Raw genomic sequence first — 57,671 nt, forward strand, 5'->3', positions numbered from 1 at the left:
GGTTGACCCGGCCTCAAACTGGCCTCTGTTTGCCGAGAAAGCACGACAGTTGCTGAGCCAGGATAAGGTGGCGGTGGTGTTTGGCTGCTGGACCTCCGTGTCGCGCAAGTCGGTGTTGCCGGTTTTTGAAGAGCTGAACGGTCTGCTGTTCTACCCCGTCCAGTACGAGGGGGAAGAGATGTCGCCGAACGTCTTCTACACCGGCGCGGCTCCCAACCAGCAGGCCATCCCGGCGGTTGAGTACCTGTTGAGTGAGGACGGCGGAAACGCCAAACGCTTCTTCCTGCTGGGTACCGATTACGTCTATCCGCGTACCACCAACAAAATCCTGCGTGCGTTCCTGCATTCCAAAGGGATTGCCGATAAAGATATCGAAGAGGTCTACACCCCGTTTGGTCACAGTGATTACCAGACCATTGTCGCCAATATCAAAAAATTCTCCGCCAGTGGCAAAACGGCCGTGGTATCGACCATCAATGGCGATTCCAACGTCCCGTTTTATAAAGAACTGGCAAACCAGGGGCTGAAAGCCACCGACGTTCCGGTGGTCGCGTTTTCCGTCGGCGAAGAGGAGCTGCGTGGGATTGATACCAAACCGCTGGTGGGTAACCTCGCCGCCTGGAACTACTTCGAATCGGTTGATAACGCCACCAACCAGAAATTTGTCGCCGATTACCGGGCGTACGCCAAAGCCCATAAGCTGCCCAATGCTGACACCGTCGTGACTAACGATCCGATGGAAGCCACATACGTAGGCCTGCATATGTGGGCGCAGGCGGTCGAGAAAGCCGGGACGACGGATGTGGATAAAGTCCGCGCGGCGATGGCCGGACAATCCTTCAAGGCGCCGTCCGGCTTTACCCTGACGATGGATGCCACCAATCACCATCTGCATAAACCGGTGATGATTGGCGAGATTGAAGGCAACGGCCAGTTCAACGTCGTGTGGCAAACCGAAGAGCCGGTTCGTGCCCAGCCGTGGAGCCCGTTCATTGCCGGTAACGACAAAAAATCAGAACAACCGGTGAAAACAGCCAGCAACTAACGTTAAGCCCTCCTGCGGGTGAATGCCCGATGGCGCAAGCTTATCGGGCCTGGACAGAGCAGGGGTAAGCAGATGTAGGCCGGATAAGGCGCAAGCCGTCATCCGGCGAAAGCGTCGCAAGGTTTGTCAACGTTCTTATCCCTCCTGCGGAGGGTGACTTCTGGAGATCACGACATGAAAGCCATGGGCTTTATTCGCGGTTTGCTGCTGGCGTTCGGGCTTCTGCCATGGTTCGTTCAGGCCAGCGATGCCGATGTGTTTGTCGCCGCCAGTCGCAGCGGGCAGGCGCAACTGCTCGAACAGTGGGCGGCGGCACCTGATACACACCGTCTGCCGCTGCTGACAGCGCTGAGTCGGGAGGCGCTGCTCACCGACAGCACAAAACAGGCTTTTACCCGTACAGGGGCGCAGGTCGTCGCTCTGGGGAGTGCCAGTAGCCCTACCGGCGAGTTAAAACCGCTGCGTTTGACCAACCGACTACGCATTCTTGTCGCTGGCGCGCTGGCGACACATCAACTTATTAGTGACAGTGTCACACAAAGGCTGGCAGCGACCCGTGCGCTTCAGCGCGACGCGCAGCCCGCGATGCTGCCTTTTATCCAACAACGCCTCGCGCAGGAAACCGATGTGGAGGTGAAAACCCGTCTGACCCGCGTGCTGGCTAATCTGCAACTGACCAGTCCATCCGCTGAGATTCGTCGCGAGGCGATCGCGCTGTTGGGGGAATCCAGCGATCCGGAAATGCAGGCACGTCTGCAACCGTTTACCGACAAGGCTCATGAACCGGATGCCAGCGTGCGTGCGGCGGCCAGTGACAGCCTGGCGCGCATTCAGCAGCGAATGGTGATTGGCGATCTGCTCGGACAGGCGTTTATGGGGCTGTCGCTGGGATCGGTGCTGCTGTTGGCGGCGCTGGGACTGGCGATCACCTATGGTCTGCTGGGGGTTATCAACATGGCGCACGGCGAGATGCTGATGCTCGGCGCGTACTGTACGTGGATGGTGCAACAGGCGATGGCGCAGTTTATGCCGCAGTGGCTGGCCTTTTATCCACTCGTCGCCTTGCCCGTCGCCTTTCTGTTTACCGCCGGTGCGGGCATGATTCTGGAACGCGGGGTGATCCGCCATCTTTACGGACGTCCGCTGGAAACGCTGCTGGCGACGTGGGGGATAAGCCTGATGATTATCCAGCTCGTGCGGATGACCTTCGGCGCGCAAAACCTGGAGGTGGCGAATCCGGCATGGCTTTCCGGTGGCGTGCAGGTCTACGCCAGTCTGGTCTTACCGTGGAATCGCATTGTGGTACTGGGTTTCACGCTGCTGGTGCTGTTTTTCACCTGGCTGCTGCTGAACAAAACGCGACTGGGCATGCGGGTCCGTGCGGTCACCCAGAACCGCAGTATGGCGGCCTGCTGTGGCGTTCCGACCGGACGCGTGGATATGCTGGCCTTCGGTCTGGGCTCGGGGATTGCCGGGCTCGGTGGCGTCGCCTTGTCACAACTGGGTAACGTCGGCCCGGAACTGGGCCAGGGCTATATTATCGACTCCTTCCTGGTGGTGGTGCTGGGCGGTGTCGGCCAACTTGCCGGCAGCGTGGCGGCGGCGTTTGGTCTGGGCGTATTCAACAAAATCCTTGAGCCGCAGATGGGGGCGGTACTCGGCAAAATAGTGATTCTGGTGATGATCATTTTGTTTATCCAGAAACGCCCCCAGGGACTGTTTGCGTTGAAAGGGAGGGTTACCGAGTCATGACGATGCCAATGACCTTAACACTGGCGCGTAAAGCGCCGCGCGTCAGTCGGGTGCTGGGGGCGATTATCCTGCTGGCGCTGAATATCCTGCCGTTTCTCGCCTTGCTGCCTGCCGATCATCCGCTCGCGATTTCTGTGTGGACACTTCAGCTTGCCGGGAAAATCCTCTGCTATGCGGTGGTTGCCGTGGCGCTGGATCTCGTCTGGGGCTATGCCGGGATGCTGTCGCTGGGACACGGGCTTTTCTTCGCGCTTGGCGGCTATGCGATGGGGATGTATCTGATGCGCCAGGCTTCCGGCGAAGGGCTGCCGGCGTTTATGTCCTTTCTCTCCTGGAGCGAGTTGCCGTGGTTCTGGTGGGGAACTCAGCATTTTGCGTGGGCGATGGCGCTGGTGGTGCTGGTTCCGGGAGGGCTGGCGCTGATCTTTGGCTACTTTGCCTTCCGCTCGAAGATTAAAGGTGTCTACTTCTCGATCATGACTCAGGCGCTGACCTTCGCCGGTATGCTGCTGTTCTTTCGTAATGAGACCGGTTTTGGCGGCAACAATGGCTTTACCGGATTTACCACTCTCCTCGGCATGCCGGTCACCGCGACCACCACCCGCGTCGGGCTGTTTCTGGCGACGCTGTTACTGCTGGTGTTGGCGTTGTGGCTGGGATTTGCGCTGGCGCGCAGTAAGTTTGGTCGGGTCCTCACCGCCGTGCGCGACGCGGAGAACCGGCTGATGTTTTGCGGCTATGACCCGAAAGGCTTCAAGCTGCTGGTCTGGACGCTCTCCGCCGTACTGTGCGGACTGGCGGGGGCGCTGTATGTGCCACAGGTCGGGATTATTAACCCCAGCGAAATGTCGCCCACCAATTCTATCGAAGCCGCCATCTGGGTAGCGCTCGGCGGGCGCGGTTCGCTGATTGGCCCGGTCATTGGCGCGGTGGCGGTAAACGGCGCCAAAAGCCTCTTCACCGTTATCATGCCGGAATACTGGCAGTTGTTTCTGGGGCTTATCTTCATTGGCGTTACGCTGTTTTTACCGCGCGGCATTTTCGGCCTGTTCCGCAAAGGAGACAAATAATGCAGCCAGATGAAGGACTTTTTACCCGCCAGGTTCCCGGCGATCGCTATCGCCAGCAGACGGACCCGGTGCTGCAACTGGAAAACATCAACGTCAGTTTTGAAGGGTTTAAGGCGCTAACCGATCTCACACTGAATATTGGCGTCGGCGAACTGCGCTGCATCATTGGTCCTAATGGTGCGGGGAAAACCACGCTGATGGATGTGATTACCGGGAAGACGCGGCCGCAAAGCGGCAAGGCGTTATATGACCAGTCAACCGATCTGACCACGCTGGATCCGATCGCCATTGCCCGTCAGGGCATTGGTCGCAAATTTCAAAAGCCAACGGTGTTCGAAGCGCTGACGGTGGAAGAAAACCTTGAACTGGCGATGAAAAATGACAAATCGGTGTGGGCGTCACTGCGCGCAAGATTAAACAGCGAACAGCGCGACCGCATTGATGAGATGCTTGGTCTGCTACGCCTGCGGACAGAAAGAGGGCGCCGCGCCGGGATGTTGTCTCACGGTCAGAAGCAGTTTCTCGAAATCGGCATGCTGCTGGTGCAGGAGCCGCATCTGCTGTTGCTGGACGAACCCGCCGCCGGAATGACGGATGCGGAGACCGAATATACCGCAGAGCTGTTTCGCTCGCTGGCGGGTAAGCATTCGTTGATGGTGGTGGAACATGATATGGGCTTTGTGGAAACCATTGCCGACCACGTCACGGTGCTCCATCAGGGGCGGGTGCTGGCGCAGGGGAGTCTGCGCGAGGTGCAGGCCAACGAGCAGGTGATTGATGTCTATCTTGGGCGCTAAGGAGTGCAGAAGATGCTACAGGTGAGTGAACTGAATCAGTATTACGGTGGCAGCCATATTCTGCGCGGCGTCACCTTTGATGCCAGGCCTGGCGAAGTGACCTGCCTGCTGGGGCGCAACGGCGTGGGAAAAACCACCTTGCTGAAGTGTTTGATGGGGCTGATACCGGCACGCAGCGGAACGGTGACCTGGCAGGAGAAGAACATTACCCATCGCAAGCCGCACCAGCGGGTACAAGCTGGCATCGCGTATGTGCCGCAGGGCCGCGAAATATTCCCGCGACTGACGGTCGAAGAAAATCTGCTGCTGGGGTTGTCGCGTTTTTCATCGCGCGAAGCCAAAGTGTTACCGGACGAGATCTACACGCTGTTCCCGGTACTGAAAGAGATGAAACAGCGGCGCGGCGGCGATCTCTCGGGCGGTCAGCAGCAGCAACTGGCGATTGGTCGTGCGCTGGCGAGTCGTCCGCAATTGTTGATTCTCGATGAGCCGACGGAGGGCATTCAGCCTTCGGTTATCAAAGAGATAGGTCAGGTGATCGCCCAACTTGCCCGTCGCGGCGACATGGCGATTCTGCTGGTTGAGCAGTTCTACGACTTTGCGGCAGAACTGGCGGATAACTATCTGCTGATGTCGCGCGGCAGCATTATTCAACGCGGGCGTGGCGAAAATATGGCGTCGGAAGGGGTACGTGGATTAGTGGCTATCTGACGAACGTGCAGGCCAGCGCCTGCACGACAGCGGATCAGCACAGCGCCGCCTGGCCCCAGGGCCTGGCGCGCATGCCTTTAAGCATCAGCGCCCACGCGGCAATAATCGCCACCATCAGGACGACGAACAGCGTCCACGCGGGGAACGTGGTCAGAATGACGCCGCTTGCCAGCGGATTAACCGCCGCTCCCAGCCAGCCCAGCGACTGCGCGGAAAAATAGCTGGCCTTCATGCCCGGAGGGGCGATGTTATCGATCAGCATGTATTCTCCCGGCGCGTAGATAACTTCACCCAGGGTAAAAATCGCGGCGGAAACACCCCACAATAGCAGGCTGTTACCGGAGATCATGAACCCGCCAATGCCAATCACAAAACAGACCGTGCCAAAGGCCATCAGAGGGCGAATATTTTCCGGTGTCAGTCTGCGTCCCAGCGCATACTGCAAGCTGACGACCACCGCGGCGTTGACGGGCAACACCACTGCCACCACTTTCTCTGCAAAATCGCCATCGGCAACAACCATGACATACTGGGAGAGGCAGGATGCAAATGCGCCGCTTACAAACGAGGCCAGAAATGCCGACAGCGTGAACCAGAACAGCGCTTTATCGCGCAGTAGCACGGAAGGTGACCAGGCGACGCTGTTATCAACATCGACGGCGGCGACAGAGCGCTTGACCAGCAACTGGATAAACACCAGCGGAAAGGCGGAGCAGATTGCTGCGAGCCAGAAGGGCAAGTTGATGCTCTGCATCACCAGCAGCGTGCCGAGCGGCGGGCCCACCGTCCAGCCGATATTCAGCACCGTATAGTTCAGCGAGAAGATTTTCGCCTTCGCGCCGGGTGAGAGATTGTCGGCAAACCAGGCTTTCAGCACGGTGGCAAATACCGAGTAGGCGCAGTTAATCAGGGCAAAGAGCAGTACTACCAGCACCACGCTATGAACCAGCGGAATGGCGATAAAGCCCAGGGCAAAGGCGGAAATAGCCAGCAGCATGTAGCGTTTCTTGTCGAACTTATCCGCCAGAATGCCAAAACCGAGGCTAAAGACCACGCCGATGGTCAGCGCGATGGTCATGGCATAGCCGATCAGATCCACGCCCAGGTCGTACTGGCGATTCAGATAAATGGTCATGAAGGGCAGCGTTGCGCCACGACCGATCGTCAGTAACAGTGAGGAGGCGAGTAAAGCGAGGGTGGATCGTCTCAGCGTCTTGTTCATGTATCTGCCCGACAGTGCGATTCGTTATGTTTTTTTTAGATATGTAAAGAAATAGCACGGCAAAATTGTGATGTATAGCGGATAAATTGTTCTATTGTGCACTGCTATCCCTACCAGAATTTATGATCTGTTGCGGGGAACAGATTTCCGTTACTTTAACTTGTTAACAAAAATTTAAACTTCGCGGAGCCGTGGTATGACGCGCAAAGACGGGCTGTTGGCATTACTGGTGGTGGTGGTTTGGGGGCTGAATTTTGTCGTCATTAAGGTCGGGCTGCACGCGATGCCGCCGCTGATGCTGGCGGGGTTACGCTTTTTACTGGTGGCATTTCCGGCCATATTCTTTGTTGCGCGTCCGCGTATTCCGCTTTCGCTGCTGCTCGGTTATGGCCTGACGATAAGCTTCGGCCAGTTTGCCTTTCTGTTTTGCGCGATCAAATTCGGTATGCCGGCAGGACTGGCGTCGCTGGTGTTGCAGGCGCAGGCCTTCTTCACCATCGTCCTGGGGGCATTTGCTTTTGGCGAACGGTTGCAGGGCAAACAAATAGCCGGGATTGCGCTCGCCGTCTTTGGCGTTCTGGTACTGATTGAAGGCAGTCTCAACGGACAGCATGTGGCGCTGCTCGGCTTTATGCTGACGCTGGCGGCGGCATTCAGTTGGGCCTGCGGCAATATCTTCAACAAAAAAATAATGGGGCATGCCTCGCGCCCGCCGGTGATGTCGCTGGTGGTCTGGAGCGCGCTGATCCCGATCCTGCCGTTTTTTGCGGCCTCGCTGTTTCTCGACGGCGCGCCGCAAATTGCGCAAAGCCTGATTGCCATCGATCTGACAACGATCCTATCGCTGGTCTATCTGGCCTTTGTCGCCACGATTGTCGGCTACGGGATCTGGGGAACGCTGCTCGGTCGCTATGAAACCTGGCGTGTCGCGCCGCTCTCTTTGTTGGTGCCGGTGGTGGGGCTGGCAAGCGCGTCGCTGCTGCTCGACGAAACGCTAAGCGCGCTGCAGTTGTTTGGCGCGGTGCTGATTATGGCGGGTCTGTACATCAACGTGTTTGGCTTTCGCTGGCGCAAAACGGCGTCGGTGAGAGGGTAAAAAAAAGCCCTGCATGAGCAGGGCAAAAACGAATCACAGGCGGTGCTGGTTGTAATAGGGCACGCCCAGTTCGTCGGACTTATCGCTTCCCGCGCCCATGTGATTAAAATCAAACGGCGACTGTTCCTGCGAAGTGGGGACAATCATCGTGTCACGACTGTTGGTCGTGGTGGGCTGCGCGGATTGCTCTGCGACGCTCTGACCTGAGACAACAAGCAGCAGGGCCAGCATGGCAGAAGACAACAGTTTCATGATTTCCTCGATTACGTCGTTTACAGGCGATGGTTAGTTACAATGATTCAGCGGCAGCAAATACCGGGATTCGCCGTGCATATTGGTAATACGGAATTTATGCGGCGGAACGTCGAAATAGTTTTTAAATGTCCGGGTCAGCGTCTGCTGCGACTCGAAACCGTAACGTTCCGCCAGATATAAAATCGGCTCGTTACTTTCTTTTAATTTTTGCGCTATTTCGGTCATTTTACGGCTGCGGATGTACTGGCCTAATGAATGGCCGGTTTCTTTTTTGAACATCCGTTGCAGGTGCCATTTGGAGTAACCTGAACGCTCAGACACTTTTTCCAGTGAGAGCGGCGATTCCAGGTTATCTTCGATCCAGTCCAAAATGCTATGAATGGTGATAGCGTCAGTATTGCGTCTGGACATCGTCATACCTCTTCTTGTTTTACGGCAGGACTTTCTTAAGCAAATGCTCAAGCGTTGCGACTTCGTCCGCCGTTAAGTTTTTTGTTAATTCCTGGTGCAGGTCTTGTCCTACTAATTGATGACATTGCTCACAAATTGCCGCGCCATGTTCGGTGAGTTTCACCAGCACACCGCGCTTGTCATTCGGGTTAGGAAGTCTGTCAATCCAGCCTTTGCAGACCAGACGATCGAGCATGCGCGTTAAGGCGCCGAGATCGACAGACAGCACTTTTTTCAGTTCAACCGGGGTAATACAGCCCGCACAGCGGATAGAGCAGAGCACCTTAAACTGTGCTGCTGTGATATCCAGCGGTGAGAGATAGTCGTTCAAAAGACGATCTTTTTTCTGATTGACCATGTAGATCAAGCGCCCCAGTGGGATGATTTCATTGAATAAGTCACTGGTGCTTTTCACAATGGTTGCCCTGGCAAGTAGTTAGTTACGGCAGATAATATTGCCCAGGCAACTATAAGTCAAACGAATGGATTTACCGATCACACGAATTGCTAAAAGCGAAAAGCCGCGCTTCACGTCACACTTTATTTAGTTAATGATAATTACCGGTTATGTTTAAAACCGATAACGAATCCTTACAGCGTCAGAATGGCTAACGTCATGGTTTTCCACTTATACTTGCCGCTAATACATGAGTGAAACAGGAATGACGGCCAATATGATGGATTTGTTTAAAGCAATAGGGCTGGGGCTGGTGGTGATTCTCCCTCTGGCGAATCCGCTGACGACCGTCGCGCTGTTCCTCGGTCTTGCCGGGAACATGAACAGCGCAGAACGTAACCACCAGTCGCTAATGGCTTCGGTTTACGTGTTCGCCATTATGATGGTGGCCTATTATGCGGGCCAACTGGTGATGAATACCTTCGGCATCTCCATTCCGGGTCTGCGCATCGCCGGGGGCTTAATTGTGGCGTTTATCGGTTTCCGCATGCTGTTTCCGCAGCAAAAAGCGCATGACTCGCCTGAGGCGCGGAGTAAGTCGGAAGAACTGGAAGACGAACCGACCGCCAATATTGCCTTTGTGCCGCTGGCGATGCCAAGTACGGCGGGGCCGGGAACCATTGCGATGATTATCAGCTCCGCCTCAACGGTGCGTCACGGCGCGGATTTTCCTGCCTGGGTGATTACCGTCGCGCCGCCGATCATTTTTGTGCTGGTGGCGGTGATCCTGTGGGGATGCTTACGCAGTTCCGGGGCGATTATGCGTCTGGTGGGCAAGGGCGGTATTGAAGCCATTTCCCGCCTGATGGGCTTCCTGCTGGTTTGTATGGGCGTGCAGTTTATTATTAACGGCGTGCTGGAAATTATTAAAACCTACTGAAAAAAAGCCCGGTCGTCATGACCGGGCCATCTGTCAGGAATGCTGTGGCTGCTCTTCCAGCGAGACCGGCCATTTACGAAAGATAATCACCGACCAGATAAGCGCGGCAAGCGCCGGAATGGCGCCCACGTAGCCAATGGTTGACATCGACCAGTGCAGGCTCACCTGATTGCCCACCAACGCGCCCGCGCCAATACCAATATTGAAAATGCCGGAGAACAGCGCCATCGCCACATCCGTGGCGTCCGGGGCCAGCGCCAGCACTTTAACCTGCATCCCGAGGCCAATGACCATAATGGCAATCCCCCAGAATATACTCAGGACAGCCAGATGAGATTCACTGTCGGCGGCTGGTAACAGCAGCACCAGACAGGCCAGCAGCAGCGCAATGGCAACGGTAATGAGCGCCGACGCGTGGCGATTGCCGAGCTTACCAAAGATAACGCTGCCGATAATGCCCGCGCCGCCCAGCACCAGTAACAGGATGGTGGCGAAATTCGCGCTCAGTCCGGCAACGGTCTGCACAAACGGTTCGATATAGCTGTACGCGGTGTAGTGCGCCGTCACCACCACCACCGTCAACAGGTAGAGGCTCATCAGCGCCGGACGACGGAACAGCAGCGGCAGACTTTTCAGCGAGCCGGAGTGTTCACTTGGCAATTTCGGCAGCAGTTTGATCAGGCAAATCAGGGTAATTAACGCCCCCATCCCGATAGCGAAGAACGTGGTTCGCCAGCCAAAATACTGACCGACAATACGCCCGAGCGGTAAGCCCAGCACCATCGCCAGCGCCGTGCCGGTAGCCAGCAAACTTAATGCCTGAGCGCGTTTGCCTGCCGGGGCGAGGCGGATTGCCAGTGAGGCGGTAATCGACCAGAAGATCGCATGCGCAAAGGCAATCCCGATACGGCTTATCACCAGCACGGTGAAGTTCCATGCCAGGAAAGAGAGCACATGGCTGGCGATGAACAGAACAAACAGGCAAATCAGCAGTTTGCGTCGCTCAACCTGGCTGGTCAGCAGCATGAACGGCAGGGACATCAGCGCGACAACCCAGGCGTAGATCGTCAGCATGATCCCGACCTGCGCGGTCTGCATATTAAAACTTTGCGCGATGTCGGAAAGCAGGCCCACAGGGACAAATTCGGTGGTATTGAAAATAAACGCAGCAATAGCCAGCGTAACGACCCGTAACCACGCGACCTTGCGGGAAACCGTTTGAGTTGTCATAAAAATGAATCGGTTCGTTGCGAAAAAGGAGAGAAGGGGATCTTAAAACGTTTGCGGATGAAAAGACAATCGTTTTGTGATTCAGATCTCGTTTTAGCGCTGTTCTGTCAACAGCTCAATGAACGCTTCCAGTTGGCGCATCATCGCACCGCGTCGCCAGACCAGCCATGTGGTCAGCCAGCGCCAGTTCCCGGCCAATGGCCAGGCTTCGACCTGCTGATGTCCGGGCATACTTTCCAGCATCGAGCGGGGGATCAGCGCGATACCGGCTCCGGCAATCACACAGGCCAGCATGCCGTGATAGGACTCCATTTCGTGGATCGTGCCCGGCATCGCCCGATCGGCATGAAACCAGCTTTCGAAATGGCGGCGATAGGAGCAGTTGGCGCGAAAGGCGTAAATATTGCTGCCGTTGACCTCGCTGGCGCGCGTCACCGGCGCATGCCCGTGTGGCGTGACCACCATCATCTCTTCCTGGTACACCGGCATTCCTTCAAGACCAGGATGGGTAATCGGCCCGTCAACAAACGCGGCGTTGAGATGACCGTCAAGCACGCCGTCCAGCATAGTGCCAGAAGGGCCGGTCGCCAGGGAGAACTGGATTTTGGGGTAGCGTTGATTGTAGCGGGCAAGCGTGGCCGGAATGCGCACGGCGGCGGTGCTCTCCAGCGCGCCCAGCGAAAATAGCCCCTGGGGTTCATCGCCGGCAACGACCATCCGCGCCTCGTCAACCAGCGCGAGGATCTGCTGACTGTAGCGCAGAAAGTTGTGCCCGGCCGGGGAAAGGCGAAGGCGCTGGTTCTCGCGAATAAACAGATCGACGCCGAGGTCAGTCTCCAGTTGGCGAATACGGGTAGTGAGATTGGAAGGGACACGATGCACCTTCGCCGCGGCCTGGGTGATGCTGCCCGTTTCGGCAACCGCGTTAAACATCTCCAGTTGGGTCAGATCCATGGCATTCTCTCATCGTGAATAGTTTCATCAATATTATTCATTTTTCGGAAAGAGTAAACGCGTCCATGATGATGACATCAAGAACGACGGAGAGACTGTATGACGATTTCATCGGCAACCCATGCCATTTCCATCAACCCGCACAATGGCGAACATCTTTCGGCGCTGCCGTGGTCTACGGCTCAGGACATCGAGCAGGCGCTACAGCTTGCTGCGACGGGATTGCGCGGCTGGAAACAGACAACGGTAGCGCACCGGGCGCAGAAGTTACGCGACATCGGCCAGGCTTTACGCGCGCGTGGCGAAGAGATGGCGCAGTGTATTACCCGCGAGATGGGCAAACCCATCAAACAGGCGCGTGCGGAGGTCGCCAAATCGGCGGCGCTGTGTGACTGGTATGCGGAACACGGTCCGGCGATGCTGACCGCCGAACCGACACAGGTGGAAAACCATCAGGCAGTGATTGAGTATCGTCCCTTAGGCACTATTCTGGCGGTGATGCCGTGGAACTTTCCGCTGTGGCAGGTGCTGCGCGGAGCGGTGCCGATTTTACTGGCCGGGAATGGGTACCTGCTTAAGCCGGCTCCCAACGTCACCGGCTGCGCGCAGGTCATAAGCCAGGTTTTTGCCGATGCGGCGATCCCCGCTGGCGTTTACGGCTGGCTGAATGCGGATAATCAGGGTGTCAGTACGCTGATTCAGGATCCGCGCATTGCGGCCGTGACGGTGACCGGCAGCGTGCGAGCCGGGGCGGCCATTGGCGCTCAGGCCGGCGCGGCGCTGAAAAAATGCGTGCTGGAGTTGGGCGGTTCCGATCCGTTTATTGTGCTTAACGATGCCGATCTGGATCTGGCGGTGCAGGCGGCAGTGGCCGGACGCTATCAGAATAGCGGACAGGTTTGCGCTGCGGCGAAACGCTTTATCCTCGAAGAGGGGATCGCTGAGCGCTTTATCGAGCGCTTTGTGGCGGCAGCGGGTGCGCTGAAGCAGGGCGATCCGCTGGCGGAGGAGACTGAACTCGGCCCCATGGCGCGTGCCGACCTGCGTGATGAATTGCATCAGCAGGTGCTGGCTACGATCGCCGAAGGCGCTCAGCTAGTGCTTGGCGGCGAGAAGCCATCCGCTGAGGGGAACTATTATCCGGCCACCGTGCTGACGAATGTGACCCCGGAGATGACGGCGTTTCGCGAAGAACTTTTCGGGCCGGTTGCGGCAATCGGCGTGGCGAAGAGTGCTGAACACGCGCTGGAACTGGCAAACTGCAGTGATTTTGGTCTCTCTGCAACCGTCTTTACCGCCGATGACGCCCGCGCACAGGAGATGGCCGCGCGTCTGGAATGCGGCGGTGTCTTTATCAACGGCTTTAGCGCCAGTGATGCCAGGGTGGCCTTTGGCGGCGTGAAGAAGAGCGGTTTTGGTCGCGAACTCTCGCACTTTGGTCTGCACGAGTTTTGTAATGCGCAGACCGTCTGGAAGAACCGACGCTGATCTTTCTGACGCCCTGCGGGGCGTCTTGTCACATTTCTGCCATAGTTTTGTCATTTACGCTTCGTAGACTCGCGATTAACGTGTTGATACTGAAGAATATTATGAACTTAACTCAAACTTTACGTCGCCTGGCGCGCCGTTTTTTACCCCAGCAGTTTGGCCTGTTGACCGGGATTTTTTGCATCATTGCGCTGTTTTCCGTGCTGCAACTGACCTCGTCGCTGATGCTGTCGATTTCCGTCAGTCAGGCCCGGGAAAATGAACAGCGTAACCAACTGGCGCTGCGTCAGCAGACAAAAGTTGAAGAGGCGCGGATTGCGCTACTGACAGCCAGCGATCTGCTCAACCGGGCGGGGGTCTACTTTATGCAGGACGCGGCCACGGGTTCTGAAGGAAGCTGGCAGCCGCTGATCGACGAAGCCCAGCAGGCGTTAACCCAGTCGACAACCGCCTGGCAGGCGTGGCGTGAGATGAGCCCGCAGGCGGACGACGGGCTTGTCGACAGCTATCAGCGCTTCAGCGACGGCATCCAGGAACAGGTGACAGGGTTAAGCAAGACGCAGTCGATTGATGCGTTCTTCGCCGTGCCCATTCAGGCGTTTCAGGCCGATTTCAATGATAACTATGCCAGAGTGCAAAAGGTCACCGCGCAGGCGCGGGAAAGCGGACGACAGCAGTTGCTGGATCGCCTGCTGGATCTCCAACATCTGTTCTTGTTACTGCCAGTGATGCTGCTGGCTACGGCGGTCGCGGTCTGGTGGGGAATGTCGCGCTGGGTCATTTCTCCGCTGCGTCGGCTGATAGCGCACATTGATATTCTGGCGGCAGGCGATCTTTCACAACCGCTTCCTGCGGTGCCTGTGGCTAACCGGGAAGTGTCGCAGCTCCAGGTGCGTATCGGTTCGATGCAGCAGGGACTGCGCGAGTTAGTCCTGCAGGTCAGCGAAGCGACCACGGCGATGGCCGACAATATTGAAAAGCTGGCGCAGAATAATACGCGGCTGTATCAGCAGTCCGCAAAGCAGAACGAGGAGCTGAATAACGTCACCTCACATATTTCTGTGCTGGAAACGCACGTTGAAGACAACAGCGGATTTGCCCAACTGGCGAATCAGCGTGCGGAAGAAGCCCGTGCCATTGCGGCTGGCGGTGACAGAATGATGGATACCGTGAATCGTTCGATGCAGGCGATCGTGACGCGCTCGGCAGAGATGCGCGGGATTATTGCGCTGATCGATAACGTCGCCTTTCAGACCAACATCCTGGCGCTGAACGCGGCCATTGAAGCCGCCCATGCCGGTGAGCAGGGACGCGGCTTTGCGGTGGTGGCAAAAGAGGTAGGACTGCTGGCGCGTAAGAGCAGTCAGTCTACGCAGGATATTCAGGCGCTGATCTATCATTCATTGCAGGGAATAGAAGAAGGGTCGAGCGCGGTGACGCATCTGGAAGAAAATCTGCAACAGGTGATCGCGCTGGTGGAGAATCTGGGCGCCTCGCTGAATGATATCTCAGCCGCAACGCTGCATCAGGGAACCCGGATCCATCAAATGACACGCCAGTTGCAGGCGCTGAATCTGGTTGCCCGCGATACCCGCGAACTGGTGGATATGGCATCCGCCTCCTCTCAGCAGTTGCATCATGAATCGCATCAGTTGATTCACGCCGTGGCGAGATTCCGTCTTCCGGCCTGACGTGAGGTATTTAGCTCTGCTATACTCGCAGCCCATTTCAGACCGGCAGGCAAGGAGTGTGGTGTGGCAATCACCCTGGACAATTCAATTTTAGAGACCATTCTGGCGGAAGTTCGCCCGCTGATTGGTCAGGGCAAGGTCGCGGATTATATTCCTGCGCTTGCTTCGGTTGAGGGTTCCCGGCTGGGTATTGCGATTTGCACCGTGGAGGGACAACTCTGGCATGCCGGGGATGCGACAGAACGCTTTTCCATTCAGTCAATTTCGAAGGTGCTCAGTCTGGTAGTGGCGATGCGCCACTATTCTGAGGATGAGATCTGGCAACGGGTGGGGAAGGATCCGTCCGGTTCACCGTTTAATTCGCTGGTGCAGTTAGAAATGGAACAGGGCATTCCGCGCAATCCGTTTATTAATGCCGGGGCGCTGGTTGTCTGCGATATGTTGCAGGGACGACTCAGCGCACCGCGTCAGCGTATGCTGGAAGTCGTGCGCGCGCTGAGCGGCGTGACCGATATCGCGTATGATGCGGTGGTGGCCCGTTCGGAGTTCGAACATTCCGCCCGCAATGCCGCCATCGCCTGGCTGATGAAATCCTTCGGCAATTTTCACCATGACGTCACGACGGTCCTGCAAAACTATTTTCATTACTGCGCGCTGAAAATGAGCTGTGTGGAACTGGCGAAGACATTTGTCTTTCTCGCGAACCAGGGAAAAGCCTTTCATCTTGATGAGCCCGTGGTGACGCCGATGCAGGCGCGACAGATCAATGCGCTGATGGCGACCAGCGGAATGTATCAGAACGCCGGAGAATTTGCGTGGCGTGTTGGCTTACCTGCGAAGTCGGGCGTTGGTGGGGGGATTGTGGCTATTGTGCCGCATGAGATGGCGATCGCCGTCTGGAGCCCGGAACTGGACTCCACCGGCAATTCGCTGGCAGGTATTGCGGTTCTGGAACAACTCACCCAACGACTGGGACGCTCAGTGTACTGATGAACACGTTTGATCCGCTTTTTGCCCGTCTGTCGCGCTCGCCGTTTCGCTCCCGCTTTCGTCTGGGAACGAAAGAGAAACAGTATTGCTGGGATAAAGGTGCTGAGGTTATCGACAGGCATGCTGCGGATTTTGTGGCAAAACGGCTTGCTCCGGCGTTACCTGTTAATGACGGCAAGCAAACACCGATGCGCGGTCATCCGGTGTTTATCGCCCAGCATGCCACGGCAACCTGCTGTCGCGGTTGTCTTGCTAAGTGGCATAACATTGCGCAGGGACAGCCGTTGAGCGAGGCACAGCAACAATACGTGGTCGCCGTTATCCATCACTGGTTAGTTATCCAGATGAATAAACAGCAATAATTAAAGGGTTACATCCCTCCTGAAAATACCCATTTAATAATTAAGGTTAACGATTGCTGCGTTTAACAAAATAACAGGGTAACGCGGCGGGAGATGACTATCTTTGAGAATAATTCATGCTATTCTCTTAAATAATATAATCATTACCCAGAGATAATTGCCAACGGCAATTATATGGATAGATATTTAATGCACGCACTCCACATTCCACCTTTCCGGTTGTTTCTGGAAGGTCATCCACTGCGTAATGCCAGCGCTATTTTTGCTTTAACGACACTGTTCTACTTTATTGGTGCGGAACTGCGTCTGGTGCATGAGCTTTCTCTGTTCTGGCCGCTAAACGGCGTGATCGCCGGGGTTTTTGCCCGTTATGTCTGGCTTAATAAACTGCATTATTATGCCGTCAGCTACGTTGCAATGCTGGGGTATGATGCGATCACCACCGAGTGGGGCTGGGTGTCGCTTGTCATTAATCTCTCTAACATGGTTTTTATCGTGGTTGTCGCCCAACTGGTTATCCGCGATAAACGACTGGGGAAAAATAAATATGAGCCCATCAGTGCCTTACGCTTATTTAATTACTGTCTGATTGCGGCACTGCTCTGCGCAATATTGGGGGCGCTGGGGTCTGTTGGCATCGACCGACTTTCATTCTGGCCGCTGGTTGCAGACTGGTTTAGCGAGCAGTTCTCGACTGGCGTGCTGATTGTGCCCTGCATGTTGACGCTGGGGATTCCCGGTGCGGTAAAACGCTTTAAACCAGAACAACTGATGCCAGTGGTGGCGCTAATTATCTCGGTACTGGCATCGGTCATTATTGGCGGCGCCGGGAGTCTGGCGTTTCCGTTGCCGGCGCTTATCTGGTGTGCGGTGCGTTATACCCCACAGGTCACCTGTCTGCTGACCTTTCTTACCGGTGCCGTTGAAATTGTGCTGGTGGCAAATTCGATTATAAATATCGCGGTGGAGTCGCCGTTGTCTACGCCGCAGATGTTCTCAGCACGACTGGGCATTGCCACGATGGCGATTTGTCCGATTATGGTTTCGGTCAGCGTAGCGGCGATTAATTCCTTGATGAAGCAGGTTTCCCTGCGCGCCGATTTCGATTTTCTCACTCAGGTCTATTCCCGTTCCGGACTTTATGAAGCGCTGAAGCGTCAGGAATATCCGCGTTCGCAGCATATTACCGTCATGCTGCTGGATATCGACTATTTCAAGAACATTAATGACAACTTCGGCCATGAATGCGGCGATCTGGTGCTCAGCGTGTTTGCTCAGCGCATTCAACAGATTGTCGGTGACCGGGGACTGGTGGCGCGTATGGGAGGGGAAGAATTTGTCGTCGTGGTCCCTTCGACGCATCCCGAGGAGGGAATGCTGCTGGCGGAAAACATCCGTAAAGCGGTCGCGCAGCAACCCTTCACCTGGAACCAGCAGAACATCTATTTGACGGTGAGCATTGGCCTCGGGAATGGCAGTATCGGCCCCCATTTGCTGACGGACGTATTCAATAAATTGATGGTCGAAGCGGACGAGTGTCTTTACCGTTCGAAGAACGAAGGGCGTAATCGTACCAGCGCCCGCCGGACGGGCAGTGCCGTCTTCACCGAAAGCGATCTGGCATAACATTATCCTATGTCACTGCCCGTTGTGTTATCACAATGTTAAGTGCATGGTATTGTCTCCATTAAGGAGGCAATATGACCCCATCAAAACCCTGCTATGTGCTGGATGCCGGAGCCATCGAGGCAAGAATCGATGAGCTCTGTGACGTCCTGATCGACTGCGTAACGCGCGGCGCATCCGTCAGTTTTGTTTTACCGTTTGAACAGTCAAAAGCGCGTGCGTTCTGGCTTGGTGTTGCGCAAAGCGCGGACAGAGGCGAACGCGTCGTCCTTGCGGTCGACAACGCTTCTGGTGTGATTGTCGGTACGGTTCAACTCATTCTCCAGCAACCGGAAAATCAACCTCATCGCGCGGACGTCGCAAAACTTCTCGTTCACTCCAGCGCCCGTCGTCAGGGACTGGCCCGCCAGCTCATGGTGGCGCTGGAAACGAGTGCAACGCAACAGCAAAAAACGCAGCTGGTGCTGGATACCGCAACGGGAAGCGACGCAGAGTTGTTCTACCACTCTTGTGGTTGGCTCAAAGCGGGTGAGATCCCGGACTATGCGCTGATGCCGGATGGAAAGCTGAGCGGCACCACGATTTTCTATAAATCTCTATAAATAGTCGTCATGAATTGATCAAAACAGGGTTTTACTCTCGTAAAGTTTTGCTAACCTGTTCTACCAATTTAATCAGGTTGTATGACTAATCGAAAGGGAACCCATTGTGAAAACACTTAACCGTCGCGATTTTCCCGGTGCTCACTATCCTGAACGCATTATTCAGTTTGGTGAAGGTAACTTCCTTCGCGCCTTTGTTGACTGGCAAGTAGATCTCCTGAATGAACATACCGATCTGAATTCTGGTGTGGTCATTGTTCGACCTATTGAAAGTACATTCCCACCTTCACTCAGTACCCAGGATGGCCTCTACACGACAATCATTCGTGGTCTGAATGAACAGGGAGAAGCCGTCAGCGATTCACGTCTGATTCGTTCGGTGAATCGTGAAATCAGCGTTTACGGTGATTACGATGCGTTCCTGAAACTGGCGCACAATCCTGAAATGCGTTTTGTGTTCTCTAACACCACGGAAGCGGGCATCAGCTATCACGCTGGCGATAAATTTGATGATGCGCCGGCGGTAAGTTATCCGGCGAAACTGACGCGTCTGCTGTTCGAACGCTACAGCCATTTCAACGGCGCGCAGGATAAAGGCTGGGTCATCATCCCTTGCGAACTGATTGATTATAATGGTGACGCGCTGCGTGAACTGGTGCTGCGCTATGCGCAGGAATGGTCACTGCCAGCGGCATTTATTACCTGGCTTGATCAGGCAAACGTCTTCTGCTCCACGCTGGTGGACCGTATCGTCACGGGTTACCCGCGCGATGAAGCCGCACAACTGGAAGCTGACCTGGGCTATCACGATGGTTTCCTTGATACCGCCGAACACTTCTATCTGTTTGTCATTCAGGGGCCGAAATCACTGGCCGCAGAACTGCGTCTCGACAAATATCCACTTAACGTTCTGATTGTGGACGATATCAAGCCATATAAAGAGCGCAAAGTCGCCATTCTCAACGGTGCACACACCGCGCTGGTGCCGGTGGCATTCCAGGCCGGTCTGGATACGGTCGGCGAAGCGATGAATGACACAGAAATTTGTGCCTTTGTTGAAAAAGCGATTTATAACGAGATCATCCCGGTTCTCGATCTGCCGCGCGATGAACTGGAATCATTTGCCAGCGCAGTAACCGGACGTTTCCGCAACCCGTACATCAAGCACCAGTTGTTGTCGATTGCGCTGAACGGGATGACTAAATTCCGTACCCGTATTCTCCCGCAGCTACTGGCAGGGCAGAAGGCGAACGGCAAACTTCCGGCTCGTCTGACATTCGCGTTAGCCGCGCTGATTGCTTTCTATCGTGGTGAGCGTAGCGGGGAATCTTATCCGGTTCAGGACGATGCGCACTGGCTAACCCGTTTCCAGCAACTCTGGAGCCAGCATGGCGATCGCCAGATCGGTACTCAGCAACTGGTGAATGACGTGCTGGCAGTAGAAGCGCACTGGGAACAAGACCTGACGAAAGTGGCGGGGCTGGTTGAGCAGGTGACGGCCGATCTCGATGCCATTCTGGCGAAGGGAATGCGTGAAGCGGTGAAACCGCTGTGCTAAAACAGTGACCCGGCTCAGGCCGGGTTTCTTATGTTATCTTTGTAGTTACAACATACAAATTATTTAACCCATTTGCTTGTCTGTAAGTCCTGTGCTGAAAGGGCTCAGTAGTGTCATTGAAGTGACATTGTCACGTTAAACGCGCTTGAATGTTTGATCCAGATCACGTTTAATGACCGGATTCGTCTCTTTCCAGAACACCGTCATGATCGTTCGTCCGCAACAGCACTGGTTACGCCTGATATTCGTCTGGCACGGTTCCGTGTTAGCAAAAATCTCTTCCCGCTTACTGCTCAATTTTCTGTTGTCTATTGCCGTGATCGTCTTGCTGCCGTGGTATACGATGCTGGGCATCAAATTTACTCTCGCGCCGTTCAGTATTCTCGGCGTGGCGATCGCTATCTTTTTGGGCTTTCGCAATAATGCCTGTTACTCCCGTTATGTTGAGGCGCGTCAACTCTGGGGGCAACTGATGATCGCTTCCCGTTCGTTGCTGCGGGAAGTCAAAACGGTTTTACCGGATGACCGCGAGTTAGGGCAGTTTGTCCGGCTGCAAATTGCCTTTGCGCACTGTCTGCGCATGACGTTGCGGCGTAAACCCCAGGCAGAACCCTTAGCGACGTATCTTAGCGCGGAAGATCTGCAGCGCGTGTTTGCTTCTCACTCTCCGGCAAACCGCATTTTGCTGATGATGGGAGAATGGCTGGCGACGCGTCGTCGCGACGGGCAGCTCTCGGATATCTTGTTTCACAGTCTGAACAATCGGTTAAACGACATGTCCGCTGTGCTTGCCGGATGCGAAAGAATTGCCAACACGCCAGTGCCGTTTGCCTATACACTGATCCTCCATCGCACGGTTTATCTGTTTTGCATCATGCTGCCTTTCGCCCTGGTAGTTGATCTGCACTATATGACTCCCTTTATTTCGGTACTCATCTCCTACACCTTTATTTCTCTGGACGCGCTGGCAGAAGAACTGGAGGATCCCTTTGGCACGGAAAATAATGACTTACCTCTTGATGCCATCTGCAACGCTATCGAAATTGACCTCCTGCAAATGAATGATGAATCGGTCATTCCGCCGAAACGGATGCCGGATAAGCACTACCAGTTGACGTAAGGCGTGACGGGTCTGAAGAAGATGTGAAACAGGTCGCCCGCAAAGCGGCCTGTACACACTCAGTGACGGAGATCAGGACTGGCGACGCGCAACCAGAAACAGGCGGGGAAATGCCAGCAGTATCTGGCCATCTTCCTGAAGCGGGTATTGCTCCTGTAACAACTGATGATAGCGATTCAGGAACTGTTGCTGCTCGTGTTCATTCAGATCCTGCAACCAGGGGCGCAATCCCGTCGCGCTGACCCAGTCAATGATCGCCTGATGCGAACGCATCTTGTGATAATAGGTCGTGCGCCAGATGTCCACGTCGCATCCCGTCTCGCTCAGAATGTCGTAATACGCGTGAACGCCGGGCAGGGCGTCGCGACCCCGGTTCGGATAATCCTGTTCATAAGCCACTTCCCGCATCAGCACATGCGAAGGTTCAAGCATGTTATCCGGCATTTGCACGGCCAGAATGCCATCATTGTTGAGCAGGGCGACCAGTCGGGGAAACAATTCATAGTGATTGGGGATCCACTGCAGTGAGGCATTGGCGTAAATGACGTCGGGTGGTGTGACGGGCTGATACTGACGAATGTCCGCCTCGACGAAATGACAATTTGGCAGGGCATTTCTCGCCTCATCCAGCATCGCCGGGGAGGTATCTACGCCGGTAATACTCGCGCCAGGCCAGCGCTGTTGCAGTAGCGCCGTGCTGTTACCGGGTCCGCAACCCAAATCAACCACAGAAGAGACAGGCTCATGTTGAATTCTGGCCAGCAGTTCAGCGGCGGGTCTTGAGCGTTCTGCACCATATTGCATATATAGCGCCGGATTCCAGTCGGACATCATCAACTCTCCTGTGATGGGTTAGCGAAGCGGGCACAAGCGATGAACTATACTAGTTTAGTATCGCCCGCGATCGGTAAGGAAATTCCTTATGAATAAACCAGATATCAAAGGTGGCATCGACATCGCGATGAAGGTGCCATCACATCAGTATCAACAGACGATTGATTTTTATCGGAACATTATTGGGCTGCCTGAAATTACCGATAAGCCGCCAGCGGTCGGATTCGAACTCGGACCGAATAAACTCTGGATTGATGAAGCGCCGGGACTCAGTCAGGCTGAACTCTGGCTGGAATTATTCACGCCCCATTTCAGTGCCGCAGAAGAATACGTCGAACAATGTGGGGTCGTACGCTGTGATGCTGTTGAACCGTTGCCCGACGGTTTCAACGGCGGCTGGATCATGAATCCGTGCAACATCGTCCATATGCTAAGAGAGCCAGAAGCCTGGTGAGTCAGTCGTACAGGACGTACCACTACGGGAACTGATGCGGAGGCATTGCGGCAGTATGGGCCAGAGACCGTAGCAGATATATACATTGAAGAGGGAGAGTGGATGTCATGCGATGAGCAGAAGTTGAAAGACAGTTAAAACGACCCGGCAATCATCTCCGGGTCATCATTATTTACGGTCTTGAGGCCGTACCGTCAGGCGTACGAGCCATTGTCCAGGACGGGATCCCTCCCTCGCACGGATATTTTGCTGCTTTGGCTTCATCGATATCGATACCCAGCCCCGGCTTATCGTTCAGGTACGCATAACCCTGGTCTATCTCCGGGCAGCCAGGGAAGACATCGCGCAGCGCATCGTTCATTGGCGTGTACTCCTGAATGCCAAAGTTCGGCGAGCTCAAATCAAGATGCATATTAGCGCTGACCCCGATCGGGGAGATGTCTCCAGGCCCGTGCCATGCGGTACGTACGCCGTTCAGTTCGCTGTAGACGGCGAGTTTCTTCGCTGGCGTAATCCCGCCGATGGTGCTTACGTGGCAGCGAATATAGTCGATCAGTTTGTTATCGATGAGCGGCTTCCACTCATTCACATTCACAAACAACTCACCCATAGAAATGGGTGTTGAAGACTGCTGGCGCAGCATTTTCAGCCAGTCGATATTTTCCGGCGCGACCGGATCCTCAAGATAAAATAGCTGATACTGTTCGAGCGTTTTTGCCAGATTAACCGCGGTCACCGGCGTCACGCGCTCATGCACATCATGGATAAATTCGATACCAAAACCGAGTTTGTTACGCAAATGCTCGAACAGACGCGGAACGCTTTTTGCGTAAGCGTCCGGATCAAAGTAGATACCGGCCGTTTTACTTCGCGGTGAACGCTTAGGTTGAATATTCTTTGCACGCGCCAGTTGCGTGGCGATCAGTTTAAGGTCGTCGGTCCCTGCACCGCCATACATACCCATCTGACAGCGAACATACTGGTAGCCTTCTTCCATTCTGGCGCGGATGTTATCTTCCACTTCGACTTCATCGCCGCCATCAGTGTGGCAGTACAGGGGGATCCCATCGCGACATTTGCCACCCAGCAGGTCGTAAACCGGCATGCCCGCCAGCTTACCCTTGATATCCCACAGCGCCATGTCCACACCGGACAACGCATTGTTCATGACAGGTCCATTGCGCCAGTAACCACTCACTGCACCCGACTGCCAGATATCTTCAATACGCGTCGGATCTTTACCCATCAGAAAAGGGGCCATGTACTCATCGATCGCACTTTTTACCGCGAAGATACGTTGGGTAAATGTTGCGCATCCCAGACCATACAGTCCCGGCTCGTTGGTTTCAATTTTAACGACCGCCAGGTCAATTCCGCCGGGCGCCGTTAGAATCGTTTTTACATTGGTAATTTTTAGGTTACTCACTTTCACTCCTCAACTCTGCGTATTTACGGCATGTCATACTGTTAAAAACAACATTCCCATTATTTGTAAGTTGTCCTACAACTTGTTGTTGTTATATCACGCTTCCTCTGACGTGCGATACTGAAAGTGTCATTCTGTGATGATGATCAAATTGCCTGAAGCGCTGAATTTTTAACTTCATTTAACTGAATGATTTTTAACGATTTGAAGCAATTCAAATCACAACTGTTTGTGATCTTTGTTGCAAATTCATGGGTGAGATATTGATTTTGTCTGGGTGAAAATACAACCTTAAATAAGACAGTCGTCATACAAATTAATTGAGTGAGGAAACAATATGACCGCTTTATTTGACTTAACGGGGAAAACGGCACTGGTAACGGGTTCTGCGCGTGGGCTGGGGTTTGCCTACGCGGAGGGGCTTGCCGCTGCGGGCGCGCGGGTTATTCTGAATGATATTCGCGATGCACTGCTGGCAGAGTCGGTGGATTCACTGGCAAGCAAAGGCTACGACGCGCATGGGGTGGCTTTTGACGTTACCGATGAACACGCCATTGAGGCCGCCTTCAGCAAACTGGATGCACAGGGAATCGAGGTCGATATCCTGATCAATAACGCTGGCATCCAGTACCGTAAACCGATGGTCGAACTGGAGCTGGAAAACTGGCAGAAGGTTATCGATACCAACCTGACCAGCGCGTTTCTGGTCTCCCGCGCGGCGGCGAAACGGATGATTGCGCGCAATAGTGGCGGCAAAATTATTAATATCGGTTCCCTCACCAGTCAGGCGGCCCGCCCGACCGTTGCCCCGTACACCGCGGCGAAAGGGGGGATCAAAATGCTCACCTGCTCGATGGCAGCCGAATGGGCACAGTTTAATATCCAGACCAATGCCATTGGGCCGGGTTACATTCTGACAGACATGAATACGGCGCTTATCGAGGACAAGCAGTTCGACAGTTGGGTGAAAAGCAGTAACCCCTCTCAGCGTTGGGGCCGTCCGGAAGAGTTAATCGGTACCGCTGTCTTCTTATCCTCTAAAGCATCTGATTATATTAACGGGCAAATTATTTATGTTGATGGTGGCTGGCTCGCCGTACTGTAGGCCGTAAGTACTCTACTGACTCGCCTTTAAAATTCACGGCATGTGTTTATTACTCAGCATGCCGATATAACACAGGTATTATTATGAAGGCTTCAAGATCACGACTCTTTATTCTCACATTGCTGTTCATTGTGACCGCAATTAATTATATGGATCGCGCCAATCTTGCCGTTGCAGGAACGAATATCCAGAATGACTTTAGTCTGACACCAACACAATTGGGTTTGCTTTTCTCCATGTTTACCTGGGCCTATGCTGCCAGTCAAATTCCTGTCGGCTACGTCCTTGATCGCATAGGTTCACGTATTCTTTACGGTGGCGCGATTATTCTGTGGAGTATTTTTACCTTTATGATGGGATTTGCCTCACATCATTTATTCGCAACGGCGACGGCTTCATTTGCGATGTTGCTGGCCTGTCGCGCATTAATCGGTGTTGCCGAAGCGCCGTCTTTCCCATCCAATACGAAAATAATCGCCACCTGGTTCCCGGATCATGAACGCGCACGCGCCACCGCTATTTACTCCAGCGCACAATATATCGGGTTGGCCTTACTGACGCCGGCACTCTCCTTCATTGTGGCTAATTACGGTTGGGAGATGTCTTTCTACCTGTCTGGTGGCGCGGGCATCCTGTTCGGTATCTACTGGCTGCTGTACTATCGCGATCCGCAACACAGCACCACCGTGAACCAGGCAGAACTGGATTACATTAAAGCGGGCGGTGGCTATGGTTCAGCCAACCAGTCCACCGTTAACGAGAAAATCAGCTGGCATGACATTAAATTCTTTCTGAGTAAGAAGACCATCTGGGGATTGTTTATTACTCAGTTTGCCTGTTCGTCCACACTCTATTTTTTCCTGACCTGGTTTATTGTCTACCTGGAGAAAGGGCTGCACCTCTCAATTTCTAAAGCCGGTATTGGTGCCATGCTGCCCTATATTATGGCGATGTTTGGCGTTCTCTGCGGTGGCACCTTAAGCGATATGTTGCTTAAGAAGGGTAAATCCAGAACACTGGCGCGAAAATTACCGGTGATGGCGGGACTGTGTGTCACGATGATTATTGGCCTGGTCAATTTCTTTGAAGACCAACCGGTCATTGCGATTGTGATTCTGTCGGTAGCTTTCTTTGCTAATGCCTTTTCCAATCTGGGCTGGGTTGTCTGGAGTGATGTGATCCCTCGTAATTTCCTCGGCACCATGGGGGGATTTTTAAATATTTGCGGCAATCTTTCCGGGATTGTGAGTCCCATTGTCATTGGGGTTATTCTCCAGCGCACACAAAACTTCCAGTATGCCATGTGGTATATCGCAGGCATCGCCGGACTGGGCTTATTAGCCTACCTATTCCTGGTTGGCAAAATTGAAGTGATCGTTCCCGAAAAAAAGAATGCCGACACTCTGGATAAGAAAGCAACTCATCCGGCGACTGCCAACAAATAATGAGGTCATGATGAAAATGGAAAAAATAACCTGTAACGCTTGCCTGGCACATGCTGAAAAAGACGTACGTTTTGAATCACGTGAAATAGAATGTGGAGAAAATGACGTTGTTGTGAAGGTGGCCTGTGGCGGTATCTGTGGTTCTGATATTCACTACTACCAGCATGGTCGGGCAGGGATGTCGGTTCTCAAGCATCCCATGGTGATTGGCCATGAGTTTGTCGGCGTGGTCAGCAAAGTACCCGCAGGAAGCAATCTGACTGTCGGTCAGGCGGTTGCGGTGAATCCATCCTGCCCCTGCAATCAGTGCGAGATGTGCCTTTCCGGTCATCAAAACCTGTGTGGGTCCATGCGATTTATGGGCAGTGCGCAGTTTAATCCTCATGTGAATGGCGGTTTTTCTGAATTTGTGGTGGTGAAACCGGAGCAATGTGTTCCGTACGATAGCCGCATTCCTGCGAACGTGATGGCTTTTTCAGAACCGCTGGCGGTCGCTATTCACGCGGTAAAAGTGGCAGGGCAGTTGACCGGAAAACGCGTACTGGTGATAGGCGCGGGTCCCATTGGTTGTCTGATTCTTGCCGCCGCGCGCAGTACTGGCGCGTCTGAACTGGTGGCCTCCGATCTCAGTCCGCGCTGTCTGGATCTGGCACGTCAGATGGGGGCAACAGCCACGATGGATCCACGAGATGAAGAGCAGGTGGCGCATTATCAGCAACGTAAAGGTTATTTTGACGTTGTGTTTGAGGCCTCTGGCGCACCGAGCGCCGTGGCATCAACCGTGGATTTCACTCGTCCTGCCGGAACCATTGTCCAGGTAGGGATGGGGGCAAGCCCGGTCAGTTGGCCGGTCTCATCCATGCTTGTCAAAGAGATCAACTGGGTCGGTTCATTCCGCTTTATCGGCGAATTCGTGACGGCGGTTCGCTGGTTGGAAGACGGGCGTGTTGATCCTCGTCCTCTCATTAGCGCAGAGTTTCCGCCTCAGCAAATCGAGAATGCCCTGATTACCGCCACAGACAAAAATGTCTCTGCTAAGGTACTCATTCGCTTTGATTAACGCAGTGAAGCGCCCGATTGGGCGCTTTGTTCTTAAAAGTGAATTGTTATACAATGAAAAACCTGAGCGACATCGTAGCGGATACCCATCTTGAGCATAAAATCCATTCAAAAACAAAACGTTGTAAATGAAATTTATGATCAGATAAGCGGCAAACTGCTGGACGGCAGTTGGGCGCCGGGTAGCCGTCTGCCTTCAGAAGCGGAGATGACCGCCTCATTTAACGTCAGCCGGGTCAGCGTTCGCAGCGCGGTACAACGTTTTCGCGACCTGGGTATTGTGGTGACACGTCAGGGAAGCGGCAGCTACGTCAGCGAAAACTTCACCCCGCAGATGTTAAGTAACGATCCCCGCCCAATCATGCACCTCAGTCGCGAAGAGTTTCACGATATGATGATTTTCCGTCAAACTGTGGAGTTTAAATGCGTGGAACTCGCCGTCGCACACGCCACTGATGACGACATCCGTGAACTCGGCGACGCGCTGGACAATATGCTGATCAACAAGGGCGACTACAAAAAATACTCGGAAGCGGACTACGCATTTCATCTGGCGATTGTCAGGGCATCGCACAACAGCGTGTTTTATAACGTAATGTACTCAATTAAAGACATCTATTACTACTACCTTGAAGAGCTTAACCGTGCGCTGGGGATCACCCTTGAGAGCGTGGAAGCCCACATCAAAGTTTATATGTCGATTAAGAACCGCGATGCCAGCACGGCCGTAAAAGTCCTCAACGAAGCGATGTCTGACAATATTGTTGCCATCGAAAAAATGAAATCGACAGAGACATCCGGAACGAAGTGACAATCGTCAGGGGTACGTACTTTGGCGCTAACCATTCAGCCCGGCGATGTTGTACCGACGGCGCGCAATGAATTTCTGGCAATAAATTCATCTGTATAATCTTTCCTGCAAGAAATAACGAGTTCAATACTCTATCCACGCAACAAGATGTCGGGTGCGTCGGTGTTGAATGATAAGACCGGGCGCCTTATCGCAATGACCTCTCCAGATTACCGCACTGAAAGTAACCCTGTTCACTATTACATTGCTAATCATTGGATTTAACGCGGAAGCCGTAGCATCACTCGCAATAAGAATTAACTTATTGTGAGTTATGTTTGTGAATTCTCAAATATATATATTTCCTGTACATGATCTGTTACGAGGTCTCTCTGGAAATGTTATGCAAAAGGTGTATTCTTCAAAAATAAAAGAGAGAGAAAATAACCACACTTTTTCATTACTTATTGGCGTTCATTGCTGTACTCATGCAAGGAAGGTTTGAACAATGAAATTATTACATTTTCTTTGCAGCCCCGGCTATTCCGTGGCTGGAGTGCTAATTGCATCTGTCGCGTTTAATTTTGCATCAGCAGCCCCATTGCCGGATTGGGCAAACGCGCCTGAATCTCCCCTGGTCCCTGAACTTTCTTTGCGGGAAAGTATTCTGCGGGCGTTCGCCCATAGCCCGGATGTGACGCAACAGGCAGCCCAGTCGGGAATTAGTGAAGCAAAAATAGATGAAGCTAAAAGTGGCTGGTATCCGCAGATAGAATTAAACAGTAATGCCGGGCCGTCCCGCCAGTATGATTCCGGCGGCAGCCTTGATAATTCAATTTCTTACGGCATTACCATTACTCAACTTGTTTATGACTTCGGTAAAACAGACAACAATATTAAACTTCAGACCGCTGCGCGGGATGGTCAACGTTTTAAACTGATGTCGACATTAACGGATGTGGCAGAAAAAACGGCCGTAACTTTTATGGAGGTACACCGATACGAAACTTTATGTGATGCCGTGAAAGAAAACATTCGTTCGCTGGAAAATATCTACCAGATGGCGTCATTACGTTCCGGCGCGGGACTTAATTCCGCATCTGATGAACTCCAGGCCAGAACCCGTATTGCCGGAATGCAATCCGCGCTGGAACAATATCAGGCGCAACGGGATAGTGCTATTGCTCAACTTACGGTATTAACGGGCGTAAAACCGGCCTCGCTTTCTACTGCGCCGTCTTCTCTTGTTGAGCAACCCATTTCACTTAAGTCCATTGATTATCATATTATTCCTTCGGTCCTGGCCGCTGAGAATCTTCGCCGCTCTGCGGAATATGATGTCGAAAAAACGAAATCACAATACTGGCCAACGTTAAGTCTCCAGGGCGGAAAAACACGCTATGAAAACAATGACCGTGGATGGTGGAACGATCAGCTACAGTTAAATTTGAACGCACCACTTTATCAGGGCGGCGCGGTTTCTGCTCAGGTTCAGCAGGCAGAAGGGCAGCAGCGTGTATCAGCGGCTCTGGTAGAGCAGGCGAAGCAGGACACACTTCAAAAAGCCTCTGTTGCCTTTGCAAACTGGGCTGGCGCAAGGGGGAGAGAGCAAGCCGGAATAGCGCAATCACAAAGCGCAAATCATACCCGGGAAGTTTATAAAAACGAATACAAATTAGGTAAGCGCAGTCTGAATGATTTATTGACTGTCGAGCAGGACGTTTTTCAGGCTCAATCTTCTGAAATTAACGCCAATTACGATGGATGGGTCGCCGCAGTTAATTATGCTGCGGCAGTGAATAACCTGATTCCCCTGGCTGGAATCAAACAAAGTTATTACAGCGAGTTACCCGAACTGAAGTAATCCTCTCACAATAGCCATACTTAACCTAAGGATTATTCGGCGTTTTCATTCTGCTGTAAATAACTCAACAGCCTTGTGTGAATCATGTCTGGCAGGAACGTTCCTATGAACCTGATTGTGGATATTGTATCTCGAAAAACTGCAGTAAAGCAGACGATGATCAACCCCGGAAATATTACGGTTGTTGTTTATGAACCATCTGTCGTGCAGGTTCATGCCGCCGTCTCATCGGTCGCGCGTTATGTCCGTCAGGGAAATGACCTGCTGATTTATATGAAAGATGGAACGGTGATCCGCTGTAATGGTTATTTTGTGGAGGCACCCGATACGCATCAGCAATCGGAACTGGTGTTAGAGGACGGACAGGGACTGACCCACGTTACGTTTTCACCAACGGGAGACGTGGCGGGAATGGCGCCAGTGGACCTGGTCGCCCAGACATCTTCTGTTGACAGCATCACCCCCTTTCTTAGTACCGTCCATCAGGCAAGCGACATCCCCTGGGGCTGGATAGCCGGTGCCGTAGCGGGAGGCGGTGCGCTGGGGGCGCTGTTAGCCGGAGGAAATGGCGGCGGTGGGTCGCATACCGAAGTGGTCAATAATCCTGGCGAACCCGGGACAGCAACCCCATCCTTCCTGGCCATTGATAAACAGGGGGATAAGCAGGGTATCCTGGCCGCCAATGAGACCACCGATGATACCACGCCGACGTTTACGGGCACGGGACAAGCCGGGGCGACCATCCAGATTAAGGACAGCAACGGGAATACGATAGCCAGTACCATGGTGGGAAGCAACGGGACCTGGACCGTAGACCTTCCGGTACAGACGGCGGGGCAACACACCTGGTCGGTCGTACAGATCGTCGGGAGCGACGCCACGTCGGCGGGGTCAATTACGCTGTCGATACAGAGCGCACAGGCGTCGGTCACGCTGGCAACCACCGCCACAGATAACATTATCAATGCCAGTGAACAGGCGTCAGGCTTCACCCTTGCCGGACAAAGCCAGAATCTGGCACAAGGCACCCCACTTATCGTCACGCTGAATGGTAAAACCTACAGCACTGAAGTGCAGGCCGGTGGGGCGTGGCAGGTTAACGTTTCGACCACCGATGCCACCGCGCTGGGCCAGGGGAACCAGACAGTGACGGTCTCCTGTAAAGACGCTGCCGGGAATACCGTGACAGGCTCACAGACCCTGAATGTGGATACTGTTGCGCCAGTACTCACGGTGAATACGATTGCGCAGGACAATATTGTCAACACCGCGGAACATGCGTTTCCCCTGGTGATTGGCGGTAATACCGATGCCGGGGCGGGACAGGTGGTGACTCTGGTGGTCAATGGTCACGCCCACACCGCAACGGTCGGGAATGACGGGACGTGGCAACTGAGCCTGAGTGCGGGCGAGGTTCAGGCGCTGGCCGATGGGGCGTATACCCTGACGGCAAGCGTCAGTGATAAAGCGGGAAACAAGACCAGCACAACCGCCGGGTTTAGCGTCGATACGCAAACCCCTGTCGTCACCGTCAATACCGTTGCCGGTGATGATGTATTGAATCTGAGCGAGCAGACGGTTGCGCATGTGATTTCCGGGCGGGCTGACGGGGCATCGGCAGGCGATATTGTCACTGTGACGCTCGGCAGCCACACCCTGACAGGGGTCGTGCTGGCAAACGGAACCTGGAATGTCGCGCTGGATCCCTCTGTCACCGGAACACTGGGGTTGGGGGCTCGTGTGATTACCGTATCCGTTACGGATGCGGCAGGGAATACCGGCACAGCAACACATACGATCACCCTGAGTGGCGTTGCGCCACAACTTTCGATTGATCCCATCAGTCAGGATAACATCCTGAATGCGCAGGAGGCTCTGCAACCGCTGACGCTGAGTGGAACCTGTAGTTTGCCGGATGGCAGCACGGTGACAATCGTGCTGAACAGCATTACGTATACTGCACAAGTTACCGGCAACACATGGTCTGTTCAGGTGCCGGTGACCGATGTTCTGGGGCTTGCCAATACCACCTATACCGTGACGGCCAGTGGGTCTGACATTGCGGGCAATACCGGGACGGCGCAAGGCAGTCTGCTGGTCGACACGGTGCTGCCACAGGTTATTATCAATACCTTCGCGGGCGACAACGTGGTCAACAACGCGGAAGCGATGGCGGGGCAGATGCTGAGTGGTCGGGTCGTGGGCGCGGCACAGGGCGATACCGTGACGGTCACGATCGCGGGCAATACTTACAGCGCCACGGTCGGCGGTAATCTGACCTGGAGCCTCACCGTCCCGGCCGTCGATCTACAGGCGTTGGGTGACGGACCGCTGACATTCACCGCATCGGTGACCAACAGCCACGGCAACACCGGCAGCGGCGAGCGGGACATCACCATTAACGCCACGCTCCCGGGACTGCGCATCAATACCATTTCCGGTGATGACGTCATCAACGCGGTGGAACAGCAACAGGATTTGACCATCACCGGCAGTAGCAGTCATCTGGCTGCGGGTACCGTCATTACGGTGACAATCAACGGCGTCGACTACACCACGGCGACGACAAGCAACGGTAGCTGGCAGATAGGTGTGCCTGCCGCCGATCTTCAGAGCTGGACCCCAGGGACGGTGGTGGTCACCGCCAGCGCCGTTGATTCCGCAAGCAATCCTGTTTCGGCGAGCCACAACGTTGAGCTTGATTTACGTTCAGTGGCGATCACCATCAATACCATTGCCGGTGATGACATCATCAATGCGGCTGAAAAAAGTGCGGCCCTGACCCTTAATGGTCAGACTCAGGCGGTCGAAGCCGGTCAGACCGTGGTGGTGAAAATCGCCGGGCAGACCTTCACTACTCAGGTCCAGAGTGATGGTTCATGGAGTCTGAGCATTCCCGCGAGCGTGCTGTCCACTTTACCGGATGGCGCCGTAGACATTAGCGCGACGGTCACCAGTGTGAGTGGCAATTCAGCCGATACCACCCGCAGCGTGACGGTGGATTCGCAGGCCCCCGCAATAAGCATCGATCCTCTGACCAGCGACAACATCATTAATGCGACTGAGGCCGGGCAAGCCTTGCAGATCACCGGGATGTCGGATGCCCAACCGGGTCAGGTGGTGACCATCACACTGAACGGAAAAAATTACACCGCGACGGTTCAGTCTGACGGAACCTGGAATACGACGATCCCCGCACCCGATGTCGGGGCGCTGGGCGACGGCAATGCCATCGTGACGGCCCGCGTCAGCGATGTGGCAGGGAATAGCGGGAGTACATCGCGGACCACCCTGGTGGATGCCACTTCCCCAGTGGTGACCATTAATCCCGTCGCCGGGGATAACATCATCAACGGTTCAGAACACCTGCAGGCGCAGATCCTGAGCGGTACGGCGACGGGGGCTGCCGCCGGGGATGTGGTGACTATCACCCTGAACAGCGTGACCTACACCACGGTGGTAGATGGCTCGGGCAACTGGAGTCTGGGGTTGCCTGCCTCGGTGGTCAGCGCACTTCTCGATGGGGCTTATCCCGTCACCGTCTCTGTCACCGATCGGGCAGGCAACGAAGGTAATAACGCGCTGAATGTGGTGGTCAATACCACAACGCCGGTGCTCGGCATCAACACCATTGCCGGGGATGACATCATCAACGCCAGTGAGAAAGGGACCAGTCTGCTGATCTCCGGGACCAGCGACCTGCCGTCGGGTACGCGGGTCAGCGTCACCCTCAACGGGCAGAGCTATCAGGGCACCACCGACGCCGCCGGTAACTGGAGCGTGACGGTCCCGGTTTCCGCCGTTGGCGCACTGGGCCAGGCGACGTACACGGTGACGGCGCAGGCCACCGACAGCCTGGGTAACAGCGGCACCGCCAGCCACAGCGTGCAGGTCGACAGCGCCCTGCCGGGCGTGACCATCAGCGTGGTGGCCGGGGACGACGTGATCAACGCCGGAGAAGTGGCATCCGGACAGACGATCGGCGGCCGGGTGACCGGGGCGGCAGACGGCGATACGGTTACCGTCTCCCTCGGCGGGAAGACCTACACCACCACGGTGCAGGCGGATCTGAGCTGGAGCGTGACCGTTTCGTCGGCTGACCTGACGACGCTTGGCAACGGTCCGCTGACGGTGGCCGTCTCGGTCACCAACGGCCTGGGTAACACCGGCAGCGGCACGCGGGAGATCAGCATTGATGCCAGCCTGCCGGGGCTGCGGGTGGATACCGTCGCCGGGGATGACGTGGTCAACAGTATCGAACACGGCCAGGCGCTGGTGATCAGCGGCAGCAGCAGCGGCCTGTCCTCCGGGGCGGCCCTGACGGTGACCATCAACGGCGTGGCCTACGCGGCGAGCGTGCGGGCAGACGGCAGCTGGAGCGTGGGGGTACCGGCGGGCGACGTGAGCGCCTGGCCGGCCGGGACGGTGACTGTTGTGGTGTCAGGCAACAGCAGCGCCGGGAACCCGGTAAGCGTCAGTCATGACGTGACGGTGGATCTGACGCCGCTGGCGATCAGCATCAGTCCGGTCACCGCCGATGATGTGATCAACGCCGCCGAGAAGGGGACGGCCCTGGTCCTTTCCGGCAGCACTTCGAATGTGGAAACCGGCCAGACGGTGACGGTGACCTTCGGCGGAAAAAGTTTCACCACCACGGTGCAGAGTGGCGGCGGCTGGAGCATAACGGTTCCGGCGGGTGACATGGCTGCCCTGCGTGACGGCGATGCCACGGTACAGGCCAGCGTCAGCAACCTGAACGGCAACACGGCCTCGGCCTCCCACGGTTACAGCGTGGACGCCACCGCGCCCACGATCACCATCAACACCGTGGCGACAGACAATATCATCAATGCCAGCGAGGCAGCCGCAGGGGTGGCGATCTCCGGCATCAGTACGGCGCAAGCCGGGCAGACGGTGACCGTCACCCTGAATAATCAGACATATACAACAACGGTCGGAAGCGACGGTAGCTGGAGCGTCAGCGTACCACCCGCCGACCTGAGCGCCCTGACGGGCAGCACCTACAATGTGACGGCCACGGTCAGCGACAAGGCCGGAAACCCGGCCAGCGCCGCCCATTCCCTGGCGGTGGACACCACGGTGCCGGTCATCACTATCGGCACCGTGGCGGGCGACGACGTGATCAACATGACCGAACACGGCCAGGCGCTGGTGATCAGCGGCAGCGCCACGGGAGCCGCCGCCGGGGATGTGGTGACGGTGACCCTGAACGGAAAACCCTACACCACCACGCTGGACGCGTCCGGCAACTGGAGCGTGGGCGTACCGGCGGCGGACGTCAGCGCGCTGGGCGGCGGCAGTCAGACGGTCTCGGTGACGCTGACGGACCGCGCCGGTAACAGTGACACCGCCACCCGTACGGTCAGTGTCGATCTGACCGCGCCGGTGCTCGGCATCAACACCATTGCCGGGGATGACATCATCAACGCCGGCGAGAAAGGGACCAGTCTGCTGATCTCCGGGACCAGCGACCTGCCGTCGGGTACGCGGGTCAGCGTCACTCTCAACGGGCAGAGTTATCAGGGAACCACCGACGCCGCCGGTAACTGGAGCGTGACGGTCCCGGCCTCTGCCGTCGGCGCACTGGGGCAGGCAACCTATACAGTGACCGCACAGGCCACCGACAGCCAGGGTAACAGTGGCTCTGCCAGTCACAGCGTGCAGGTCGACAGCGCCCTGCCGGGCGTGACCATCAGCGTGGTGGCCGGTGACGATGTGATCAATGCCGGGGAGGTGGCGTCAGGGCAGACGATTGGCGGACGGGTGACCGGGGCGGCAGATGGCGATACGGTGACCGTCTCCCTTGGCGGGAAGACCTACACCACCACGGTGCAGCCTGATCTGAGCTGGAGCGTGACCGTCCCGTCGGCTGACCTGACGGAGCTTGGCAACGGCCCGCTGACGGTGGACGTCTCGGTCACCAACGGCCAGGGCAACACCGGCAACGGCACGCGGGACATCAGTATCGATGCCAGCCTGCCGGGACTGCGGGTGGACACCGTCGCCGGGGATGACGTGGTCAACAGTATCGAACACGGCCAGGCGCTGGTGATCAGCGGCAGCAGCATCGGGCTGTCCAGCGGGGCGGCCCTGACGGTGACCATCAACGGCGTGGCCTACGCGGCGAGCGTGCGGGCGGACGGCAGCTGGAGCGTGGGGGTACCGGCGGGCGACGTGAACGCCTGGCCGGCCGGAGCGGTGACCGTCGCGGTGTCAGGCAACAGCAGCGCCGGGAACCCGGTGAGTGTCAGCCATGACGTGACGGTGGATCTGACGCCGCTGGCGATCAGCATCAGTCCGGTGACCGCCGATGACGTGATCAACGCCGCCGAGAAGGGCGCGGCTCTGGTGCTTTCTGGCAGCACCGCGAATGTGGAAACCGGCCAGACGGTGACGGTGACCTTCGGCGGAAAAAGTTACACCACCACGGTGCAGAGCGGCGGTAACTGGAGCGTGACCGTTCCGGCGGGCGATATGGCCGCCCTGCGCGACGGCGACGCCACGGTACAGGCCAGCGTCAGCAATCTGAACGGCAATACGGCCTCGGCCTCCCACGGTTACAGCGTGGACGCCACCGCACCCACGATCACCATCGGCACGCTGGCGGGAGACGATATCCTCAATGCCAGCGAGGTCGGCAGTGCGCTGACAATCAGCGGCAGCAGTACGGCAGAAGCCGGGCAGACGGTGACGATCACCCTGAATAATCAGACGTACACGACAACCGTTCAGACAGATGGAAGCTGGAGCGTCAGCGTGTCGTCCGCCGACCTGAGCGCCCTGACGGGCAGCAGCTACAGCGTGACGGCCACGGTCAGCGACAAGGCCGGGAACCCGGCGAGCGTCGCCCACTCCCTGGCGGTGGACACCACGGTGCCGGTCATCACCATCAGCACCGTGGCGGGTGACGATGTGATCAACATGACCGAACACGGCCAGGCACTGGTGATCAGCGGCAGCGCCACGGGAGCCGCCGCCGGGGATGTGGTGACGGTGACCCTGAACGGAAAGCCTTACACCACCACACTGGATGCGTCCGGCAACTGGAGTGTCGGCGTACCGGCGGCGGACGTCAGCGCGCTGGGCGGCGGCAGTCAGACGGTCTCGGTGACGCTGACGGACCGTGCCGGTAACAGCGACACCGCCACCCGTACGGTCAGCGTCGATCTGACCGCGCCGGTGCTGTCGATTAACACGGTTGCCGGCGATGATTTAATCAACAGCGCAGAGAAAACGCAGGATCTGACCATCAGCGGCGGCTCCTCGGGATTAGCGACGGGGACCCAGGTAACGGTCACGTTAAACGGCCAACACTATATCGCGCTTACGGACGCACTGGGTAACTGGAGCCTGACAGTTCCGGCTTCCGCTGTCGGGGCGTTGGGTGAAGCCGTATATCAGATAAGCGCCGTCGCGACGGACAGCGCAGGTAACAGCAGCAGTACGACACACATTGTGGAAGTGGAGTCGCTGTTACCGGGTGTGATTATTGATGTGGTGGCCGGTGACGATGTGATCAACGCCGGGGAGGTGGCATCCGGACAGACGATCGGCGGCCGGGTGACCGGGGCGGCGGACGGCGACACGGTCACCGTCACTCTCGGCGGGAAAACCTACACCACCACGGTGCAGGCGGATCTGAGCTGGAGCGTGACCGTCCCGTCGGCTGATCTGACGGCGCTTGGCAACGGTCCGCTGACGGTGGACGTCTCGGTCACCAATGGCCTGGGCAATACCGGCAGCGGCTCGCGGGACATCAGTATCGATGCCAGCCTGCCGGGACTGCGGGTGGACACCGTCGCCGGGGATGATGTGGTCAACAGTATCGAACACGGCCAGGCGCTGGTGATCAGCGGCAGCAGCAGCGGCCTGTCCAGCGGGGCCGCCCTGACGGTGACCATCAACGGCGTGGCCTATGCGACGAGCGTGCGGGCAGACGGCAGCTGGAGTGTGGGGGTACCGGCGGGTGATGTGAACGCCTGGCCGGCCGGAACGGTCACCGTTGCGGTGTCAGGCAACAGCAGCGCCGGGAACCCGGTGAATGTCAGCCATGACGTGACGGTGGATCTGACGCCGCTGGCGATCAGCATCAGTCCGGTCACTGCCGATGACGTGATCAACGCCGCCGAGAAGGGCGCGGCCCTGGTGCTGTCCGGCAGCACCGAGAATGTGGAAACCGGCCAGACGGTGACGGTGACCTTCGGCGGAAAAAGTTACACCACCACGGTGCAGAGCGGCGGTAACTGGAGCGTGACGGTCCCGGCGGGTGACATGGCTGCCCTGCGTGACGGCGACGCCACGGTACAGGCCAGCGTCAGTAACCTGAACGGCAACAGCGTCACGTCTTCCCTCGGCTACAGCGTGGACGCCACCGCGCCCACTATTACCATCAGCACGCTGGCGGGAGACGATATCCTCAACGCCGGCGAGGCCGGCAGTGCGCTGACAATCAGCGGCACCAGTACGGCGGAAACCGGGCAGACGGTGACCGTCACCCTGAATAATCAGACATATACGACAACCGTTCAGACAGATGGAAGCTGGAGCGTCAGCGTACCGTCCACCGACCTGAGCGCCCTGACGGGCAGCAGCTACAGCGTGACGGCCACGGTCAGCGACAAGGCCGGAAACCCGGCCAGCGCCGCCCACTCCCTGGCGGTGGACACCACGGTGCCGGTCATCACCATCGGCACCGTGGCGGGTGACGACGTGATCAACATGACCGAACACGGCCAGGCACTGGTGATCAGCGGCAGCGCCACGGGGGCCGCCGCCGGGGATGTGGTGACGGTGACCCTGAACGGGAAGCCTTACACCACCACGCTGGACGCGTCCGGCAACTGGAGTGTCGGCGTACCGGCGACGGACGTCAGCGCGCTGGGCGGCGGCAGTCAGACGGTCTCGGTGACGCTGACGGACCGGGCGGGTAACAGCGACACCGCCACCCGTACGGTCAGTGTCGATCTGACCGCGCCGGTGCTCGGCATCAACACCATTGCCGGGGATGACATCATCAACGCCAGTGAGAAAGGGGCCAGTCTGCAGATCTCCGGGACCAGCGATCTGCCGTCGGGGACGCGGGTCAGCGTCACCCTTAACGGACAGAGTTATCAGGGAACCACCGACGCCGCCGGCAACTGGAGCGTGACGGTACCGGCGTCCGCCGTTGGCGCGCTGGGGCAGGCAACCTATACGGTGACCGCGCAGGCCACCGACAGCCAGGGTAACAGTGGCACCGCCAGTCACAGCGTGCAGGTCGACAGCGCCCTGCCGGGTGTGACCATCAGCGTGGTGGCCGGAGACGATGTGATCAACGCCGGAGAAGTGGCCACAGGGCAGACGATCGGCGGCCGGGTGACCGGGGCGGCAGACGGCGACACGGTCACCGTCTCCCTTGGCGGGAAAACCTACACCACCACGGTGCAGGCCGATCTGAGCTGGAGCGTGACCGTCCCGTCGGCGGACCTGACGGCGCTTGGCAACGGCCCGCTGACGGTGGCCGTCTCGGTCACCAACAGTCAGGGCAACACCGGCAGCGGCACGCGGGACATCAGTATCGATGCCAGTCTGCCGGGGCTGCGGGTGGACACCGTCGCCGGGGATGACGTGGTCAACAGTATCGAGCACGGTCAGGCGCTGGTGATCAGTGGCAGCAGCATCGGCCTGTCCAGCGGGGCGGCCCTGACGGTGACCATCAACGGCGTGGCCTATGCGGCGAGCGTGCGGGCAGACGGCAGCTGGAGCGTGGGGGTACCGGCGGGCGACGTGAGCGCCTGGCCGGCCGGGACGGTGACCGTCGCGGTGTCAGGCAACAGCAGCGCCGGGAACCCGGTGAGCGTCAGTCATGACGTGACGGTGGATCTGACGCCGCTGGCGATCAGCATCAGTCCGGTGACCGCCGATGATGTGATCAATGCCGCCGAGAAGGGCGCGGCCCTGGTGCTGTCCGGCAGCACTGAGAATGTGGAAACCGGCCAGACGGTGACGGTGACCTTCGGCGGGAAAAGTTACACCACCACGGTACAGAGTGGCGGTGGCTGGAGCGTGACCGTTCCGGCGGGTGACATGGCTGCCCTGCGTGACGGCGACGCCACGGTACAGGCCAGCGTCAGTAACCTGAACGGCAATACGGCCTCGGCTTCCCACGGTTACAGCGTGGATGCCACCGCGCCCACTATTACCATCAGCACGCTGGCGGGAGACGATATCCTCAACGCCAGCGAGGCCGGCAGTGCGCTGACAATAAGCGGCACCAGTACGGCGGAAACCGGGCAGACGGTGACGGTCACCCTGAATAATCAGACATATACGACAACCGTTCAGACGGATGGCAGCTGGAGCGTCAGCGTGCCGCCCGCCGATCTGGGCGCCCTGACGGGCAGCAGCTACAGCGTGACGGCCACGGTCAGCGACAAGGCCGGGAATCCGGCCAGCGCCGCCCATACACTGGCGGTGGACACCACGGTACCGGTTATCACCATCGGGACCGTGGCGGGCGACGATGTGATCAACATGACCGAACATGGCCAGGCACTGGTGATCAGCGGCAGCGCCACGGGGGCCGCCGCCGGGGATGTGGTGACGGTGACCCTGAACGGAAAACCGTACACCACCACGCTGGACGCATCCGGCAACTGGAGTGTGGGCGTACCGGCGACGGACGTCAGCGCGCTGGGCGGTGGCAGTCAGACGATTTCGGTGACGCTGACGGACCGGGCCGGTAACAGCGACACCGCCACCCGTACGGTCAGCGTCGATCTGACCGCGCCGGTGCTCGGCATCAACACCATTGCCGGGGATGACATCATCAATGCCAGCGAGAAAGGGACCAGTCTGCTGATCTCCGGGACCAGCGACCTGCCGTCGGGTACGCGGGTCAGCGTCACTCTCAACGGGCAGAGTTATCAGGGAACCACCGACGCCGCCGGTAACTGGAGCGTGACGGTCCCGGCCTCTGCCGTCGGCGCACTGGGGCAGGCAACCTACACGGTGACCGCACAGGCCACCGACAGCCAGGGTAACAGTGGCTCTGCCAGTCACAGCGTGCAGGTCGACAGCGCCCTGCCGGGCGTGACCATCAGCGTGGTGGCCGGTGACGATGTGATCAACGCCGGGGAGGTGGCGTCAGGGCAGACGATTGGCGGACGGGTGACCGGGGCGGCAGATGGCGATACGGTGACCGTCTCCCTTGGCGGGAAGACCTACACCACCACGGTGCAGCCTGATCTGAGCTGGAGCGTGACCGTCCCGTCGGCTGACCTGACGGCGCTTGGCAACGGCCCGCTGACGGTGGCCGTCTCGGTCACCAATGACCAGGGCAATACCGGCAGCGGCACGCGGGAGATCAGTATCGATGCCAGCCTGCCGGGGCTGCGGGTGGATACCGTCGCCGGAGATGACGTGGTCAACAGTATCGAACACGGCCAGGCGCTGGTGATCAGCGGCAGCAGCATCGGCCTGTCCAGCGGGGCGGCCCTGACGGTAACCATCAACGGCGTGGCCTATGCGGCGAGCGTGCGGGCGGACGGCAGCTGGAGCGTGGGGGTCCCGGCGGGTGATGTGAACGCCTGGCCGGCCGGGACGGTGACCATCGCGGTGTCAGGCAACAGCAGTGCCGGGAACCCGGTGAGCGTCAGTCATGACGTGACGGTGGATCTGACGCCGCTGGCGATCAGCATCAGTCCGGTCACCGCCGATGACGTGATCAACGCCGCCGAGAAGGGCGCGGCCCTGGTGCTGTCCGGCAGCACCGCGAACGTGGAAACCGGCCAGACGGTGACGGTGACCTTCGGCGGGAAAAGTTACACCACCACGGTACAGAGCGGCGGCGGCTGGAGCGTGACCGTCCCGGCGGGTGACATGGCCGCCCTGCGTGACGGCGACGCCACGGTACAGGCCAGCGTCAGCAACCTGAACGGCAACAGTGCTTCTGCCTCCCACGGTTACAGCGTGGACGCCACCGCGCCCACTATTACCATCAACACTGTGGCGACAGACAATATCATCAATGCCAGTGAGGCAGCCGCAGGGGTGGCGATCTCCGGCATCAGTACGGCGCAAGCCGGGCAGACGGTGACCGTCACCCTGAATAATCAGACGTATACAACAACGGTCGGGAGCGATGGCAGCTGGAGCCTGACGGTTCCCGCCAGCGTCCTGACCGCAATGGCGGACAGTGGTTATACCCTGCAAGCCACGGTCAGTGATAAGGCCGGTAATCCGGCAAACGCCAGTAAAGCGATCACGCTGGATGCGACGGCTCCGGTAGTGAGTTTCAACGTGGTGGCCGGTGATGATGTGATTAACAGTACCGAGCACATGCAGGCCCAGATCATCAGCGGTACGGCAACCGGGGCGACAGCCGGTGACAGACTGGTGGTGACGGTAGGTTCTCAGCAGTACATCACCACGACCGACGCCAACGGCAACTGGAGTATTGGCGTACCGGCAAGCGTGATTTCCGCGCTGCAGGATGGAACGGTTACGCTCACTGCCACCATTACCGACAGCGCGGGGAACAGCAGCACCCAGACCCATAACGTGCAGGTGAATACGGCGGTGGTGTCGCTGGCGGTGAACCCGGTCAGTACCGATAACATGATCAATGCGGCGGAAGCCGGCAGCACGTTAACCATCAGTGGAACAGGCAGCCATTTTGCAGCGGGGACGCTGGTCACCCTTTTGCTCAACGGTAAAGGCTACACCGCGACCATTCTCAGCAATGGCACCTGGAGTACCACCGTTCCGGCGGCAGATGTGGCTGCGCTCAGCGATGGGCAAAACTATGCGATCACCGTTTCAGCTCAGGACAGCGCAGGTAACAGCGCCACGGCATCCCGTACGGTTGGCGTCGATCTGACCGCGCCGGTCATCAGTATCAACACGGTGGCAGGCGACGATCTGCTGAATGCCGTGGAACAGCAGCAGCAGCTGTCGATTAGCGGTGCAACCAGTGCGGAAGTCGGGCAGACCGTCACCGTCACGCTGGGCGGGAAATCCTACACGGCTACCGTCTCGGCGAACGGCACCTGGCTTGTGAACGTCCCGGCAAGCGATCTGTCCTCTCTGGGACAGGGCGCGCAGACCATCACAGCCAGCGCTAATGACCGCGCGGGTAATCCGGGTCAGACCACACACGGAATGACCGTCGATACCGTTGCGCCTGTCGTGACGATCAACACGGTGGCGGGCGATGACATTATCAATAACACGGAGCAACAGGCAGGGCAGACGATCAGCGGCACCACCACCGCCGAGCAGGGCCAGACGGTCACGGTGACGTTTAACGGACAGAGCTGGACGGCGACGGTTGGTTCTGGCGGCACCTGGTCCATTGTGATCCCCGGACAACAGTTCTCGGGGCTGGCTGATGGCAGCTATAACATTACCGCGACCGTTACCGATAAGGCGGGTAACCCGGGAAACAGCAGTCATACCGTCACGTTAAATGGCGATGTCCCGGCGATTGTGATTAATACCTTCGCGACGGATGACATTGTCAGTGCTGCGGAACACTCTACACCTCTGGTGATCAGTGGTACGACAACCGCCCCGGCGGGTCAGACCGTGACGATTACGCTTAATGGCAATACCTGGACGACAACCGTACAGAGTAATGGCTCCTGGAGTTACACGGTTGGCAGTGCCGATGTGGCGGCGCTGGCAGACGGTGGGGCGTATGTGATTAACGCCCAGGTCAGCAATCTGATTGGTAACACGAGCAGCAGCAACCACACCATCACCGTTGATCTCAACGCCCCGACGATGGGCATCAACATTGATTCTTTGCAAAGCGACACCGGTCTGAGTAGCACGGATTTTATTACCAGCACGACGCCTGTGGTGGTGAACGGTTCGCTTACAGCAACCCTGACCGCAACGGAAAAAGCCCAGATCAGTATCGATGGTGGCATCACCTGGAGCGATCTTACCGTTACCGGTACGTCGTGGCGCTATAACGACAGTCGCGCGCTTACCGACGGTAGCTATGTTTACCAGGTTAGGGTGATTGATACCGCGGGTAACGTGGGGGCAACGGACAGCCAGAATGTGGTCATCGATACTACCGCGCCGGACGCAGCGGTTAAAACGCTCACGATTGATGCGATCACCACCGATACGGGGTTGCAGAGCAATGACTTCATCACCAGTGATACCACTCTGGCGCTGAATGGCAGACTGGGCGCCGCGCTGGCAACGGGCGAGTTCGCGCAAATCAGTATCGATGGCGGGACCACCTGGCAGAACGTATCCGTGAGTGGGCTGAACTGGACCTGGATCGACAACCGGACACTGACGGACGGCAACTATAACTACATGGTGCGGGTCGTGGATGTGGCCGGAAATATCGGGGCGACTGCAAATCAGCTCGTGACCGTCGATACGACCAGCCCACTGGCAAGTAAAACCATCGCCATCACATCCATCAGTGATGATACGGGGCTCAGCAGCAGTGATTTTGTGACCCGGGATACCACCCTGACGGTACACGGGACGCTGGGAGCCGCACTGGCCGCCGATGAGCGGGCGCAAATCAGTCTCGATAACGGCGTGACCTGGCAGACCCTGACGGTCACCGGGACCAGCTGGAATTATGCCGATGGGCGTACGCTGACTGACGGGACGTACACCTATATGGTCAGGGTGGTGGATCTGGCCGGGAATGTGGGGCAGTCAGGATCGCAGAATGTGGTGATCGACACGATAAACCCGGAAGCCGCGAAGAGTATCTCAGTAACGGGTATCAGCGATGATACCGGTGTCAGTAACACGGATTTCATCACCAGTGATACAACGCTGACCTTGCGCGGCGTGCTGGGCAGTGCGCTGGCCAGCAACGAATTTGCCCAAATCAGCACCGATAACGGTGTAACCTGGGGTAATGTCACCGTCGCCGCCAACGGTCTGGACTGGACCTATACCGACGGGCGAACGCTGAGCGATGGCAACTGGATCTGGCAGGTTCGGGTGGTGGATCTCGCCGGAAACGTGGGCGCGACCAGCAGTCAGACGGTACTGATTGATACCGTCAGACCAGCACAGGTGCTGACCATCGACAGCATCAGTACCGATTCGGGCAGTTCTGCCACCGATTTCATTACCAGTGATACCTCGCTGACGATTAATGGATCGCTGGGCAGCGGCCTGGCAAGCGGTGAAATCGCGCAGATCAGCGTCAATAATGGCGCGACCTGGACGACGCTGGTCACCTCCGGCAGTCAGTGGAGCTATACCGATGGACGTACGTTAACCGATGGCAGTTACGTTTATCAGGTTCGGGTGCTTGATGCCGCGGGGAATACCGGCCCGGTGGTATCAAAAACGGTTGTTATTGATACCATCAGCCCGAGCGCCGCGCCAACCATTGTTTCCTATACCGACGATGTCGGGCAGCGTCAGGGCACGCTGAGCAACAGCTTAGCTACTGATGATACCGCACCGGTTCTGAATGGCGTGCTGTCGGGACCGCTCGCCAGTGGAGAGGCGGTTTATTTGTACCGCAATGGTATTTTGCTGGGTGCGGCAACGATGGTCGGTGCGCTGAACTGGACCTATGCCGACAGTGGGTTGCTCAGTGGATCGTATACCTACAGCGCACGCGTCATTGATCTGGCCGGTAATGTCACCTCGTCAACCGATTATCTGCTGGCGGTAGACACCTCGCTGCCGACGACCCTGGCGCAAGTGACGGCGCAGACAACACGCGACACCACGCCGATCCTGAGCGGGGTGATCACCGCCGCACTGACCAGCGGGCAGTATGTTGAAGTGACGGTAAACGGCAAAACGTACACCTCGCAATCCGGCGGCGCGGTAGTGGTGGATCCTCTGCATAACACCTGGTATGTCCAGGTGCCGGATACCGACCTGCTGGCTGCCTCGTCAACGGCATACACCGTAACGGCGCAGGTGAAAAGTTCGGCCGGGAACGGCAATAACGCCAATGTCGGAAGTGGTCTGCTCACGGTGAACGCCGCGGTGGACTATACCCCGGCATGGACCACCACAAATAAAACCACTGCCTATGGTCTGACATATGGTCTGGACAGTCACGGGATGTGGACGGTGCTGGCGAACCAACAGATGATGCAGTCCACCGATCCGCTGACGTGGTCGAAAACGGCACTGACTCTGTATGCGTCGGGGAATAACTACACCACCAGTTCGATGGCGGATTTTGACCGTAACGGCACGGCCGATCTCTTCATCATGCGTGATGATTACGGCACCGGGTACGTGAACGGATTCACGAATAACGGTGACGGTACGTTCTCCAGCGCTTATCAGGTTCTGGTGGGAACGCTGACGTGGTATGGCTCCATTGTCGCTTTTGACCGCGAGGGCGATGGCTACCTCGACTTCTGGATGGGGGACGCCGGGGGACCGGATTCCAATACCTTTGTCTGGAATAACGCCGGTACCCTGACGGGCGCCTCCACCACAGGTAATACTGGCGGAACCGCCACAACCGGCGGTCTGGTAGGGGCCTACTATTCCCTCAGTGAAGGTTCCGGTGTGGACCTGAACAACGACGGAAAAATCGATCTGGCGCAGCATACTTTTAACCTCAATAACTATTACACCCTGTCGACCCTGATTAATCAGGGGAACGGGAGCTTTGTCTGGGGCCAGAACACAACGAACGTGTTCAACGGTGGAGCAGGAAGTGGTGCGGCCACCCTGGGCGTTTCCATGACGTGGGCGGATTTCAATGGCGACGGATTTATGGACTTGTTCCTGCCGGCCACGCAGACGCGGACCACCTCCGGCTCGCTGTTTCTCAACAACGGCAGTGGGGTGCTCGGTAATGCCATTGCGGTGGGGGCAACGGGCACCACTTATGCCGGTCAGTACAGCCTGGCGGTGGACTGGAACATGGATGGCATGATGGACATTGCGCGCATTGCCCAGACGGGACAGTCTTATCTCTTTACCAACGTGGGCAACAGCAGCAACTGGACGCAGTCCGTACTGGGCGCCAGCATGACCGGGACAACCAGCGGTGTGGCGGCAATGGATTACGACTGGGACGGCGCGGTTGACGTGCTGGTCACCAAACAGTCAGGCAGCGTTTTCCTGATCCGCAACACCAACACCGTCAGTTACGGGACCTCTCTGCATCTGCGAATTGAAGATGGCAATGGGATTAACGCCTACTATGGCAATACTGTGCAACTGTATAACTCATCTGGCATTCTGGTCGGCACGCAAATTATTAACCCGCAGTCCGGGATGGGCGTGAATGACACGTCAGCACTGGTGAGCTTCTACGGGTTGTCGGCCAGTGAAACCTACCATGCCGTGCTGGTGAATACGGTAAGCAACGTCAGTTCGAATATCGACCAGAGCGTCAATACCAGTTGGGGAGGACTGAAAGCGACCGACGCCACTCACGCCTATGACCTCAGTGCGGAAGTCGGGAGTTCGGTGCACAACGGGAAATTCGTGGGGACAGGCTATAACGATACCTTCTTTGCGACGGCAGGCACCGATACGTACGATGGGGCAGGCGGCTGGACGTATACCTCTGGCACAGGCGTATGGAGCGCAACCGGCGGGATGGATGTGGTTGATTTCCGCTTATCTACAGTGGCTATCACAGCCAATCTGAGCGTTTCTACTGCGCAAAGTACAGGATTCAACACCTCCACATTTACCAACATTGAGGGGATCACCGGATCAAACTTCAGCGATGCGATCACCGGCAGCAGCGGTGATAACCAGTTTGAGGGGCGGGGCGGCAACGACACCTTTAATATTGGCAACGGGGGCCATGATACGTTGCTGTATAAACTGCTCACCGCCAGTGATGCCACCGGGGGGAATGGTTCCGATACGGTGAATGGTTTCACGGTAGGGACATGGGAAGGCACCAGTGACACCGACCGCATTGATATCCGTGAACTGTTACAAGGCAGTGGCTATACCGGTAACGGGAAGGCCAGCTATGTCAACGGCGTGGCAACTCTGGATTCGCAGGCCGGAAATATCACGGACTTTGTCAAAGTGAGCCAGAGCGGTAGCGACACGGTGATTCAAATTGATCGTGATGGGACGGGGGGAACCTTTACCCCCACGAATGTGGTGACGCTGACCGGCGTACATACCGATCTTGCCACCTTGCTGGCGAATCATCAGTTGATGGTGGTGTAGCGATGAAGAACTCAGTCCCTTCTGTTGAAGCATGGCTTGACGCGATGATCACCGTCGCCCGGCATTACCGTCTGGATTTCTCGCGAGAGAATGTCCGTACAACGGTTAACTGGGAACGAGACAGTCAGCGCGAGGAACTCCTGACGGATATGGCCCGCCAGTTAGGGATGGGGCTGCGCCTGATGCCTTTCTCATCCGACTCGCTGACCCCCTGGCGTCTGCCGCTTGTCGCCGTGTTTGACGACGGAGAACTCGGCGTCATTACCCGTCGGGACGCTCAGGGCAATATCAGTGTGCAATTGAGCGGCGATGACCGGCTGGAAACGACGCTGGATGTGGAGACGATTGACGGGCGAATTACGGAACTTGCGTTATTACGCCCGTTAAGCGCGGTGCCTGATGCGAGGGTGGACGATTATATTCAGCCTTACCAGGCCAGTTGGTTCTGGAACATCGCCCTGAAGGACTGGCGGCGCTATGGCGATATTATGCTGGCGTCACTGGTGGCAAACGTACTGGCCTTAGCCGGAATGCTCTTTTCCATGCAGGTTTATGATCGCGTCGTACCGGCGCAGTCTTATTCCACGCTGTGGGTGCTGTTTGGTGGGGTGATGCTGGCCATTCTGTTTGAATTTACGATGCGGATGGTTCGCACGCACTTATCAGATGTGATTGGTAAGCGGGCGGATCTGCGGATTTCCGATCGGGTCTTCGGTCATGCCATGCGCCTGAAAAACAGCGCCCGCTCTAAATCTACCGGTTCTTTTATCTCGCAAATCAGAGAGCTGGAGTCGGTCAGGGAGTTAATCACCTCTACGACCATCAGCGCGGTGGCTGACTTACCCTTTTTCTTCCTGTTTGTGCTGATTTTGTGGCTGATTGGCGGCTGGCTTGTTCTCGTCGTCCTGCTGGCAATACCGTTACTCCTGATCCCTGGACTGTTGATACAGCGACCGCTGGCGCTGCTATCCAATGAGGGGATGCGTGAGTCCGCCGTGCGTAACGCCACGCTGGTTGAAGCCGTTGAATCCTTCGAAGACATCAAACTGCTGCGCGCTGAGCAACGCTTTCAGAACCAGTGGAACCATACCAATGACGTCGCTGCCACAATCAGTATGAAGCAGCGTTTTCTGACCGGTCTGTTGCTCACCTGGACCCAGGAGGTGCAATCGATCGTTTATGTGGTAGTACTGCTGGTTGGTTGCTTTATGGTGATGAACGGCGATATGACCACCGGCGCACTGGTGGGGACGACTATTCTTGCCTCCCGGACGATTGCGCCGCTGTCACAAATCTCTGGCGTACTCTCGCGCTGGCAGCAGGCAAAAGTGGCCCGTAAAGGGCTGGATGAGCTGATGAAGCGTCCTGTCGATCAGCCAGAACACAGCAAACGGGTCCACAAAGCGGCGTTACACGGTCACTATCAGTTTAACAATGCGGTCTTCTGGTACGATGAGGAAGAGAAAATTGCGGATGTCACCCTCAACGCGCTTACCATCCGCGCGGGTGAAAAAGTTGCCATCCTCGGGCGAAACGGGGCGGGAAAATCCACACTGTTGCAAATGATGGCCGGGATGCATATTGCCCAACAGGGACAGGTCCTGCTTGATAACATCAGCATCAGCCAACTGGATCCCGCTGATTTGCGTCGCGATATGGGATTACTCAGCCAGACCGCACGTCTGTTTTTTGGCTCCGTCAGGGAGAACATCACGATGGGAATGCCCGAGGCGTCCGATGAAGAGATTGAACGCGCACTCACGATGAGTGGCGCCATGCCGTTTGTGCAGAAACAGAAAAACGGGCTCAACTATCAGATTCAGGAAGGGGGCTTTGGTCTCTCCGGTGGACAACGCCAGACTCTGTTACTGGCGCGCTTGCTGCTTACGCAACCCAATATCGTCCTGCTGGATGAACCCAGCGCCTCGCTGGATGAAATGACGGAGGAGTTCCTGATCGAGCAGTTGAAACAGTGGACGACACGTCGCACGCTGATCATCGCGACGCACCGAACGGCCATGTTACAGCTGGTCGACAGGATAATCGTGATGGATCAAGGGCGTGTTGTTATGGATGGGCCGAAAGAGGCCATCCTGCGTGAACATGCCGGCGCGCCTCCGGCACCTTCAGTCAGACGGATTATGTTGCAGGATAATCCTGTTCGTTCAGATAAGGGGACCGCAGCATGAGCCGGCAGATTCAGCACAACCCCGGACTCAGCGAGCCGCGTCTGCCGCGATCCTCCCTGGTCGTACGACTCACCGCACTGATGCTGTTCTGTTTTCTGGGCTGGGCATATTTTTTTGAACTTGATGAAGTGACGACCGGGACCGGTACGGTTGAACCGTCCGGACACGAGCAAACGATCCAGTCGCTGGAAGGGGGGATCCTCTCTCATCTGAATGTGAAAGTGGGCGATATCGTTGAGCAGGGGCAACCGCTGGCGCAACTGAACAGGACCAAAACCGAATCGGATGTTCAGGAGGCGTTGTCGCGGTTAAATTCTGCCCTGGCGACCTCTGCGCGGCTGAGTGCGGAAGTCAGCGATAAGCCGCTGACGTTTCCTGTCGAGCTCAGCCACTTGCCGGAACTGACCGCTTCTGAAACCGCGCTATACAACACGCGCAGGGAAGGGTTACATGAGTCTGTCAGCGGACTGGAGGAGGGGATCCAACTGGTCACCCGGGAACTCAACATGACGCGTCCGTTAGTCAGCCAGGGTGCCGCCAGCAGCGTTGAAGTTCTGCGCCTGCAACGTCAACTGAACGAACTGGCTAACAAAGTCACTGATATCCGGACGCAGTATTATGTCCGCGCTCGCGAAGAACTGGCGAAAGCGAATGCCGATGCGGATGCACAACGTGCGGTGATCCGCGGACGAGAGGACTCATTGAGTCGACTGGACTTTGTGGCGCCGGTCAGAGGGATCGTAAAAGAGATTGATGTGACCACGGTTGGCGGGGTGATTCCACCCGGCGGCAAACTGATGACCCTTGTCCCACTGGATGAGCAACTGCTGATTGAAACAAAAATCTCTCCGCGTGATGTGGCCTTTATTCATCCGGGACAGGAAGCACTTGTCAAAATAACCGCTTACGATTATTCCATTTATGGCGGCATGAACGGAAAAGTGGCGGTGATCTCACCGGATACCCTCCAGGATGAGGTCCGTCGTGATGTGTATTACTACCGTGTGTATATCAGGACGACCAGTAATCATCTTGAAAATAAAGACAAAAAACAGTTTCCTATCTTTCCGGGAATGGTCGCCACCGTGGATGTCAAAACCGGAAAGAAAAGTGTGCTCGACTATCTTCTGAAGCCGTTTAATAAGGCCAGAGAAGCGCTGCGTGAGCGTTAATATTCCGGGAAGGCGATGCTCCGTGTGGGTGATGAACACGGAGCATTTTCAGACATAACGTCTGAACCCGTGGGGAACAGTGTCAAATTTCGGGGAAAATACCCGAGGTAAATGCCTCCCTGATCCCCTCAATATTTGCGTCATCGGTGACGTTCAGTGCGGCCAGGACGTTGCAGGTAAAACTGAGAAACCCACACCCGCTGCCGGTAATCAGATTGCCGTCGCGAACCGAAGGTACAGCCTGATATCTCGCCGCACCGGTGTAGGCAGTACCGGCTCGTTCTTTGAGATAGGCCAGCCCATTGGAGGTATGACTGACCTCATTCAGAAAACCGTTGGCCCCCATAAAGGCTGATGCATCGCAAATCGCGCCCACTACTTTTTTCCTTGCCAGCGCCTGTTGCACGATGGGGACGACGCGCTTTGCCTCTTCCCCCCACCAGTTCGTGCCTCCGACCAGGATCAGCGCGGCATAATCTGCTGGTATGGAATCAAACGTGTAATCCGGCAGGCAGCGAAAGCCTCCCAGGGACATCACTGGCCCTTCATCAGGCGCCACAACCTTAACGTCGTACTGTGGGGCCCAGATCCCGAATCCACGACGCAATCCAGGCGCCAGTAAGGCGAACTCCCAGTCTGCATATTCTGGAATAAGCAGAAACAGCACTTCACCTGATGTACTCTCTGAGTTCATATGTCCTCCTGTGTCATTACTCAATATTATCGCGGGAGTCGCTGCCTGTGACACTCTTTTTTAGCGAATGACATTATCTTTTCCTGAAACAGCAGGCTGACAGGAGGGGTATTTTGTTTATTTTTATTTTTAGCAATTCGTGCTATCTGGACTGAGGTAAGGTTGTGGTAAATGTCCGATTAAAAGAATTAACTTTCTTATTTTGTATTCGACCCCAGAATTATTATTTCGAATGAAATAAGACTCGTGACATGCAAAATGTTATTAATTCGCAAAAGCAAGGAAATACATTATATTGACACGCTTTTTCTTCCAGATGACACTCAATACAGACCTCTCATAAATCAATAAATTTCATTTTTAACGCCTTGCTGTTCATCTCTTTCGTGGCTGTATTGTTTTTAATATGGAGCGTTTATATGAATAGAATCTATCGCGTAATGTGGAATAGCACCCTGCAAGCCTTTCAGGTCTGCTCAGAATTAACTCGCCGGGTAGGTAAAACATCTACTGTTAATCTGCGTACATCTCCAGGAATGTGTACGAAATTCAACACACTGGCGCTGAGTGTATTGCTGGCGCTAGCGGGTTCAGCGTCAGCTGCGAGGCTGGAGGTTGATAATGGTCAGAGTGCCACGCTCAATACTGCCGTTGCTTACGATTCCTATCAGGTTGGGTGGAATGGCAGCGGTATACTTAATATTCTAAGTGGCGGCAACGCTTCATTAACTACTATTGAAACCAGCGTCGTTGGCGGTAATGTGGGCTCGCAGGGTATCGTTAATGTGTCGGGTGGCCTGTGGCGATTGTATGATACCGGGAATCAAGCAAGGCCTTTAAATATTGGTCAATCAGGAACCGGTACGCTTAATATCAACCAGGCGGGTCATGTTGATGGGGGGTATTTAAGGTTAGGTGCTCAAGCCGCAGGTGTGGGGACCGTTAATGTTGAGGGTGAAGGTTCGGTACTGACGACAGAATTATTAGAAATTGGCAGCTACGGTACGGGCTCATTAAATATTACGGATAATGGTTACGTCACGAGTACATTAGTCGCCATTGTAGGCTATCAGGCGGGCAGTAATGGCCAGGTTGTCGTCGAAAAGGGTGGCGAGTGGCTGATACAAAATAATAATTTATTAGTTGATCTCCAAATTGGCAATCAAGGGACCGGTGAAACGACTATTCGCGAGGGTGGCCAGATTACTGCCGGAGATACCTATCTTGGTGGCAATGTCACCGCTACCGGCACCCTGAATGTACAGGACCCAGGATCTGTAATCACGCTCGCCAGACTCTATAACGGTTATCGTGGTAACGGCACGATCAATATTTCCAATAGTGGCCTGATGAATAACGGATATTATGCATTACTGGGCGTTGAGGCAGGTTCTCGCGGCGTGGTCAATGTGACTGATAAGGGGCATTGGAATTTCCTCGGTACGGGCGAAGCTTTCCGCTATATCTACGTCGGTGACGCGGGTGACGGTGAACTTAATGTCTCGAATGAAGGTAAGGTTGATTCAGGTATTATCACGGTCGGGATGAAAGAGACAGGGACAGGCAGCATTACCGTCAAGGATAGAAACTCCGTTATTACCAACCTCGGTACCAATGTTGGTTACGACGGCCAGGGCGACATGACTATCAGTAATGAGGGGCTTGTTGTCAGTAACGGAGGGAGTTCGATCGGCTATGGAGAGAGCGGGATCGGGAATGTCAGCATCACAACGGGTGGACTGTGGCAGGTCAATAATACGGTCTATACCACCATTGGGGTTGGCGGCGTCGGGAATCTCAATATCAGCGATGGCGGCAAGTTCATATCGAAAAATATTACTGTATTGGGCGATAAAGCAAGCGGTACCGGCACGCTCAACCTGATGGATACCACATCAACTTTCGATAGTGTTGGCCTCAGTGTCGGTAATTCTGGTAAGGGCACCGTGAATGTCAGTAATGGCGCAACGCTTACTTCGTCAGGCTATGGTTTTATTGGATCAAATATCACGGGTAAAGGGGTTGTCAATATTTCTACGGGGAGTCGTTGGAATATCGTTAACGAGGGAGGGAATGGTGGTAAGTTGCTTCATGTCGGTGAATCAGGCACCGGGGAACTGAATATTACCTCTGGAGGCGTGGTTAAGGCCAGTGATACGCAGGTTGGCTCCCATGAAACAGGTAAAGGAAACGTCCTGGTCGATGGGCAAAACTCCCTTCTTGAAACCCAAAATATGCAGGTAGGCGCGACTGGGGAGGGAACATTAACCCTTACGAATAACGGCACCCTGAATGTCGTTGGTGGCGAAATTTACTTAGGTGTCTTTGAACCTGCCGTGGGGACGCTCAATATTGGTGCCGCTCACGGTGAGGCAGCGGCGGATGCCGGGTATATCACCAATGTGACGAAGGTGGAGCTTGGTCTGGGTGAAGGGGTCTTCGTTTTTAATCATACCAATAATAGTGATACCGGCTACCAGGTCGATATGCTGATTACGGGTGATGATAAAGACGGAAAAGTCATACATGATGCAGGCCATACGGTGTTCAATGCGGGAAATACCTACAGCGGTAAAACGCTGGTAAACGGCGGCCTTCTGACGATTGCATCTCATACGACTGACGGTGTAACCGGGATGGGGGCGAGTGAAGTGACCATTGCAAACCCGGGTACGCTCGACATTCTCGCATCGACGAACAGCGCCGGAGATTACACGCTGACCAATGTGCTTAAAGGCGATGGCTTGCTGCGAGTAAAATTGTCATCCTCAGACAATGTGTTTGGCTTTACCCATGCTACGGGTACTGAATTCGCCGGTGTTGCACAACTTAAAGACAGTACTTTCGCTCTGGGGGGCGACAACACGGCTGCGCTTAGCCACGCGTTGTTGCAGTCTGACGGCGAAAATATCACCTCGGTAAAAACGGGAGAGCAATCCATTGGTGGGCTGGCCTTGAATGGCGGTACGCTGATTTTCGATACGGATTTTCCTGCCGCGACGCTTGCACAGGGATATATCAGCACCGACACTCTGGTAGTCGGGGCGGGTGAGTATACCTGGAAGGGTCGTACCTATCAGGTCGACGGAACCGGCGACGTACGTATCGACGTACCTAACCCGTGGAACGATCCAATGGCGAATAATCCTCTGACCACCCTCAATTTGCTGGAACAGGATGATAGCCATGTGGGCGTTCAACTGGTGAAAGCGCAAACGGTTATTGGATCCGGTGGGTCATTAACGCTACGTGATTTGCAGGGCGATGAGGTGGCGGCGGACAAAACGTTACAAATTGCGCAAAACGGGACGGTTGTCGCCGATGGCGAATATGGGTTCCGCCTTACGACCGCGCCGGGTGATGGTTTGTACGTAAACTATGGCCTGAAGGCGCTGAACATCTATGACGGTGAGACATTGACGTTAGCGGAGCACGGTGGTGCCTATGGCGCGATGGCGGATATGTCGGCAAAAATTGGCGGTATGGGGAATCTGGCGATCAATACCGTTCGACAGGTTTCGCTTTCCAATGGTCAGAACGACTATCAGGGTGCGACATTCGTTCAGATGGGGACACTGCGTACCGACGCGGATGGCGTGCTGGGCAACACGAGTGAACTCAACATCAGTAATGCGGCCATCGTCGATCTTAATGGATCGTCGCAAACGGTGGGGGCATTTAACGGGCAGATGGGCTCGACCGTATTGTTCAAAAACGGCTCGCTGACGGTAAATAACGGCGGGATGAGTCAGGGTGAACTGGCAGGGGGCGGAAACCTGAATGTAACCGGGGGAACGCTGGCCATTGAAGGGGTTAATGCACGCTACAACGCGTTAACCAGCATTAGCCCGAATGCGGAAGTCAGCCTCGATAATGCGCAGGGGTTGGGCAGTGGAAATATTGCCAATGACGGACGGTTAACGCTGAAGAGTGTGATTGGCGAACTACACAACAGTATGAGCGGCAGGGGCGTCTTCAGCGCAACGGCGGCGACGGACGTTGAACTGGATGGCGATAATAGCCGCTTTGCGGGGCAATTCAACATCGACGCAGGTAGCGCACTGAGCGTCAACGAGCAGAAAAACCTGGGCGATGCTTCCGTTATCAATAATGGCCTGCTCACCATCTCCACCGAGCGAGGCTGGGCGATGACGCACAGTATCACCGGTAGTGGTGATGTGACGAAACTGGGCACCGGGATCTTGACGCTCAATAACGATTCCGCCGCGTATCAGGGGACGACGGAAATCGTGGCCGGTGAAATTGCTTTCGGCTCCGGCTCGGCCATTGATATGGCAAGTCAGCAAATCAATATCCATAACAGCGGTGTGATGTCGGGAAATGTCACCACTGCGGGTGATGTGGATGTCATGCCTGGGGGGACACTGCGTGTCGCGAAAACCACTATCGGCGGCAACCTGAAGAATGGCGGCACGGTACAAATGAATAGTGAAGGAGGAAAACCGGGCAATCTACTGACCGTTAATGGCAACTATAACGGCAACAATGGCCTGATGACGTTCAACACGGCGCTGGGTGGCGATAATTCCCTCACGGATAAGATGAACGTGACAGGCGATACTCAGGGCAATACTCGCGTTCGGGTTGATAACATTGGCGGCGCTGGCGCACAAACGGTTAACGGCATTGAACTCGTTGAAGTTGGCGGCAATTCTGCGGGTAACTTCGCACTGACAACCGGAACCGTAGAAGCGGGGGCTTATGTCTACACGCTGGCTAAAGGGAAGGGTAATGACGCGAAAAACTGGTATCTGACCAGTAAATGGGACGGTGTGACGCCAACGGATACGCCCAATCCGATTGATAACCCACCTGTCGTGGATCCGGAAGGCCCGGCAGTGGTTCGCCCGGAGGCCGGGAGCTATATCAGCAACATTGCCGCAGCAAACACGCTGTTTAGCCATCGATTACACGACCGTCTGGGTGAGCCGCAGTATACAGATTCACTGCGTTCTCAGGATTCAGTAACCAGTATGTGGATGCGTCATGTAGGAGGCCATGAACGTTCGTCTGCCAGCGATGGGCAGTTAAAAACCCAGGCGAATCGCTACATCTTGCAGTTAGGCGGCGATATAGCGCAATGGAGCA

34 protein-coding genes (2 of these 34 cut by a window edge) are annotated in these 57,671 nt (G+C 56.1%); 25 read left to right on the top strand and 9 right to left on the bottom strand.

Going from position 1 to position 57,671, the window contains the following annotated elements; all coding sequences use genetic code 11:
- From urtA to urtE, 5 genes are all read left to right on the top strand, one after another.
- Nucleotides 1-1,045: the 3' portion of an urea ABC transporter substrate-binding protein gene (gene urtA, locus F384_RS06885; protein WP_046480774.1), read on the top strand. 227 nt of this gene lie to the left of the window's left edge; only the last 1,045 of its 1,272 coding nucleotides appear in the window; its start codon lies off the left edge, out of view; it ends in the stop codon at nucleotides 1,043-1,045.
- Between the two features lie 174 nt (nucleotides 1,046-1,219).
- Nucleotides 1,220-2,797, top strand: coding sequence for an urea ABC transporter permease subunit UrtB (urtB, locus tag F384_RS06890; RefSeq protein ID WP_046480776.1), 1,578 nt, complete (start codon nucleotides 1,220-1,222; stop codon nucleotides 2,795-2,797).
- Nucleotides 2,794-3,867, top strand: a complete 1,074-nt coding sequence (gene urtC / locus F384_RS06895) for an urea ABC transporter permease subunit UrtC (RefSeq protein WP_046480778.1) — start codon at nucleotides 2,794-2,796, stop codon at nucleotides 3,865-3,867. The genes urtB and urtC overlap by 4 nt, the downstream gene beginning before the upstream one ends.
- Nucleotides 3,867-4,664, top strand: coding sequence for an urea ABC transporter ATP-binding protein UrtD (gene urtD, locus F384_RS06900; RefSeq protein ID WP_046480779.1), 798 nt, complete (start codon nucleotides 3,867-3,869; stop codon nucleotides 4,662-4,664). Before urtC ends, urtD begins: the two co-directional genes overlap by 1 nt.
- A gap of 12 nt (nucleotides 4,665-4,676) precedes the next feature.
- On the top strand, nucleotides 4,677-5,375 hold the full coding sequence (gene urtE / locus F384_RS06905; RefSeq protein WP_046480781.1) for an urea ABC transporter ATP-binding subunit UrtE: 699 nt from the start codon (nucleotides 4,677-4,679) through the stop codon (nucleotides 5,373-5,375).
- Between the two features lie 34 nt (nucleotides 5,376-5,409).
- On the opposite strand, the gene ydeE is transcribed toward urtE, so the two are convergent.
- Complete coding sequence (gene ydeE / locus F384_RS06910; protein WP_046480782.1) at nucleotides 5,410-6,597, bottom strand: efflux MFS transporter YdeE; 1,188 nt, start codon at nucleotides 6,595-6,597, stop codon at nucleotides 5,410-5,412.
- Between the two features lie 196 nt (nucleotides 6,598-6,793).
- Between ydeE and eamA the strand changes: the two genes are divergently transcribed.
- Nucleotides 6,794-7,693 (top strand): O-acetylserine/cysteine exporter, encoded by a 900-nt coding sequence (gene eamA / locus F384_RS06915; RefSeq protein ID WP_046480783.1) that lies wholly within the window; start codon nucleotides 6,794-6,796, stop codon nucleotides 7,691-7,693.
- Nucleotides 7,694-7,726: 33 nt separating this feature from the next.
- Here eamA and marB read toward each other — a convergent pair whose 3' ends face one another.
- Genes marB through marR form a run of 3 tightly spaced genes read right to left on the bottom strand, consistent with a single transcriptional unit; the run spans nucleotide 7,727 to nucleotide 8,813 of the window.
- The gene (marB, locus tag F384_RS06920) at nucleotides 7,727-7,945 is read right to left on the bottom strand and encodes a multiple antibiotic resistance protein MarB (protein WP_046480785.1); all 219 of its coding nucleotides are present in this window, start codon (nucleotides 7,943-7,945) and stop codon (nucleotides 7,727-7,729) included.
- 33 nt (nucleotides 7,946-7,978) lie between these two features.
- On the bottom strand, nucleotides 7,979-8,359 hold the full coding sequence (gene marA / locus F384_RS06925; protein ID WP_152404738.1) for an MDR efflux pump AcrAB transcriptional activator MarA: 381 nt from the start codon (nucleotides 8,357-8,359) through the stop codon (nucleotides 7,979-7,981).
- A gap of 19 nt (nucleotides 8,360-8,378) precedes the next feature.
- The gene (gene marR, locus F384_RS06930) at nucleotides 8,379-8,813 is read right to left on the bottom strand and encodes a multiple antibiotic resistance transcriptional regulator MarR (protein ID WP_046480788.1); all 435 of its coding nucleotides are present in this window, start codon (nucleotides 8,811-8,813) and stop codon (nucleotides 8,379-8,381) included.
- A 259-nt stretch (nucleotides 8,814-9,072) separates the two neighbouring features.
- Here marR and F384_RS06935 point away from each other — a divergent pair, with 259 nt between their 5' ends.
- Entirely contained in the window at nucleotides 9,073-9,735 is a 663-nt protein-coding gene (locus F384_RS06935) for a MarC family NAAT transporter (protein WP_046480790.1), read from the top strand.
- A gap of 33 nt (nucleotides 9,736-9,768) precedes the next feature.
- On the opposite strand, the gene F384_RS06940 is transcribed toward F384_RS06935, so the two are convergent.
- On the bottom strand, nucleotides 9,769-10,965 hold the full coding sequence (locus F384_RS06940; protein ID WP_046480792.1) for a sugar transporter: 1,197 nt from the start codon (nucleotides 10,963-10,965) through the stop codon (nucleotides 9,769-9,771).
- Nucleotides 10,966-11,058: 93 nt separating this feature from the next.
- Nucleotides 11,059-11,919 (bottom strand): putrescine utilization regulator PtrR, encoded by an 861-nt coding sequence (gene ptrR / locus F384_RS06945; RefSeq protein WP_046480793.1) that lies wholly within the window; start codon nucleotides 11,917-11,919, stop codon nucleotides 11,059-11,061.
- Between the two features lie 99 nt (nucleotides 11,920-12,018).
- Between ptrR and sad the strand changes: the two genes are divergently transcribed.
- The 8 genes from sad to F384_RS06985 all read left to right on the top strand — a co-directional run bounded on the left by sad (nucleotide 12,019) and on the right by F384_RS06985 (nucleotide 21,356).
- On the top strand, nucleotides 12,019-13,407 hold the full coding sequence (gene sad, locus F384_RS06950; RefSeq protein ID WP_046480795.1) for a succinate-semialdehyde dehydrogenase: 1,389 nt from the start codon (nucleotides 12,019-12,021) through the stop codon (nucleotides 13,405-13,407).
- Nucleotides 13,408-13,508: 101 nt separating this feature from the next.
- Nucleotides 13,509-15,098: a methyl-accepting chemotaxis protein gene (locus F384_RS06955; RefSeq protein ID WP_046480796.1), complete on the top strand. Its 1,590-nt coding sequence runs from the start codon at nucleotides 13,509-13,511 to the stop codon at nucleotides 15,096-15,098.
- A gap of 63 nt (nucleotides 15,099-15,161) precedes the next feature.
- Nucleotides 15,162-16,088 carry a glutaminase B gene (gene glsB, locus F384_RS06960; RefSeq protein ID WP_046480798.1) on the top strand — a complete coding sequence of 309 codons (927 nt, stop codon included), beginning with the start codon at nucleotides 15,162-15,164 and terminating at the stop codon, nucleotides 16,086-16,088.
- Complete coding sequence (locus F384_RS06965; protein ID WP_046480800.1) at nucleotides 16,088-16,450, top strand: DUF4186 domain-containing protein; 363 nt, start codon at nucleotides 16,088-16,090, stop codon at nucleotides 16,448-16,450. The genes glsB and F384_RS06965 overlap by 1 nt, the downstream gene beginning before the upstream one ends.
- A gap of 189 nt (nucleotides 16,451-16,639) precedes the next feature.
- On the top strand, nucleotides 16,640-18,076 hold the full coding sequence (locus F384_RS06970) for a diguanylate cyclase (protein WP_046480802.1): 1,437 nt from the start codon (nucleotides 16,640-16,642) through the stop codon (nucleotides 18,074-18,076).
- A 74-nt stretch (nucleotides 18,077-18,150) separates the two neighbouring features.
- Nucleotides 18,151-18,678 carry a GNAT family N-acetyltransferase gene (locus tag F384_RS06975; RefSeq protein ID WP_046480804.1) on the top strand — a complete coding sequence of 176 codons (528 nt, stop codon included), beginning with the start codon at nucleotides 18,151-18,153 and terminating at the stop codon, nucleotides 18,676-18,678.
- Between the two features lie 106 nt (nucleotides 18,679-18,784).
- Nucleotides 18,785-20,236, top strand: coding sequence for a tagaturonate reductase (locus F384_RS06980; protein ID WP_046480805.1), 1,452 nt, complete (start codon nucleotides 18,785-18,787; stop codon nucleotides 20,234-20,236).
- Between the two features lie 205 nt (nucleotides 20,237-20,441).
- The gene (locus F384_RS06985; protein WP_046497851.1) at nucleotides 20,442-21,356 is read left to right on the top strand and encodes a bestrophin family protein; all 915 of its coding nucleotides are present in this window, start codon (nucleotides 20,442-20,444) and stop codon (nucleotides 21,354-21,356) included.
- A gap of 72 nt (nucleotides 21,357-21,428) precedes the next feature.
- Here the strand turns inward: F384_RS06985 and tam are convergent, their stop codons facing one another.
- A complete protein-coding gene (tam, locus tag F384_RS06990) occupies nucleotides 21,429-22,187 on the bottom strand; it encodes a trans-aconitate 2-methyltransferase (protein ID WP_046497856.1) in 759 nt (252 codons plus the stop codon).
- A 91-nt stretch (nucleotides 22,188-22,278) separates the two neighbouring features.
- Between tam and F384_RS06995 the strand changes: the two genes are divergently transcribed.
- Nucleotides 22,279-22,644, top strand: coding sequence for a hypothetical protein (locus tag F384_RS06995; protein WP_046480808.1), 366 nt, complete (start codon nucleotides 22,279-22,281; stop codon nucleotides 22,642-22,644).
- Nucleotides 22,645-22,816: 172 nt separating this feature from the next.
- On the opposite strand, the gene F384_RS07000 is transcribed toward F384_RS06995, so the two are convergent.
- Complete coding sequence (locus F384_RS07000) at nucleotides 22,817-24,070, bottom strand: enolase C-terminal domain-like protein (RefSeq protein ID WP_046480810.1); 1,254 nt, start codon at nucleotides 24,068-24,070, stop codon at nucleotides 22,817-22,819.
- 337 nt (nucleotides 24,071-24,407) lie between these two features.
- Here F384_RS07000 and F384_RS07005 point away from each other — a divergent pair, with 337 nt between their 5' ends.
- The 8 genes from F384_RS07005 (at nucleotide 24,408) to F384_RS07040 (ending at nucleotide 51,868) form a co-directional block, all read left to right on the top strand.
- Nucleotides 24,408-25,175, top strand: a complete 768-nt coding sequence (locus F384_RS07005) for an SDR family oxidoreductase (protein WP_046480812.1) — start codon at nucleotides 24,408-24,410, stop codon at nucleotides 25,173-25,175.
- A gap of 83 nt (nucleotides 25,176-25,258) precedes the next feature.
- Nucleotides 25,259-26,620 (top strand): MFS transporter, encoded by a 1,362-nt coding sequence (locus F384_RS07010; RefSeq protein WP_046480814.1) that lies wholly within the window; start codon nucleotides 25,259-25,261, stop codon nucleotides 26,618-26,620.
- Between the two features lie 10 nt (nucleotides 26,621-26,630).
- Nucleotides 26,631-27,680, top strand: coding sequence for an L-idonate 5-dehydrogenase (gene idnD, locus F384_RS07015; protein ID WP_046480815.1), 1,050 nt, complete (start codon nucleotides 26,631-26,633; stop codon nucleotides 27,678-27,680).
- Nucleotides 27,681-27,770: 90 nt separating this feature from the next.
- Nucleotides 27,771-28,490 (top strand): FadR/GntR family transcriptional regulator, encoded by a 720-nt coding sequence (locus F384_RS07020; RefSeq protein ID WP_046480817.1) that lies wholly within the window; start codon nucleotides 27,771-27,773, stop codon nucleotides 28,488-28,490.
- 487 nt (nucleotides 28,491-28,977) lie between these two features.
- Nucleotides 28,978-30,333 carry a TolC family outer membrane protein gene (locus F384_RS07025; RefSeq protein ID WP_080949897.1) on the top strand — a complete coding sequence of 452 codons (1,356 nt, stop codon included), beginning with the start codon at nucleotides 28,978-28,980 and terminating at the stop codon, nucleotides 30,331-30,333.
- 105 nt (nucleotides 30,334-30,438) lie between these two features.
- Entirely contained in the window at nucleotides 30,439-48,507 is an 18,069-nt protein-coding gene (locus F384_RS07030) for an Ig-like domain-containing protein (RefSeq protein WP_046480819.1), read from the top strand.
- A gap of 2 nt (nucleotides 48,508-48,509) precedes the next feature.
- Nucleotides 48,510-50,696 (top strand): type I secretion system permease/ATPase, encoded by a 2,187-nt coding sequence (locus F384_RS07035; protein ID WP_046480821.1) that lies wholly within the window; start codon nucleotides 48,510-48,512, stop codon nucleotides 50,694-50,696.
- A complete protein-coding gene (locus F384_RS07040; protein WP_046480823.1) occupies nucleotides 50,693-51,868 on the top strand; it encodes an HlyD family type I secretion periplasmic adaptor subunit in 1,176 nt (391 codons plus the stop codon). Before F384_RS07035 ends, F384_RS07040 begins: the two co-directional genes overlap by 4 nt.
- A gap of 82 nt (nucleotides 51,869-51,950) precedes the next feature.
- Here F384_RS07040 and F384_RS07045 read toward each other — a convergent pair whose 3' ends face one another.
- Entirely contained in the window at nucleotides 51,951-52,562 is a 612-nt protein-coding gene (locus F384_RS07045; RefSeq protein ID WP_046480824.1) for a DJ-1/PfpI family protein, read from the bottom strand.
- Between the two features lie 419 nt (nucleotides 52,563-52,981).
- Between F384_RS07045 and F384_RS07050 the strand changes: the two genes are divergently transcribed.
- Nucleotides 52,982-57,671, top strand: partial view of an ECSE_1600 family autotransporter gene (locus F384_RS07050; protein WP_046480826.1) — the 5' portion only. Its footprint extends 734 nt past the window's final position; 4,690 of the gene's 5,424 nt are visible here — the first part of the coding sequence; it begins with the start codon at nucleotides 52,982-52,984; its stop codon lies off the right edge, out of view.

The sequence above is a fragment of the Citrobacter amalonaticus Y19 genome (genome assembly GCF_000981805.1).
In the GTDB taxonomy this organism is placed as follows: Bacteria; Pseudomonadota; Gammaproteobacteria; order Enterobacterales; family Enterobacteriaceae; genus Citrobacter_A; species Citrobacter_A amalonaticus_C.

Excerpts from the sequence above, each read along its gene's own strand:
- urtB (WP_046480776.1), top strand. The coding sequence starts at position 1,220 with ATGAAAGCCATGGGCTTTATTCGCGGTTTGCTGCTGGCGTTCGGGCTT.
- urtC (WP_046480778.1), top strand. The coding sequence starts at position 2,794 with ATGACGATGCCAATGACCTTAACACTGGCGCGTAAAGCGCCGCGCGTC.
- urtD (WP_046480779.1), top strand. The coding sequence starts at position 3,867 with ATGCAGCCAGATGAAGGACTTTTTACCCGCCAGGTTCCCGGCGATCGC.
- urtE (WP_046480781.1), top strand. The coding sequence starts at position 4,677 with ATGCTACAGGTGAGTGAACTGAATCAGTATTACGGTGGCAGCCATATT.
- ydeE (WP_046480782.1), bottom strand. The coding sequence starts at position 6,597 with ATGAACAAGACGCTGAGACGATCCACCCTCGCTTTACTCGCCTCCTCA.
- eamA (WP_046480783.1), top strand. The coding sequence starts at position 6,794 with ATGACGCGCAAAGACGGGCTGTTGGCATTACTGGTGGTGGTGGTTTGG.
- marB (WP_046480785.1), bottom strand. The coding sequence starts at position 7,945 with ATGAAACTGTTGTCTTCTGCCATGCTGGCCCTGCTGCTTGTTGTCTCA.
- marA (WP_152404738.1), bottom strand. The coding sequence starts at position 8,359 with ATGTCCAGACGCAATACTGACGCTATCACCATTCATAGCATTTTGGAC.
- F384_RS06935 (WP_046480790.1), top strand. The coding sequence starts at position 9,073 with ATGATGGATTTGTTTAAAGCAATAGGGCTGGGGCTGGTGGTGATTCTC.
- F384_RS06940 (WP_046480792.1), bottom strand. The coding sequence starts at position 10,965 with ATGACAACTCAAACGGTTTCCCGCAAGGTCGCGTGGTTACGGGTCGTT.
- ptrR (WP_046480793.1), bottom strand. The coding sequence starts at position 11,919 with ATGGATCTGACCCAACTGGAGATGTTTAACGCGGTTGCCGAAACGGGC.
- sad (WP_046480795.1), top strand. The coding sequence starts at position 12,019 with ATGACGATTTCATCGGCAACCCATGCCATTTCCATCAACCCGCACAAT.
- F384_RS06955 (WP_046480796.1), top strand. The coding sequence starts at position 13,509 with ATGAACTTAACTCAAACTTTACGTCGCCTGGCGCGCCGTTTTTTACCC.
- F384_RS06965 (WP_046480800.1), top strand. The coding sequence starts at position 16,088 with ATGAACACGTTTGATCCGCTTTTTGCCCGTCTGTCGCGCTCGCCGTTT.
- F384_RS06970 (WP_046480802.1), top strand. The coding sequence starts at position 16,640 with ATGCACGCACTCCACATTCCACCTTTCCGGTTGTTTCTGGAAGGTCAT.
- F384_RS06975 (WP_046480804.1), top strand. The coding sequence starts at position 18,151 with ATGACCCCATCAAAACCCTGCTATGTGCTGGATGCCGGAGCCATCGAG.
- F384_RS06985 (WP_046497851.1), top strand. The coding sequence starts at position 20,442 with ATGATCGTTCGTCCGCAACAGCACTGGTTACGCCTGATATTCGTCTGG.
- tam (WP_046497856.1), bottom strand. The coding sequence starts at position 22,187 with ATGTCCGACTGGAATCCGGCGCTATATATGCAATATGGTGCAGAACGC.
- F384_RS06995 (WP_046480808.1), top strand. The coding sequence starts at position 22,279 with ATGAATAAACCAGATATCAAAGGTGGCATCGACATCGCGATGAAGGTG.
- F384_RS07005 (WP_046480812.1), top strand. The coding sequence starts at position 24,408 with ATGACCGCTTTATTTGACTTAACGGGGAAAACGGCACTGGTAACGGGT.
- F384_RS07010 (WP_046480814.1), top strand. The coding sequence starts at position 25,259 with ATGAAGGCTTCAAGATCACGACTCTTTATTCTCACATTGCTGTTCATT.
- idnD (WP_046480815.1), top strand. The coding sequence starts at position 26,631 with ATGAAAATGGAAAAAATAACCTGTAACGCTTGCCTGGCACATGCTGAA.
- F384_RS07025 (WP_080949897.1), top strand. The coding sequence starts at position 28,978 with ATGAAATTATTACATTTTCTTTGCAGCCCCGGCTATTCCGTGGCTGGA.
- F384_RS07030 (WP_046480819.1), top strand. The coding sequence starts at position 30,439 with ATGAACCTGATTGTGGATATTGTATCTCGAAAAACTGCAGTAAAGCAG.
- F384_RS07035 (WP_046480821.1), top strand. The coding sequence starts at position 48,510 with ATGAAGAACTCAGTCCCTTCTGTTGAAGCATGGCTTGACGCGATGATC.
- F384_RS07040 (WP_046480823.1), top strand. The coding sequence starts at position 50,693 with ATGAGCCGGCAGATTCAGCACAACCCCGGACTCAGCGAGCCGCGTCTG.
- F384_RS07045 (WP_046480824.1), bottom strand. The coding sequence starts at position 52,562 with ATGAACTCAGAGAGTACATCAGGTGAAGTGCTGTTTCTGCTTATTCCA.